This is a genomic window from Ruegeria sp. P10, assembly GCF_056534925.1.
On the sequence record NZ_JBQERJ010000011.1, the window covers coordinates 54,914 to 109,911 of the forward strand.

General features: G+C 59.3%; 59 protein-coding genes (2 of these 59 running past the window's edge). 36 read left to right on the plus strand and 23 right to left on the minus strand.

Translation table 11 applies throughout. The features are described 5' to 3' along the window. The 4 genes from ACR0FB_RS17590 to ACR0FB_RS17605 form a co-directional block, all read right to left on the minus strand. Positions 1-160 carry the 5' portion of a 3-deoxy-D-manno-octulosonic acid transferase gene (locus tag ACR0FB_RS17590; protein WP_480486480.1) on the minus strand. 1,079 nt of this gene lie to the left of the window's left edge, so the window shows 160 of its 1,239 coding nt (coding positions 1-160); it begins with the start codon at positions 158-160; the stop codon falls past the left edge of the window. Continuing rightward, a complete protein-coding gene (locus ACR0FB_RS17595; RefSeq protein WP_171724904.1) occupies positions 157-957 on the minus strand; it encodes an inositol monophosphatase family protein in 801 nt (266 codons plus the stop codon). Before ACR0FB_RS17595 ends, ACR0FB_RS17590 begins: the two co-directional genes overlap by 4 nt. Further along, positions 944-2,290 carry a TldD/PmbA family protein gene (locus tag ACR0FB_RS17600; RefSeq protein ID WP_480621525.1) on the minus strand — a complete coding sequence of 449 codons (1,347 nt, stop codon included), beginning with the start codon at positions 2,288-2,290 and terminating at the stop codon, positions 944-946. The genes ACR0FB_RS17595 and ACR0FB_RS17600 overlap by 14 nt, the downstream gene beginning before the upstream one ends. A 172-nt stretch (positions 2,291-2,462) precedes the next feature. Further along, a complete protein-coding gene (locus tag ACR0FB_RS17605) occupies positions 2,463-3,977 on the minus strand; it encodes a DUF2125 domain-containing protein (RefSeq protein WP_480621524.1) in 1,515 nt (504 codons plus the stop codon). Positions 3,978-4,117: 140 nt separating this feature from the next. On the opposite strand from ACR0FB_RS17605, the gene ACR0FB_RS17610 reads away from it, so the two are divergent. From ACR0FB_RS17610 to ACR0FB_RS17620, 3 genes are read left to right on the plus strand one after another with little or no spacing between them, the layout of a single operon-like run. Further along, positions 4,118-4,861 (plus strand): SDR family oxidoreductase, encoded by a 744-nt coding sequence (locus ACR0FB_RS17610; protein WP_171637778.1) that lies wholly within the window; start codon positions 4,118-4,120, stop codon positions 4,859-4,861. After that, positions 4,858-5,466: an enoyl-CoA hydratase/isomerase family protein gene (locus tag ACR0FB_RS17615; protein ID WP_171637777.1), complete on the plus strand. Its 609-nt coding sequence runs from the start codon at positions 4,858-4,860 to the stop codon at positions 5,464-5,466. The genes ACR0FB_RS17610 and ACR0FB_RS17615 overlap by 4 nt, the downstream gene beginning before the upstream one ends. Beyond that, the gene (locus tag ACR0FB_RS17620) at positions 5,463-6,200 is read left to right on the plus strand and encodes a VOC family protein (protein WP_480621523.1); all 738 of its coding nucleotides are present in this window, start codon (positions 5,463-5,465) and stop codon (positions 6,198-6,200) included. The genes ACR0FB_RS17615 and ACR0FB_RS17620 overlap by 4 nt, the downstream gene beginning before the upstream one ends. On the opposite strand, the gene ACR0FB_RS17625 is transcribed toward ACR0FB_RS17620, so the two are convergent. Next, positions 6,201-6,497, minus strand: a complete 297-nt coding sequence (locus ACR0FB_RS17625) for an HNH endonuclease (RefSeq protein ID WP_171637775.1) — start codon at positions 6,495-6,497, stop codon at positions 6,201-6,203. Positions 6,498-6,545: 48 nt separating this feature from the next. Here ACR0FB_RS17625 and ACR0FB_RS17630 point away from each other — a divergent pair, with 48 nt between their 5' ends. Next, positions 6,546-7,730 (plus strand): TIGR03862 family flavoprotein, encoded by a 1,185-nt coding sequence (locus ACR0FB_RS17630; protein ID WP_209835445.1) that lies wholly within the window; start codon positions 6,546-6,548, stop codon positions 7,728-7,730. Between the two features lies 1 nt (position 7,731). Here the strand turns inward: ACR0FB_RS17630 and holA are convergent, their stop codons facing one another. From holA to ACR0FB_RS17650, 4 genes are all read right to left on the minus strand, one after another. Then, positions 7,732-8,760: a DNA polymerase III subunit delta gene (gene holA, locus ACR0FB_RS17635; RefSeq protein WP_480621522.1), complete on the minus strand. Its 1,029-nt coding sequence runs from the start codon at positions 8,758-8,760 to the stop codon at positions 7,732-7,734. Then, entirely contained in the window at positions 8,757-9,248 is a 492-nt protein-coding gene (gene lptE / locus ACR0FB_RS17640) for an LPS assembly lipoprotein LptE (RefSeq protein WP_210093828.1), read from the minus strand. The genes holA and lptE overlap by 4 nt, the downstream gene beginning before the upstream one ends. Then, positions 9,235-11,772 carry a leucine--tRNA ligase gene (gene leuS / locus ACR0FB_RS17645; RefSeq protein WP_480621521.1) on the minus strand — a complete coding sequence of 846 codons (2,538 nt, stop codon included), beginning with the start codon at positions 11,770-11,772 and terminating at the stop codon, positions 9,235-9,237. Before leuS ends, lptE begins: the two co-directional genes overlap by 14 nt. 72 nt (positions 11,773-11,844) lie before the next feature. Further along, positions 11,845-12,327, minus strand: coding sequence for a DUF3576 domain-containing protein (locus tag ACR0FB_RS17650; protein ID WP_170345590.1), 483 nt, complete (start codon positions 12,325-12,327; stop codon positions 11,845-11,847). 285 nt (positions 12,328-12,612) lie between these two features. Here ACR0FB_RS17650 and ACR0FB_RS17655 point away from each other — a divergent pair, with 285 nt between their 5' ends. Both ACR0FB_RS17655 and ACR0FB_RS17660 read left to right on the plus strand, forming a co-directional pair. Beyond that, on the plus strand, positions 12,613-13,662 hold the full coding sequence (locus ACR0FB_RS17655) for a porin (protein WP_480621520.1): 1,050 nt from the start codon (positions 12,613-12,615) through the stop codon (positions 13,660-13,662). A gap of 101 nt (positions 13,663-13,763) precedes the next feature. Then, positions 13,764-14,423: a YggS family pyridoxal phosphate-dependent enzyme gene (locus ACR0FB_RS17660; protein WP_480621519.1), complete on the plus strand. Its 660-nt coding sequence runs from the start codon at positions 13,764-13,766 to the stop codon at positions 14,421-14,423. Here the strand turns inward: ACR0FB_RS17660 and ACR0FB_RS17665 are convergent. Both ACR0FB_RS17665 and ribA read right to left on the minus strand, forming a co-directional pair. Beyond that, a complete protein-coding gene (locus ACR0FB_RS17665) occupies positions 14,407-14,907 on the minus strand; it encodes a L,D-transpeptidase family protein (RefSeq protein WP_480492433.1) in 501 nt (166 codons plus the stop codon). The two genes, ACR0FB_RS17660 and ACR0FB_RS17665, sit on opposite strands and share 17 nt — an antisense overlap. Continuing rightward, positions 14,904-15,995: a GTP cyclohydrolase II gene (ribA, locus tag ACR0FB_RS17670; protein ID WP_152459261.1), complete on the minus strand. Its 1,092-nt coding sequence runs from the start codon at positions 15,993-15,995 to the stop codon at positions 14,904-14,906. Before ribA ends, ACR0FB_RS17665 begins: the two co-directional genes overlap by 4 nt. Positions 15,996-16,157: 162 nt before the next feature. Between ribA and ACR0FB_RS17675 the strand changes: the two genes are divergently transcribed. Continuing rightward, complete coding sequence (locus ACR0FB_RS17675; RefSeq protein ID WP_117872957.1) at positions 16,158-16,844, plus strand: response regulator transcription factor; 687 nt, start codon at positions 16,158-16,160, stop codon at positions 16,842-16,844. 216 nt (positions 16,845-17,060) lie between these two features. Here the strand turns inward: ACR0FB_RS17675 and ACR0FB_RS17680 are convergent, their stop codons facing one another. After that, the gene (locus ACR0FB_RS17680) at positions 17,061-17,879 is read right to left on the minus strand and encodes a DUF2189 domain-containing protein (protein WP_171637758.1); all 819 of its coding nucleotides are present in this window, start codon (positions 17,877-17,879) and stop codon (positions 17,061-17,063) included. Between the two features lie 243 nt (positions 17,880-18,122). Here ACR0FB_RS17680 and ACR0FB_RS17685 point away from each other — a divergent pair, with 243 nt between their 5' ends. The 4 genes from ACR0FB_RS17685 to ACR0FB_RS17700 all read left to right on the plus strand — a co-directional run bounded on the left by ACR0FB_RS17685 (position 18,123) and on the right by ACR0FB_RS17700 (position 20,752). Further along, on the plus strand, positions 18,123-18,911 hold the full coding sequence (locus tag ACR0FB_RS17685; protein ID WP_480486497.1) for an exodeoxyribonuclease III: 789 nt from the start codon (positions 18,123-18,125) through the stop codon (positions 18,909-18,911). A gap of 75 nt (positions 18,912-18,986) precedes the next feature. Further along, the gene (gene trxA / locus ACR0FB_RS17690) at positions 18,987-19,901 is read left to right on the plus strand and encodes a thioredoxin (protein ID WP_171637754.1); all 915 of its coding nucleotides are present in this window, start codon (positions 18,987-18,989) and stop codon (positions 19,899-19,901) included. Between the two features lie 27 nt (positions 19,902-19,928). Beyond that, positions 19,929-20,570 (plus strand): LON peptidase substrate-binding domain-containing protein, encoded by a 642-nt coding sequence (locus ACR0FB_RS17695; protein ID WP_171637751.1) that lies wholly within the window; start codon positions 19,929-19,931, stop codon positions 20,568-20,570. Continuing rightward, positions 20,567-20,752 (plus strand): Trm112 family protein, encoded by a 186-nt coding sequence (locus tag ACR0FB_RS17700; protein WP_171119907.1) that lies wholly within the window; start codon positions 20,567-20,569, stop codon positions 20,750-20,752. Before ACR0FB_RS17695 ends, ACR0FB_RS17700 begins: the two co-directional genes overlap by 4 nt. Here ACR0FB_RS17700 and ACR0FB_RS17705 read toward each other — a convergent pair. Beyond that, on the minus strand, positions 20,749-22,011 hold the full coding sequence (locus tag ACR0FB_RS17705; protein ID WP_480621518.1) for an FAD-dependent monooxygenase: 1,263 nt from the start codon (positions 22,009-22,011) through the stop codon (positions 20,749-20,751). The two genes, ACR0FB_RS17700 and ACR0FB_RS17705, sit on opposite strands and share 4 nt — an antisense overlap. Positions 22,012-22,064: 53 nt before the next feature. Here ACR0FB_RS17705 and ACR0FB_RS17710 point away from each other — a divergent pair, with 53 nt between their 5' ends. From ACR0FB_RS17710 to ACR0FB_RS17725, 4 genes are all read left to right on the plus strand, one after another. Beyond that, positions 22,065-23,393: an amidase gene (locus ACR0FB_RS17710; protein WP_480621517.1), complete on the plus strand. Its 1,329-nt coding sequence runs from the start codon at positions 22,065-22,067 to the stop codon at positions 23,391-23,393. Between the two features lie 108 nt (positions 23,394-23,501). Beyond that, complete coding sequence (locus ACR0FB_RS17715; protein ID WP_480621516.1) at positions 23,502-24,683, plus strand: aminotransferase class I/II-fold pyridoxal phosphate-dependent enzyme; 1,182 nt, start codon at positions 23,502-23,504, stop codon at positions 24,681-24,683. A gap of 14 nt (positions 24,684-24,697) precedes the next feature. Continuing rightward, the gene (locus tag ACR0FB_RS17720; protein ID WP_480621515.1) at positions 24,698-27,619 is read left to right on the plus strand and encodes a DNA translocase FtsK; all 2,922 of its coding nucleotides are present in this window, start codon (positions 24,698-24,700) and stop codon (positions 27,617-27,619) included. 39 nt (positions 27,620-27,658) lie between these two features. Then, positions 27,659-28,255 carry a LolA family protein gene (locus ACR0FB_RS17725; protein ID WP_170345603.1) on the plus strand — a complete coding sequence of 199 codons (597 nt, stop codon included), beginning with the start codon at positions 27,659-27,661 and terminating at the stop codon, positions 28,253-28,255. Positions 28,256-28,269: 14 nt separating this feature from the next. Here the strand turns inward: ACR0FB_RS17725 and ACR0FB_RS17730 are convergent, their stop codons facing one another. Beyond that, on the minus strand, positions 28,270-28,851 hold the full coding sequence (locus ACR0FB_RS17730; protein ID WP_152459251.1) for a transglycosylase SLT domain-containing protein: 582 nt from the start codon (positions 28,849-28,851) through the stop codon (positions 28,270-28,272). A 60-nt stretch (positions 28,852-28,911) separates the two neighbouring features. Then, positions 28,912-29,793, minus strand: coding sequence for an AEC family transporter (locus tag ACR0FB_RS17735; protein ID WP_480492417.1), 882 nt, complete (start codon positions 29,791-29,793; stop codon positions 28,912-28,914). An 80-nt stretch (positions 29,794-29,873) separates the two neighbouring features. On the opposite strand from ACR0FB_RS17735, the gene hspQ reads away from it, so the two are divergent. After that, the gene (gene hspQ, locus ACR0FB_RS17740) at positions 29,874-30,200 is read left to right on the plus strand and encodes a heat shock protein HspQ (protein ID WP_050604943.1); all 327 of its coding nucleotides are present in this window, start codon (positions 29,874-29,876) and stop codon (positions 30,198-30,200) included. Positions 30,201-30,235: 35 nt separating this feature from the next. Here hspQ and ggt read toward each other — a convergent pair whose 3' ends face one another. The 3 genes from ggt to ACR0FB_RS17755 form a co-directional block, all read right to left on the minus strand. Then, a complete protein-coding gene (ggt, locus tag ACR0FB_RS17745; protein WP_171724923.1) occupies positions 30,236-31,813 on the minus strand; it encodes a gamma-glutamyltransferase in 1,578 nt (525 codons plus the stop codon). Positions 31,814-32,029: 216 nt separating this feature from the next. Next, positions 32,030-32,479, minus strand: a complete 450-nt coding sequence (locus ACR0FB_RS17750; protein WP_171637737.1) for an ATP-binding protein — start codon at positions 32,477-32,479, stop codon at positions 32,030-32,032. Positions 32,480-32,500: 21 nt separating this feature from the next. Next, positions 32,501-32,839, minus strand: coding sequence for an STAS domain-containing protein (locus ACR0FB_RS17755; RefSeq protein WP_171637735.1), 339 nt, complete (start codon positions 32,837-32,839; stop codon positions 32,501-32,503). Between the two features lie 102 nt (positions 32,840-32,941). Between ACR0FB_RS17755 and ACR0FB_RS17760 the strand changes: the two genes are divergently transcribed. The 13 genes from ACR0FB_RS17760 to rarD all read left to right on the plus strand — a co-directional run bounded on the left by ACR0FB_RS17760 (position 32,942) and on the right by rarD (position 46,863). After that, positions 32,942-34,114, plus strand: a complete 1,173-nt coding sequence (locus tag ACR0FB_RS17760; protein WP_171724924.1) for a thiolase family protein — start codon at positions 32,942-32,944, stop codon at positions 34,112-34,114. Between the two features lie 72 nt (positions 34,115-34,186). Further along, positions 34,187-34,642 (plus strand): GAF domain-containing protein, encoded by a 456-nt coding sequence (locus ACR0FB_RS17765; RefSeq protein ID WP_171724925.1) that lies wholly within the window; start codon positions 34,187-34,189, stop codon positions 34,640-34,642. Positions 34,643-34,783: 141 nt separating this feature from the next. Next, a complete protein-coding gene (locus ACR0FB_RS17770) occupies positions 34,784-35,533 on the plus strand; it encodes a hypothetical protein (RefSeq protein WP_171637729.1) in 750 nt (249 codons plus the stop codon). Positions 35,534-35,866: 333 nt separating this feature from the next. Continuing rightward, positions 35,867-36,436: a helix-turn-helix domain-containing protein gene (locus tag ACR0FB_RS17775; RefSeq protein WP_171331727.1), complete on the plus strand. Its 570-nt coding sequence runs from the start codon at positions 35,867-35,869 to the stop codon at positions 36,434-36,436. After that, positions 36,436-37,059, plus strand: coding sequence for a LysE family translocator (locus ACR0FB_RS17780; protein ID WP_171724926.1), 624 nt, complete (start codon positions 36,436-36,438; stop codon positions 37,057-37,059). Before ACR0FB_RS17775 ends, ACR0FB_RS17780 begins: the two co-directional genes overlap by 1 nt. Before the next feature lie 4 nt (positions 37,060-37,063). Next, positions 37,064-37,444: a GFA family protein gene (locus tag ACR0FB_RS17785; RefSeq protein WP_171724927.1), complete on the plus strand. Its 381-nt coding sequence runs from the start codon at positions 37,064-37,066 to the stop codon at positions 37,442-37,444. Positions 37,445-37,459: 15 nt separating this feature from the next. After that, positions 37,460-39,907, plus strand: coding sequence for a GcvT family protein (locus tag ACR0FB_RS17790; protein ID WP_480621514.1), 2,448 nt, complete (start codon positions 37,460-37,462; stop codon positions 39,905-39,907). Between the two features lie 16 nt (positions 39,908-39,923). Next, positions 39,924-40,166 (plus strand): cupin domain-containing protein, encoded by a 243-nt coding sequence (locus ACR0FB_RS17795; protein WP_171637719.1) that lies wholly within the window; start codon positions 39,924-39,926, stop codon positions 40,164-40,166. A gap of 45 nt (positions 40,167-40,211) precedes the next feature. Beyond that, a complete protein-coding gene (locus ACR0FB_RS17800; protein WP_480621513.1) occupies positions 40,212-41,264 on the plus strand; it encodes an alcohol dehydrogenase family protein in 1,053 nt (350 codons plus the stop codon). 11 nt (positions 41,265-41,275) lie between these two features. After that, on the plus strand, positions 41,276-42,169 hold the full coding sequence (locus ACR0FB_RS17805) for a homocysteine S-methyltransferase family protein (RefSeq protein ID WP_480621512.1): 894 nt from the start codon (positions 41,276-41,278) through the stop codon (positions 42,167-42,169). A 5-nt stretch (positions 42,170-42,174) separates the two neighbouring features. Continuing rightward, positions 42,175-43,152, plus strand: a complete 978-nt coding sequence (locus ACR0FB_RS17810; protein ID WP_171724930.1) for a GlxA family transcriptional regulator — start codon at positions 42,175-42,177, stop codon at positions 43,150-43,152. A gap of 89 nt (positions 43,153-43,241) precedes the next feature. Next, positions 43,242-45,695 carry a GcvT family protein gene (locus ACR0FB_RS17815; RefSeq protein WP_480492408.1) on the plus strand — a complete coding sequence of 818 codons (2,454 nt, stop codon included), beginning with the start codon at positions 43,242-43,244 and terminating at the stop codon, positions 45,693-45,695. A gap of 262 nt (positions 45,696-45,957) precedes the next feature. Further along, entirely contained in the window at positions 45,958-46,863 is a 906-nt protein-coding gene (rarD, locus tag ACR0FB_RS17820; RefSeq protein ID WP_171724932.1) for an EamA family transporter RarD, read from the plus strand. Here the strand turns inward: rarD and ACR0FB_RS17825 are convergent. Both ACR0FB_RS17825 and ACR0FB_RS17830 read right to left on the minus strand, forming a co-directional pair. Further along, positions 46,854-47,564, minus strand: coding sequence for an SGNH/GDSL hydrolase family protein (locus ACR0FB_RS17825; protein ID WP_480621511.1), 711 nt, complete (start codon positions 47,562-47,564; stop codon positions 46,854-46,856). The two genes, rarD and ACR0FB_RS17825, sit on opposite strands and share 10 nt — an antisense overlap. Before the next feature lie 2 nt (positions 47,565-47,566). Beyond that, positions 47,567-47,977, minus strand: coding sequence for a nuclear transport factor 2 family protein (locus tag ACR0FB_RS17830; protein ID WP_152459232.1), 411 nt, complete (start codon positions 47,975-47,977; stop codon positions 47,567-47,569). Positions 47,978-48,073: 96 nt separating this feature from the next. Here ACR0FB_RS17830 and ACR0FB_RS17835 point away from each other — a divergent pair, with 96 nt between their 5' ends. After that, complete coding sequence (locus ACR0FB_RS17835; RefSeq protein WP_480621510.1) at positions 48,074-48,721, plus strand: RluA family pseudouridine synthase; 648 nt, start codon at positions 48,074-48,076, stop codon at positions 48,719-48,721. 2 nt (positions 48,722-48,723) lie between these two features. On the opposite strand, the gene ACR0FB_RS17840 is transcribed toward ACR0FB_RS17835, so the two are convergent. Further along, complete coding sequence (locus ACR0FB_RS17840) at positions 48,724-48,915, minus strand: hypothetical protein (protein ID WP_170345624.1); 192 nt, start codon at positions 48,913-48,915, stop codon at positions 48,724-48,726. Positions 48,916-49,020: 105 nt separating this feature from the next. Between ACR0FB_RS17840 and ACR0FB_RS17845 the strand changes: the two genes are divergently transcribed. The 4 genes from ACR0FB_RS17845 (at position 49,021) to ACR0FB_RS17860 (ending at position 51,993) form a co-directional block, all read left to right on the plus strand. Further along, entirely contained in the window at positions 49,021-49,713 is a 693-nt protein-coding gene (locus ACR0FB_RS17845) for a helix-turn-helix transcriptional regulator (protein WP_152459229.1), read from the plus strand. A gap of 126 nt (positions 49,714-49,839) precedes the next feature. Beyond that, positions 49,840-50,511: a YiaD family glycine zipper/OmpA-like lipoprotein gene (locus tag ACR0FB_RS17850; RefSeq protein WP_171230628.1), complete on the plus strand. Its 672-nt coding sequence runs from the start codon at positions 49,840-49,842 to the stop codon at positions 50,509-50,511. A gap of 132 nt (positions 50,512-50,643) precedes the next feature. Continuing rightward, positions 50,644-51,186 (plus strand): NADPH-dependent FMN reductase, encoded by a 543-nt coding sequence (locus ACR0FB_RS17855; protein WP_171119885.1) that lies wholly within the window; start codon positions 50,644-50,646, stop codon positions 51,184-51,186. A gap of 15 nt (positions 51,187-51,201) precedes the next feature. Beyond that, positions 51,202-51,993, plus strand: a complete 792-nt coding sequence (locus ACR0FB_RS17860; RefSeq protein WP_480486525.1) for an HTD2 family dehydratase — start codon at positions 51,202-51,204, stop codon at positions 51,991-51,993. On the opposite strand, the gene ACR0FB_RS17865 is transcribed toward ACR0FB_RS17860, so the two are convergent. Further along, positions 51,985-53,019, minus strand: a complete 1,035-nt coding sequence (locus ACR0FB_RS17865; protein ID WP_480621509.1) for an NAD(P)/FAD-dependent oxidoreductase — start codon at positions 53,017-53,019, stop codon at positions 51,985-51,987. The genes ACR0FB_RS17860 and ACR0FB_RS17865 overlap by 9 nt on opposite strands. A gap of 55 nt (positions 53,020-53,074) precedes the next feature. Between ACR0FB_RS17865 and mnmC2 the strand changes: the two genes are divergently transcribed. Further along, entirely contained in the window at positions 53,075-53,740 is a 666-nt protein-coding gene (mnmC2, locus tag ACR0FB_RS17870) for a tRNA (5-methylaminomethyl-2-thiouridine)(34)-methyltransferase MnmC2 (RefSeq protein WP_480621508.1), read from the plus strand. Continuing rightward, positions 53,737-54,606 (plus strand): DMT family transporter, encoded by an 870-nt coding sequence (locus ACR0FB_RS17875; protein WP_171637697.1) that lies wholly within the window; start codon positions 53,737-53,739, stop codon positions 54,604-54,606. Before mnmC2 ends, ACR0FB_RS17875 begins: the two co-directional genes overlap by 4 nt. Here ACR0FB_RS17875 and ACR0FB_RS17880 read toward each other — a convergent pair. Next, a protein-coding gene (locus ACR0FB_RS17880) for a lytic transglycosylase domain-containing protein (RefSeq protein WP_171724940.1) crosses the window boundary here: on the minus strand, positions 54,580-54,998 show its 3' portion. 1,555 nt of this gene lie beyond the right edge of the window; only the last 419 of its 1,974 coding nucleotides appear in the window; its start codon lies off the right edge, out of view — the gene reads right to left on this strand; it ends in the stop codon at positions 54,580-54,582. The two genes, ACR0FB_RS17875 and ACR0FB_RS17880, sit on opposite strands and share 27 nt — an antisense overlap.

The window sequence follows — 54,998 nt, forward strand, 5'->3', positions numbered from 1 at the left end:
AGAAGTCGGTCACAGCCCGCAGCCGATCCGGTGTGGCAACATGGATCCATAGCAACTCACCTTTGGGGCGCGGCAGGTTGGATTGCGGCGCAACCCCGTTGCGCAACCCCCATGACAACACCCTGTAGGCGGCCAGGCTGAGTGAGCGCGGTTTGCTCATGTTCCAATTCCCGGCCCGGCCGGATCCAGCAGTGCCGACAGTTGCTGATGAATCGAGGCGCTGGCGGCGATCACGCCGTTCAACCTGGGATGCATGTTGTTGAAGATCAGCCGTTGACCCGTACGGTCGGAACACACGCCGCCGGCCTCTCGGATGATCAGGTCGCCGGCGGCAATGTCCCATTCCCAACTGGGGCGCAGGGTCAGCATGCCGTCGAACCGCCCCTGCGCAACCAAAGCCATGCGATAGGCAAGTGACGGACGATACGCGCGTTCGAATTCTGGCGCCTGCGCATTGCGCCAATGCCGTGCGTCAAGATTTGGCTTGGCGGCCAGAATTTCTGATTGCAAAAGCTCTGCGGTGTCCGAGGTCGTGATCGTCTTACCATTGAGAGACGCGCCCTGACCTTGGGCCGCCGTGTACAGCAAATCCCGCATCGGCAGGTAAATGACCGCCGCCGTCACCACGCCGTTATCGGCGACGGCTATGGAATGTGCCCAGGTGCGCGCGCCTTCTGCAAAGCTCCGGGTGCCGTCGATCGGGTCGATGATGAAAGTGCTGTTGCGGTCCAGCCGGTCGGTGGAATCCTCGGATTCTTCACTGAGCCAGCCATAGCCCGGTCGCGCCGAACACAACCGCTCCTCTAGCATCGTGTTCACGGCAAGATCCGCCTCGGTCACTGGGCCGGCGCCATCGGGTTTGTCCCAGCGCTGTGCTTGCGTGCCGGAATAGCGCGTGGCGATCTTGCCGGCCTCCAGCGCCGCCTCGATCAGCAGGGGCAGATCAGTTGCCGGCAAGTGTCATTCCTTCGATCAGAAGCGACGGAACCACGCGCGACAGGTATGGGCGGGCATCGTTCGCCGGGATGATCCGGCGCAGCATGTCCCGCAGATTGCCCGCGATGGTGCATTCATTGACCGGATGCGTGATCTCGCCATTCTCGACCCAGAAGCCCGATGCACCCCTTGAATAGTCACCGGTATTGGGGTTGATCGTTGAACCGATCATGGATGTGACCAGCAACCCGGTTCCCATATCGCGCAGCAGGTCGGCGCGGCTTTGGTCACCTTGTGTCAGGCTCAGGTTCCAGTTGCTGGGCGATGGCGGGCCCGAGACCCCTCGCGCGGCATTTCCCGTGGACGCCATATCCAGTTTTCGCCCGCTTGACAGGTCCAGCGTCCAGCCGGTCAGAACGCCGTTTTCCACGATTGCCCGGCGTCGTGTCGGCAGACCCTCGGCATCAAAGGGACGCGAGCCCGAAATGCGCGGGCGGTGCGGGTCTTCGATCAGGGACAGATGCGCAGGCAGAACGTCCTGCCCCAAACAATCCTTGATCCAAGATGCGCCCCGTGCGATCGCCGCGCCATTGCTGGCGGCCAGAAGGTGGCCGATGAGCGAGGACGAGATCCGTTCGTCGAAGAGCACCGGAAAACTTCCCGTCTCAGGTTTGCGCGCACCAACCTGTTGCACGGCGCGTTCGCCTGCAGTGCGCCCGATTTCTTCCGCGCTGCGCAGGTCGGATTGGAACGTCCGGCTGTCACCGTCATAGTCCCGTTCCATCCCCGTGCCTTCGCCCGAGATCGCAACACAGGAAACCGACCGGCTGCTGCGCGCGTACCCGCCGGTGAACCCGTTTGTCGCGGCCAGATGCACGTGGTGGGTTCCATAGCTTGCGGCCGCATCCGACACCTGGGTGACGCCGGCGACGGCCAGCGCTGCGGCCTCGGCCGTCAGGGCATCCTGCATCAGGGCTTCGGCAGACGGGGCCGGGGCGGGGTCTGATAATTCCAGTGACTCTATGTTCCAGTCTGTGACCAGCTGGTCCTTGTCAGCCAGCCCGGAAAACGGATCTTCGGGGGCCTCCCTGGCCATTGCGACAGCTCGTTCCGCCATGGCGCGCAGGGTTTCAGGGCGGCTGTCGGAACTGGACACAATGGCGGATCGTTTGCCCAGAAACACCCGAAATCCCAAATCAGTCCCTTCCGAGCGCTCGGCATGTTCCAGCGCGCCGCCCCGCACTTCGACGGAAACAGAGGATCCGTCGATAACGATGGCATCCGCCGCGTCCGCGCCTGCCTTGCGGGCCACGTCAAGCAAGTGATGGCTGATTTCTTCTGGTGAGCAGGTCATGAGGCCTCCGGGTTGATTGCCAAGGACCTAGCCTTGGACCGCCCGTCTCGCAAGACCTGTGACCAGATTGTGCGTTGAGTATCGCGGTGAACCCGTGCCGTTTCAGAGGTTTGGGCAAGGGTTGGCAGGGCAGAGAAAGGGCCGCATGTTGCGCGGCCCTTTCCGTTGATTGTCACTTGATACGCTGACCATTCGCCAGGATCTGGCCGTCTTCGGTGAACTCGATCTTCGAGTTCAGTGTGTCCGGCTCTTCGCCCGGAACTGCCATCAGACCCATCATCATGCGGGCACCCAGCGCGTCTTCTTCCGAGATGATTCCCATGCCGATCAGAGTGTCGATCAACTGGTTGGCGCCAACCAGCCGAAGGTTCGCCACGCCGCTTGGGCTGGGCAGGCCATCAAACTCTTCGGTATTGGTGTTGTCGAAAGCAAAATCACCGGTACCGGTCAGTTTGGCACCAACCAGCGAAACCAGCAGTTCGTTGATCTTCAGCGAGTGCAGTTCCCCCGGCGCTTCGTCGGATTCGACGTCGATTTCAGGATCGAAGATATTCATCAGCACTTCCGCGGTTCCTGTCGCATCCAGCGCAATCGTCGCCGGATCACGCGGCAGCGCGCCCGCAGGATCGAAAATGCCCCACAATACGTCCGACATGGTGAAATCGGTCAGGTTCAGCCCAAAGCCGAAGGGTTGAACCTCGTCCGATTGCTGGATGGGGAATTCGAAGTTCAGGCCCGCCTTGGCCATCGAAAGTTCGATCGGGAACGGCAGGCCCGCCGTGGTAACGGCCATCTTCGTGCTGTTCTGGTCAATGTCATAGACGATACGCTCTGCATCGATGCTGGCTGCAAAACGCCCGCCTTCGGACGTGCTGTTCATCGAGAACGCCTGACCTTCGCTGGTCCCGCTCAGATCCGTGCTGCCTGCGGCATAGGTGAAGGTGCCGTCAAACGAAAAACCAGCCTTGTAAAAGGCTTCTGGGTCCGAAAAGTCAAAATCCGGCGGGACGACGTTGTTGCCCTCAAATGCCAGTTGATCGAGTTGACCGTTGATCAACCCGTTTTCGCCGCTTTCAGGATCCTGAAAGTTCAGATCATAAGTTAACGTGGCTGCGTTGAACGTCTGGCTGATGTTCCGATTGTCGCCGATCTGCATCCGCGAGCTGCCGGACAGATCGCTTGCTTGGACATCGATGCCAAACACATCATTGGGCAGCGCCTCACCATCGACCTCAATCGAATCCAGTTTCACGCCCAGATTGTCAGCCTTGTAGTCATAGGTCATGTCGTCCGGTGTGCCCGACACGACCATGTTCAGTTGGCTGTGGGAATAGGTGACAGTGGCTGCGAAGTTTTCGTCTTCGGCCTGACCGGTGATTTCCATGGGAAAGCTTTCCGGCAGGTCAATGGTAACGGTCCCGTCACCATTTTCGGTCAATGTCATTTCCGGCATGACCATCTGAAACTGTCCGTCCTCTTCGGGAAGGGCCACTGAAAGTGTCATGTTGGAAATCGTGGTGACGTCGCCCGAAGTGCTTTCGTCTCCTGTGACGGTGTAACCCATCGAGGTGAAATAGCTCTGCCAATCGGACCAGACGTCATCGGCCGACAGATCGGCAAACGCCCCTTGGGTGGCAACGGCATAAGCCAAGGCAGCGCCGCAGCTGCGGCGAAGGAAAACGGACATAAGGTAACCCTTCTTGATCAATTTGTGGCGCATGGTCGGTTTTGTGGCGGGTATCGTCAAGGGGGCAAGGGCTGGACCCTTTCCCCGTTTACGCGTTACGGCTGTAGCCGACAGAGATTGCAATGCGTGAGGAAGGGCAAATGCAGGGAAAAACTGTTCTCATAACCGGGGCCAGCCGAGGAATTGGGGCCGAGGCAGGGCGCGTTTTTGCCGCAGCCGGCGCCAATGTCGCATTGGTGGCTCGCAGTCAGGATCAGATTGACGCTCTGGCGGCCGCATTGGGCGATAAGGCCATCGCATTGGCCTGTGACGTCAGCGATTTCGCGCAGGTGGAACAAGCCGTGGCCACATGCGTGGACCGGTTCGGTGGGTTGGATGTTCTGATCGGCAACGCGGGTGTGATCGATCCGATCTTTCATCTCTCGAATGCTGACACCGAGGCGTGGAGCAAGGCCATCGACATCAACCTGAAAGGTATTTTCTACGGGATGCGCGCGGCGTTGCCGGTGATGCGGGCTGCGGGAGGAGGGAGCATTCTGACGATCTCGTCCGGTGCAGCGTCGAACCCGGTCGAAGCCTGGAGCCATTATTGCGCCTCGAAGGCCGGGGCCAAGATGCTCACGGAATGTCTGCATCTAGAAGAAGCCCATAATGGTATTCGCGCCATGGGCCTGTCACCGGGGACGGTGGCCACCGATATGCAGCGGTCGATCAAGGCCAGCGGCATTAATCCCGTCAGTCAGCTGGACTGGGATGTGCATATCCCTGCGGACTGGCCCGCACGGGCGCTGTTGTGGATGTGCTCGGATGATGCCGATGAGTTTCTTGGCACTGAAATTTCGCTGCGGCTTGAAGACATTCGCAAACGGGCCGGGCTGATATGATCGATTTGACCAAAGAAGGTGGCCTGTGGACCGTCACGATCAACAATCCCGGCAAGGCGAACGCCCTGACGGGGGCCATGCTGGCGGAACTGGCCGAGATCGCCGAATCCGCGACAGAGGCCAAGGCGTTGATCCTGACGGGCGCGGGCAAAGTGTTCAGCGCCGGGGCAGATCTGGACGAAGCGCGCGCCGGTCTGGCCAAATCGGATGTCTGGGAAAGGCTGTCCGGCGCCATTGCTGCGTTGCCCTGTCTGACCGTTGCCGCACTGAACGGCACTTTGGCAGGCGGGGCCAACGGTATGGCACTGGCCTGCGATCTGCGCATTGCCGTGCCGTCGGCCAAGTTCTTCTATCCGGTGATGAAGCTGGGGTTTCTGCCACAACCGTCCGACCCCGCGCGGCTGGCGGCTCTGGTCGGACCGGCAAGGGCCAAGTTGATCTTTATGGCGGGTCAGAAGATCACCGCGCAAGAGGCGTATGAATTTGGCCTGGTGGACCGGATTGTCGATCCCGATCACCTGATGCAAACCGCACGCGATCTGGTTGCCGACAGCGTGAACGCCGACCCCGAGATCGCGGCGGGAATCGCAAGGTTGTGTTCATGAGGTTGTCTGCACTGCGCCTGCGGGTCGCTGACCCGGATCGGCTGGCCGCGTTTTATCGCGACATTCTGGGCATGTCCGTTGGCCGAACAGAAACCGGCCACCGTGTCGGCTATGACGGTGCAGACGCAGATATTTTGTTGCTGCCGGGTGGAGGAGGGTACACCCATGACAAGGGGCAGCGCTACTGGAAGATAGGAATCACCGTGCCGGATGTCGATCTTGCTGCGGCTCATCTGCGCAGGTTTGACGTTCCAGTGAGCACGCCGAATCAGTTTCTGGACATCGGCTACATGTGCCATCTTGCGGATCCCGAAGGGTTCGTCATCGAGCTGCTGCAACATGATTTCGAAGGCAACCGACCGCCGCATGCAGCGGACCCTGACGCGCCTTTTGCGCAGGCTCGGATCGGTCAGATTACCCTTCGAACCGGCGATATTGCCGCCGAAGACGCGTTCTGGCGCGCCCAGGGCATGTCGTTGTTGTCGATGCAGGAGGTCGCCCCTTACGGCTTTGACCTGCATTTTTATGCTTTTACGGACGAAACCCCGCCCAATCCTGATCTTTGGGCTGTTGAAAACCGCGAATGGCTGTGGAAACGCGCCTATACGACGTTGGAATTCCAACATGTTGCGGGCGCACTATTCGCCCATGTACCGGACTTTCGGGGTATCGAGATCGAAGGCCTGTCCGAACCTCTTACAGATATTGTCGGGGACCAGATCCTGCCAGGTTGATCAGCGCCCGCGCCGCTTGCCCGGAACTTTCGAACGAAATCCGGGTGGGCGTTTGCGAACCCAAGTCAGAAATTTCTCGAGCCTTGGATGCGCACGCAGGGCCTCGACCGTGTTGAAACTGCGTGCCAGTTCGGCTTCGGTCAGGGTGGCGTGCACCTCTTTGTGGCAGATCTGATGCAGCAGAACGGTAGGTCCGCCCTTGCCTCCTTTGAGTTTTGGGATCAGATGATGCAGGCTGCCACCCCCGTCGGGGATCGGGCGGTCGCAAAGCGGGCAGATTGGATCGCTGTTCGTCATGATGATGTGAAACTTGCGCCTGTGACGGGCGAAGGCAAGAGGGTGCGAATGGCGCAGGCAGTGGTGATCGGAGCAGGCCCCGCCGGGTTGATGGCGGCCGAACAGCTCGCCGCAGCCGGGCATTCCGTGTTGGTGGCCGAGGCCAAACCTTCGGTCGCGCGCAAGTTCCTGATGGCCGGGAAATCGGGGCTGAACCTGACCAAGGACGAGCCGCGTGATGACCTGATCCGCGCCTATGGTGAAGCGGCAGATTGGTTGCGTCCGATCATGTCTGACTTTGATGCCGAAGCTGTTCAGCACTGGGCGCGCGGGTTGGGGCAGACGCTGTTTGTCGGCTCGACGGGGCGCGTGTTTCCCCAAGCAATGAAGGCCTCGCCCTTATTGCGGGCCTGGTTGGCACGATTGGGCAAGGCCGGGGTCGAAATCAGGACCCGCTGGCGTTGGACAGGCTGGGACGGTGATGCGCCGGTGTTTGACACTCCGGACGGGCGGCGCAGTGTTTCGACGGATGTCACCGTGCTGGCACTGGGCGGTGCAAGCTGGGCCCGCCTTGGCTCGGACGGTCACTGGGCGCAGATATTGGCCGGAAAAGACGTGGCTTTGGCACCCTTTGAACCCGCAAACTCAGCCATTTCCGTTGATTGGAGCCCACATATGCAGCCCCATTTCGGGGCCGCATTGAAATCGATCCGATGGATGGCAGGCGATTTGGAGAGCCGAGGAGAGGCTGCGATTTCCAGAACCGGTCTGGAAGGCGGAGGGCTGTATAAGCTGACACCGGCTTTGCGCGCGGGGACACCGTTGTTTGCTGATCTGACGCCTGATCTGGACCAACAGGCTCTGCTGGCGCGGTTGTCCGCGAAACGGTCGAAAACAACGCTGTCCCAGTGGATGAGGAAATCGCTGAACCTGTCTGCTCAGAAAATCGCCCTGTTTCATGAAATGGCAAAACGCGGTGGCCACCCTCAATCCGTGCAAGTGAGCATGTTGAAAAAGCTGCCTGTCCGGCATGTCGGCCTTCGCCCGATGGACGAAGCCATTTCGACCGCAGGTGGTGTCAAACAGGCAGCGCTGGATGACGGGCTGATGCTGACGGCCCTGCCGGGTGTGTTCTGCGCTGGGGAAATGCTGGACTGGGAGGCCCCGACCGGGGGCTATCTGCTCACGGCTTGCCTTGCGACCGGGCGCTGGGCCGGTCGGTCTGCCGCCGACTGGCTGGAAAAGGCTGAGTGACCTAGCGGGATCGTGCCAACATCGCCAATCGGATCATCGCGCGTTCCACCAGCGCCATGGCAGGGGCTGTCTGACCGGCCGACCGCAGCGCCAAATCTGTATCGGTCAGAACCGTCAGCGCGGTTTGCAGCTTGGTCGCGCCCCAACCTTGTGCCTGCCGCAGGATACGGTCACGCCGTTTGCCGTAAACCGGTGGACGCAGCTTACCGATGCCCTGCGCAGCACCGCCGGGATCGGACGCGCAGGCATAGAGTGTCCGAAAATGCCGCATCGCTCCGATGCACAGAGTCACGCCGTTGGTGCCCTGCGCCTGCAACCTCCGGATCAGCGGCCCGATCTCACCGGCGCGGCCTTCGGCAACGACGTTGAGAACATCATCCAGCGCCGCCTCGGTCGAGCGCGGGGCGCAGGCCTCAATATCTTCGATCGTCAAATCAGCGCTGTCACCGCGCTTGTAAAGAGACAGTTTTTCAATCGTTTGGGCGAAATCACCGGGGCTGAGGCTGACGGCCAATTCACTGATTGCAGACATGACATCTCGGGGCACGTTTTTCATACCCGACTCGGCAAGAACCCGTTCCACTTCGGCGCGTGAGGGCGGGTCGTCATAAATGCCGACTGCGTAGGCGGCAGGGTGGCCTTCGAACGCCTTGCGGATTTTCGAGCTGGGTTTCAATTGCCCCGAGGTCACGATGATCTGGGCGTCTCCGGGGGCCCAATCTTCGAGTGCGGCCAGAATTGCCGGCGCGGCGGTTTCGGTTGCGTCTTCCACGAAAACGGCACGTGGGCCGGGAAAGAAGCCGACCGCCTTGACCGCGTCCAGCAGCAGGGCGGGATCACCACGCAGATCGCCACCGGGCATGCGGGTCAGGCGCATTTCTTCTTCGGCATGGGCGCCAAGCAGAGCGGCCAGCACCTGTTGCCGCTTGAGCGCAACCCGCATCGCATCCGCGCCATAGATAAGCAGCCCTGTCTTGTCCGCGTCCGGCTTGGCAAAATACCCCTCAGCCTCGCGCGGGCTCAACTTCATGCAGCCAGACCCGGTGTGGCGTAAAGACGGTTCATGATCTGACCCGACAGAATCATCATCAGCCGTCTCTTGGCATCGCGCTCATCCGCCAAGGTGGAAACGGTCGATCCTGCGGCAGAATATGACACAAAATCCGCCACCGAGCCCGAGGCGATGATCTGACCGGTTGCGTTGGACCGCAGCGTGTATTGCGCGCTTCCGTCGATGGTGTAGCGTTGCGTTTCGTTTGTGGTGGTGATTGCTGCGCCACGCGTCACGGTCGAAACCTGAACGTCCAGCTTGTAGTCGTTGACCGACCCGGCGCTTCGCCCCAGTTGCTGTTCCAGATCTTGCACCAGCAAATAGCTTTCCACGGTGTTGGGCGCCGACACCTCGACGCGGCCATACAAGGCCGAACCCGATCCGCCAGGTGCATAGACGGGCTCAAAGCCGCAGGCGGCCAGCGCCAGCGGCATCAGCAAAAACGTTCTGCGATCAAACGACAACATTCACAATCCGGCCCGGAACGACGATCACTTTCTTCGGCGCATTCCCTTCCAGCGCCTTTTGAACAGCTTCGGTGCTGAGCGCAATTTTTTCAACCTCGGCTTTATCCAGATCCTTGGCCACGCTGATTTCCGCGCGACGCTTGCCGTTGATCTGGATCGGCAAGGTGACGGTGTCATCAACCAGCATCGCCTCGTCGGCGACGGGCCATGGCGCGACGGCCACAAGGCCTTCGCCGCCCTGATGGGCCCAAATATCTTCCGCCAGATGCGGTGTCATCGGCGACATCAGCTGTGCCAACGTTTTGATGGCCTGCTTTTGGGCCGCAGCACCTGCCTTGGATTTCGCCAGGGTGTTGGTGAAGGCATAAAGCTTGGCGATGGCCGCGTTGAAGCCAAAGCTTTCAACACCCAATGTCACGTCGCGGATGGTTTTGTGCATCTCGCGCAGCAGTTCCTCATCGCCTTCACCCGTGGCATTCGGGTCCATGGCGCCGATCTTGTCGCAGAGGTTCCAGACACGGTTGAGATGCTTGTACGCGGCCTCGGCCCCCGCAGCCGTCCATTCCACGTCCCGTTCGGGTGGCGAATCGGACAGCACGAACCAGCGTGCGGTATCTGCGCCGAAGGCCGAGATGATGCTGACCGGGTCGACAACGTTCTTCTTGGACTTTGACATTTTGGCCGATGGGATGATCTCGACCTGTGTGCCGTCAGCCAGTTTTCCGTCCGTGACCTCTTCGGGCAGGTGATAGACCGGACGACCGTTGGCATCGCGGGTCTGGTAGATCTCGTGCGTCACCATGCCTTGGGTGAACAGCGCGTCGAAGGGTTCGATGGCTTTGTCCGGCAAATGCCCGGTGATGTTCATCGCGCGGGCGAAGAACCGCGAATACAGCAGGTGCAGAATCGCGTGTTCGATCCCGCCGATATACTGGTCTACATTCATCCAGTATTCCGCCTCGGCCAGATCGGTGGGTGTTTCCGCGCGCGGAGCGGTGAATCGGGCGAAATACCATGACGAATCCACGAACGTGTCCATCGTGTCGGTCTCACGCTTGGCCGGAGCGCCGCAGTTTGGGCAGGCGCAATCGCGCCAGGTCGGGTGGCGATCCAGCGGATTGCCCGGTTTGTCGAACGTGACATCGTCGGGCAGACGGACCGGAAGGTTCTCTTTTTTCTCGGGCACCACGCCGCAGGATTCGCAATGCACCACGGGAATCGGGCAACCCCAGTACCGCTGACGACTCAGGCCCCAATCGCGCAGGCGATATTTCGTGACCCCTTCGCCCCAACCGGCTTTTTCGGCGAAATCGATGGTGGTGTTGATCGCCTCTTCTCCGGTTGCTTCGGTCAGGCCCGCGAAATGGTTCACCCAGCGGACTTTCTGCTCTTTTGGTGGGACAAAGGCGATCTTGTCGACCGGCGTGTCGTCGTCCAGCGCAAAGAAGGTGTCGATCACCGGCAGATCGTATTTGCGGCAGAAATCAAGGTCGCGCTGGTCATGGGCCGGGCAGGCGAAGATCGCGCCGGTGCCGTAATCCATCAGGATGAAATTGGCGATCCAGACCGGCAGTTCCCAGTTCGGGTCCAGCGGATGCTTGACGCGGATGCCGGTGTCGAAACCCAGCTTTTCGCCGGTTTCGATGGCCTCTTCCGTGGTGCCGCCCTTGCGGCATTCGGAAACAAATTCAGCGACTTCCGGGTTTTCGGCCTCAAGCTGTTTGGCGATCGGGTGATCGGGCGAGATCCCCACGAAGGACGCGCCCAGCAGCGTGTCGGGGCGCGTCGTGTAGACAGTGATCGGTTCCCCACCATCGGTGCGCTCGAACCCGAATTGCAGGCCGCGTGACTTGCCGATCCAGTTTTCCTGCATCAGTCGAACCTTGGCGGGCCAGTTTTCCAGCGTGTCCAGAGCGTTCAGCAGTTCTTCGGAATAATCCGAGATCTTGAAGAACCACTGCGTCAGCTCGCGCCGTTCCACCAGCGCACCCGAGCGCCAGCCGCGCCCGTTTTCCACCTGTTCATTGGCCAGAACGGTCATGTCGACCGGATCCCAGTTCACCACGGCATTCTTGCGATAGACCAGCCCGGCCTCGAGCATGTCGAGGAACAGCGCCTGCTGCTGGCCATAATATTCCGGATCACATGTGGCGAATTCACGGGACCAGTCGATCGACAGGCCCAGTGGCTTCATCTGGGCGCGCATGTCGGCGATATTGCCGTAAGTCCACTCTTTGGGGTGGCCGCCGATCGCCATGGCAGCGTTTTCCGCCGGCATCCCGAACGCGTCCCAGCCCATGGGGTGCAGAACATTGTGCCCGGTGGCCAGCTTGTGCCGCGCGATGACGTCACCCATCGTATAGTTGCGCACATGCCCCATATGGATTCGGCCGGACGGGTAGGGGAACATCTCAAGCACATAGTATTTCGGCTTGTCCGCCTTGTGGTTGGCGATGAAGATTCCTGCCTTGTCCCAGGCTTCTTGCCATTTTGCTTCGAGTTCGGTGGCCGAATAGCGCGACATTGTGCGGTCCTTCGTGAATGAAAACGCCGGGTAGGAACCCGGCGTGGTATTAGTGTGATTTTCGGCGGAGTGCTAGAACTTGTTGTCCGCGATGCGCAGCTGACGCGCGCGGGACAGAATCGCATCCTCCACCGCACGGGTTGTTGCCGCGCTTACCGGGGCGCCCCCGCTGGATTGCAGGGCGACGGACAAAGACCGGGCCGCAAGCGCCGGATCACTGATGTGTACGGTCGCCCTGTATGACCGGCCTCCGCCCGGAGGGGTGCCGTAACCTGTTACGATCACTCCGGTAAACGGATCGACCTCCTGCACAGGCAGGAAATTCAGTATGTCCAGAGAAGCTGCCCACAGGTACCGGTTTACATTGGTGGTCTGCTCGGCCTTGCTGCGATCGAAAATGTCCCACAACGTTGAACGTTCGGGATCGTTCAGTTCGCGTTCATCGGAATTACCGCTGGCGGGATTGGGGGAATATGTCGAAGTGGTTCGATTCTGCCCGCATGCCGCAATCGTGGTGGTCAGCATGATTAATCCCAAAATCGTAGGCAGGCGCATTGTCAGCAGGTCCTGTTTCACTTGTTTTGCAGTATTCAGGGCATACTCCTAGCCAAGGACCCTCGCTGCAACAAGCCTATTCTTCTGAAATGTAAGTGTATCACCCGCATCCGGGCGAAAAGGAACTGTGGCATCCTTGCACCAATCTGACCCCAATGACGTGACCGGGTTTATGCCAAGCTTGCGCAATGGGGGCAAAAAGAGCGAAACGGTGTCCGTGCTGAGACATATGCCGAGGCATGTGTCGAGTAGATAACTCTTTTGAAAGAAACCGAGGGAAACAAGATGAAAAAAGTTCTCTTCGCATCGACGGCGCTGATCGCGACCGCAGGCGTTGCGGCAGCTGAGATTAACTTCAGCGGTTACGGCCGTTTTGGTATTGGTTACACTGAAGACCGTACCGCAACCACAACCGTTACTGGACCTGGCGCAGACGGCCTGATGGGCACAGCAGATGACGTATCCGCAAGCTCGACCGCACAGTCTGACGACGCTATCCTGGTCTCGCGCTTCCGTCTGAACATCGACGGCATCGCAGAAACCGACGGCGGCGTTCGTTTTGAAGGCCGTGTTCGTCTGCAAGCTGACGAAGACAGCAGCACCGGTGAAGCAAACTCGGCCGGCCTGAACGGCGCACGCTTCTCGGTCATCTACGGCGGTCTGCGTGTTGACGCGGGCAACGTCGCAGGTTCGTTTGACAACCTGGCAAACTACTACGGCAACGAAGTAGGTCTGGAACTGTTCGCAGGTCAGTACTCGGGCGTTGACTACAGCTTCCTGGGTTACTCGTCGACCGGTTCGGGCGCGAACGCTGTGTTCTTCCAGTATTCGGTTGGTGACTTCTCGTTTGGTGCGTCTTATGACCAAGCGCAGGTTACAACTGTTGCAGCTGGTGGCGCCACTTCGACCACCACTGACGCAGACCGCTGGGACATCAGCGCGACCTACACCTTCAACAACATCACTGCCGCTCTGGCCTATGGTCAGACCGACGGTGGCGCAGGCAGCGATCCGAGCCTGACCGTTCTGACCCTGGGTGGCGAATGGGGTGACTTCTCGGGTACTCTGTTTGTCGCGGACGACGCAACCAAAGTTGCTTCGACCGACGGTACTGCATGGGGTCTGTCGGCTGCCTACAACCTGGGCGCTGCAACCACCCTGCTGTTCACCTATGGTGACGGTAACGCATCTGCTGACCTTCAGCAGGTTGCTATCGGTGCAATCTACGACCTGGGTGGCGGTGCATCGCTGCGCGGTGGTCTGGGTGTAAACGACTGTGACTCTTGCGCAGACTCGACCATCAAGGCTGACTTCGGTGCTCAGTTCAACTTCTAAGCTGATCTGAACCGTAAGGTTTAAGGGCGGGTCTTCGGACTCGCCCTTTTCTTTTGCGCCGACTTGGTGTTTTTCTGCGCCAAAGACAGATTGAGGGCCCCATGTCGTTGCAAGAGATCACCGCGCGTATCGCCAAAGCCGAAGCCAGATCGGACCGCCCTGCCGGTTCCGTCAAACTGCTCGCTGTATCCAAAGTACAACCGAATGAGCGAGTTCAGGCGGTGCTGGAGCAGGGCCACAGGTGTTTTGGTGAGAATCGCGTACAGGAGGCGGCCAGCAAATGGCCCGCTTTCAAAGAGCAGTTCGATGCCGTCGATCTGCATCTCATCGGCCCGTTGCAGACCAACAAGGCCAGGCAGGCGATGGAACTGTGCAATGCGATCCATTCGGTCGATCGCCCCAAACTGGCCAAAACCCTGGCGCGGCTGGCGCAAGAGGTGGGATACTGCCCCGACCTTTTCATTCAGGTCAATACGGGGGAAGAAGCCCAGAAGGCAGGCGTTCTTCCTGCGGATGCGGACGGGTTTATCGCGGAATGCCGATCGCTGGATCTACCGGTACGCGGGCTGATGTGCATCCCGCCGGTCGATGAAGAACCCACTTTGCATTTCGCCCTCTTGGCCAAGATCGCAGCCCGCAATGGGCTTGAGGGGTTGTCGATGGGGATGAGCGGTGATTTCGAGCAGGCCATCGCCTTGGGCGCGACCCATGTTCGTATCGGGTCGGCCATTTTCGGCGAGCGGGTCAAGCCTCAGGAATAATCAGGCGCGTTCCAAGGGAAATTCGCCCTGCAATCCAGTGCAGATGGTCCCGACGGAAGGCAATGCAGCCCTCGGTGGGGTAGCCGGGCCTGCGCCACTGATGCAGAAAAATCGCCGATCCCTTGCCGGGAACGGCATTCGGCCAGTTCCAGTTGGTCAACAGGACCAGATCATAAAGCGGATCAGCCCGGCGCAGTTTCTCATGACTGAACGCATAAGGGGCAAGCACCAAGTGATTATAGTGGCTGTCTTCGACGTCATCAGACCACAAGTCCTGCGGCCCAATCGGGATCGCCCAGAAGTTGGGGGCGACCAGCCGGTCGGGCCGGTAGAGCATGCCGACGATTCGATGGCATCCGGTAGGTGTCGCCCCATCGCCCTCGTGTTTCGTGTTGCTCAATCCGCCTTTGCCAATCGAGCAGGGGAACGTCCTGCCACGAAAGCGAACACCACGCGGGGTGAGCACAAGATCGCCTGGAGTCACAACAGGTGCCCGGATTTCGCGGCTTTCGTGGCCAGGTATCCCCGGTTATGCGCGGTTTCACCCACTTTCAAAGGAACGCGCTCGGTCACGGCGATCCCTGTGCGTTCCATCATCGAGATCTTGGCAGGGTTGTTGGTCAGCAGGCGCACCGAGTTGAAACCCAGAGATTTCAGGATATCCGACCCGAGTCGGAAGTCGCGCTCATCATCCTCGAAACCCAGCCTGTGGTTTGCTTCTACCGTGTCAAAACCCTGATCTTGAAGAAAATATGCGCGCATCTTGTTGGCCAGCCCGATACCACGCCCTTCCTGGTTCAGATACAGAAGAACGCCAGCCCCTTCGGCCCCCATTTGCGCCAGTGCGCCCCGCAATTGCGGACCGCAGTCGCATTTCAGGCTGCCCATCAGATCGCCCGTGAAACAGGCGGAATGCAATCGGGCCAGCACTGGTTTGTCCCGATCCGGGCGGCCTATTTCGACTGCGTAATGTTCTTCTCCGCCATCTTCGGGGCGGAAAACATGCAGACGGCCGGCCTCGGATACTTCCATCGGAAGACGCGCGGCAACCACCTCGTGCAGGGCGCTGCGGTCCGCCAGATGCGGGGCGGCGCGCGTGTGGTCAATGCAGGTCAGGCCGTGCGATACCGCAAAGGCCCGGCCATCTTCGACCGGCACGACGACCGCGGCAGGAAGAATGCGCGCGGACTTGGCCAACGCAATCGCGATGCGGTGCAAATTGGCGTTACCGTGGCGCTCGGTCATCAACGGCCCTTTCATCGGCGCGTTCAGATCGTCAGAGGGATCAGCAACCGCCTGCACCCAAGTGATGTCTGCATCGGCGGGAATTGAAACGCGTGCAAGATCGCCGTCATAGGCCCGCGCCTTGAGTGTTTCGGCCCGCCGCCCGGTAATGGCCACCACCGGGTCTCCGAGCTTTTTCAGATCGGCCAGGCGCTGCGGATTGAGCGTTTCCGCAGAGATCGCCACAACGCTAAAGCCGCTGTCATCGGTCAGAACCACTGGAACGCCCATGCGCAGATCGGCCCGGGCCCGGGCAAGAAGTTCGGTGATATCGGGAATGAGGCTCATCTATGTTACCCTATAACGCTCAGCCCTTCTCCTAGCTGTTTCGAAAGGAAATGTGAAACATTTCTGCCAACTCTGACACGATGGCGTGAAACCGTTGCAGCAAATCTTGTTGATTGCATATTCCGCGCGCAAGTGATGGAAAAGCGTTTGGAGGATCGGGAAATGGCTCAACTCAAGAAAATCCTGTTGGTGGACGATGACGAGGATCTGCGTGAGGCGCTCAGCGAGCAACTTGTCATGACCGAAGACTTTGACGTTTTCGAAGCGTCAGACGGCCAGTCCGCAATGGAGCGCGCACGCGAAGCGATCTATGATCTGGTCATTCTTGATGTGGGTCTGCCGGATACCGACGGGCGGGAATTGTGCCGCCTGATGCGTAAACAGGGCGTGAAGAGCCCGATTCTGATGCTGACCGGTCATGACAGCGATGCCGATACGATCTTGGGCCTGGACGCCGGCGCGAACGATTATGTCTCCAAACCCTTCAAATTTCCGGTATTGCTGGCCCGTATCCGCGCTCAGCTGCGGCAGCACGAACAATCCGAGGACGCGGTATTTGTTCTTGGCCCCTATACGTTCAAGCCGGCGATGAAGATGCTGATCACGGAAGAAGACCGCAAGATCCGTCTGACCGAGAAGGAAACCAACATCCTCAAGTTCCTGTACCGATCAACCGACGGTGTCGTGGCGCGTGATGTGCTGTTGCACGAAGTGTGGGGATACAATGCCGGGGTCACGACCCACACGCTGGAAACCCACATCTATCGTCTGCGTCAGAAGATCGAGCCTGATCCGTCCAATGCGCGCCTTTTGGTCACAGAATCGGGTGGATATAGGCTCGTGTCTTAACTGGTTGTGGATTGATGTGGATCAAAGTGATACTCTGTACTCATAATTAGGTTACTCCCAACCCGTGCATGTCCGGGTTATGACATGTACCTCCCTGTTGGACTGCCGGGCCGAATGGCCCGGCTTTTTTTGCTGCTGAGGGGCGGCTTCCACACGAAGGCAGACAGCAGCACTGACCGATATTCGCCCAATGACGGAGGTGAGCTCTGCCGCGGTTCACCCTTCCGCCGGGGCAACGGCGCGCTGGTAAAGGTGCCACGTGGTGTGGCCAAGGATCGGAAGGGTAAAGATCAGGCCCAGAAACGCTGGAACCAGCGACAGCAGTATGGTGACCGAGATGATCGCCGCCCAGCCGAGCATGACCGCCGGGCTTTCGGATACGACGCGCAAAGAGGTCAACATGGCAGAGATGAAGTTGGTTTCCCGGTCCAGCAGCAAGGGCATGGCGACGACGGTCACCGAAAACAGTACGGCTGACAGGAACGCGCCGACACAGGTGCCAATGGCAAGGAAGATCCAGCCCTGCGGCGTGAAGAAAACGGTGTTCAAAAACCCGTCGAAATCCGAGAAGGATGCGTTCTGAAGGGTGATCGCCAGCCAAAGCCGAACCTGGTAGATCCACACCCAGAAAATGAAAAGTGTGACAAAGGCCATCCAGCCCAATTCGCGTTTGCGTTGATTGGCCATGACGCTGAGGATTTCAGCCCAGCCAAAGCTTTCGCCTTTTTGCAAGCGGCGCGACATTTCATAAAGCCCGGCGGCGGCGAAAGGTGCGACCAGCGGAAAGCCGACAATGGCGGGAATGATCATCCAGATCTGGCCAAGCCAGATCAGGACCCAAACCAGCAGAATTCCGAAAACTGCATAGAACAGACCGAAAAAGCCGCTCAGGACAGGGCGGGCCAGAAAGTCGGAAAACCCGGCTTTCAGCGACGCCCTGATGTCATCCGTCGTGATCTTGTTGACCTGCGGCATGTCCCGCTGCTGCGGCGTCAGGTTTTCCGGTGGCGTGGAACCTGCGGTCTCGGATGCCATGACACACTCCTCCCAAAGCATGGTGCCGGGCCGGTCTGTTCGCGAACAGACCCAGCGGTGAAACAGACATTCCTCATTCGCAGACAAGTCTGCATCAGGCGAGATATCAGGGCAAGGGAAAGCACGAATGTGACGCCCGCCTCACTGCCAGTCCTTGGTCCTGGCATCGGGGCTGCCTTTTCTCGTGGCAACTGGCGTTGTGCCACGTTAACCTGCGCCAATCGCGACAAAGGAATCCCCGACATGCCTTTCACCCTTGCCACATGGAACATCAATTCTGTTCGCCTGCGCGAGCCTATCGTGCTGAAATTGCTGCAAGAAGAAGCCCCTGATGTATTGTGCCTGCAAGAGTGCAAATCACCGGTTGAGAAGATCCCGACCGAAGGGTTTTCCGAACTGGGCTACACCCACATGATCGCGCGGGGGCAGAAGGGTTACAACGGCGTCGCCATCCTGTCGCGCCTGCCGATGGAAGAGGTGGGCGACAAGGATTTCGCCGGTCTCGGACATGCCCGCCATATTGCCGGGCGGTTGGAAAATGGTGTCACGATCCACAATTTCTATGTCCCGGCGGGCGGCGACGTGCCGGACCGGGAGGTGAATGAGAAATTCGGCCAGAAGCTCGACTATCTCACTGATATGCGCGATTGGTTCCGTGCGGAAAAGCCGGCTAAATCCATCCTTGTCGGCGACCTGAACATCGCCCCGCGCGAGGATGATGTGTGGTCACACAAACAACTGCTGAAGATCGTCTCGCACACGCCCATCGAAGTCGAGCATCTGGCCGAGACACAGGAAGCAGGTGGCTGGGTTGATATCACCCGTCAGGACATCCCGGAAGGGCAGCTTTACAGCTGGTGGTCCTATCGCGCCCGGGACTGGGATGCGGCGGACAAGGGGCGCCGGCTGGACCATATCTGGGCCACTGCCGATATCTCGAACGCGGGCCATTCCAGCCGTATTCTGCGGGACGCCCGTGGATGGGAAAAACCCAGCGATCACGCTCCGGTCTTTGCCAGTTTCGACATCTGATCCGCAACTCAGCCCTTGGTTTCCGCGACAAGCGGCTGCATATAGGGCGCAAGTTCGAACGAAAGAGTGATTGCCATGGACCTTCTGAACGGCGGAAACGCCCCAGCAACCGATCTGATCAAAGACGGGACCGAGGCCACTTTCATGGCCGATGTGGTGGAAACCTCGCAGGAAACACCTGTGATCGTCGATTTCTGGGCACCTTGGTGTGGCCCGTGCAAAACCCTTGGACCGATGCTGGAAGAGGCTGTGACAGCCGCGAAAGGCGCGGTGAAGATGGTCAAGATCAATGTGGATGAGGCGCAGACAATTGCTGCGCAAATGCGCATCCAGTCGATCCCGACCGTCTATGCCTTTTTCAAGGGCCAGCCTGTGGACGGGTTTCAAGGCGCGTTGCCGGGATCCGAGATCAAGGCCTTCGTGGACCGCGTGATCGAAGCCGCAGGGGGGGAAAGCCCCGGGGGCCAACTGGATGATGCTGTGCAGGCTGCCGAGGAAATGCTTGCCGAAGGCGCGGCTGCGGACGCGGCTCAAACCTTTGCCGCAATTCTGGGCGAAGATCCGAACCACGCCGCTGCATATGGTGGTCTGGTGCGGGCGCATATCGCCACCGGTGATCTGGAGCAGGCAGAAGCGATCCTGAACGGCGCTCCGGCCGAGATCTCCACATCGGCCGAGCTGGAGGCCGCACATGCGCAGCTGGAGCTTGCAAAGCAGGCAGCAGATGCCGGCCCCGTCGCCGAGCTGACGGCAGCGGTTGAGGCGGATCCGGACAACCATCAAGCCCGCTTTGATCTGGCGCAGGCGCTGCACGCGAACGGCAATGTGGAAGAAGCCGTGGCACAATTGCTGGAACTGTTCCACCGGGATCGTGAATGGAATGAAGGTGCAGCCAAGACACAGCTTTTCACCATCTTCGATGCGCTCAAGCCCAATGACCCGATTGTTCTGAACGGACGTCGCAAACTCAGTTCGATGATATTTGCCTAATCTCTCATCAGAGCTAGAGTCGGGTACATGATGCATCCCGCCGACCTGCCGGAAACGGTATCTGTTTTTCCATTGCCCGGGGCGCTGCTGCTCCCGCGTTCGCGCTTGCCGCTTCACATATTCGAGCCGCGCTATCTTCAGATGCTGGACGACGCGCTGAAAACCAAGGAACGGTTGATCGCAATGGTTCAGCCGAATCCTTCGGTCAATGACGAAGACAAGCTGCACCGTATCGGATGCGCAGGGCGGGTGACGCAGTTTTCGGAAACCGAAGATGGCCGGTACCTGATCACGTTGACCGGTATATCCCGGTTCAGGGTCATGTCAGAGCTGGATTCGTTCACGCCCTACCGGAGGTGCGCGGTCTCGTGGGACGGGTTCGACCGTGATCTGGGAAAGGCCGAGAAAGACAACGAGTTTGACCGCAACGCGTTCCTGACATTGTTGGAGCGTTTCTTTTCATCCCGTCAATTGTCCACCGACTGGGATTCGCTTAAGGACGCAGAGGATGAACTTTTGGTGAATTCCCTGTCGATGCTTCTGGATTTCGACCCCGAGGACAAACAGGCCCTGCTGGAAGCCCCCTGCCTGCGCACCCGGCGCGAAACGTTGGTGACGCTGATTGAATTCGCCATGCGCGGCGGATCAAACGAGGAAAAACTGCAATGACCGACCCTGAACACGCCTTTGATCGCCACATGCTCGAGGCGATGATCTGCCCGCAGACACATACGACCCTGCACTATGACGCCGAAAAGCGAGAGCTTGTTTCAAAAGCGGCGGGTTTGGCTTTTCCCATCCGCAACGGCATTCCGGTCATGCTGGTCGACGAGGCCCGACAGCTGGATTAAATCGGGCGCCCTTGCAACAGCTTGGGCAGATCCCCGGTCAGCCCGGCCGCTTCGCGAACGAAACCGCGACGGAGGCCGGGCAAAGCGCCGACAACCCCCATGCCAATGTCACGTCCAAGCCGCAGCAGCGGGTTGTCGTTGGAAAAAAGCTTGTTGAAGACATCCGTCGCCATCGCCAGCGAGGCCGTGTCGAAACGGCGCCATTCCTGATAGCGCTCCAGAACCATCAACGAGCCGATATCCTCGCCGCGCCGTCCCGCCAAAGTCAGGACCTCAGCCAGAGCGCCGACATCGCGGAGGCCAGCGTTCAGGCCCTGACCGGCAATGGGGTGCATTCCGTGCGCGGCATCTCCGACCAGCGCCATGCGATCGCTGATGAAGGAATTGGCTATGGTCAGGTTCAGCGGATAAGTGAAACGATCTCCCGCCAGACTGATTTTGCCAAGAAAATCGCCAAATCGCGGGCGCAGAACTTGCACGTAGTCATCCTCGGGCAGGGCGTTGATGTGCTGTGCGCTGTCGGTGCGTTCGCTCCAGACGATGGAACTGCGATTGCCAGTTAACGGCAGAATTGCCAGCGGACCGGGTGGCATGAAAAACTGATGGGCAATGCCATTATGTGGCAGCTCATGTTCGATGGCGCAGACCAATGCCGTCTGGCCGTAATCCCAACCGGTGCGTTTGATGCCGGCCCGTGACGCGGTTCCGCTGCGGCGACCGTCACAGCCAACCAGCAGGCTGCCGTCCAGGGTTTTGCTGTCATCCAACGTCACGGTCACGTTGGCCGTGTCGGTCTGTTGCGAAACGACGGATTTGCCGCTTACCTGGGTGATGCGCGGCTCTTCGGCCATCGCGTCCAGAAAAGCACGGCGCAGGTGGCGATCCTCGACCATATACCCCATCGGGCCTTCTTCGATCTCGGCATGGTCGAAATGCATGAAAAACGGAGATGGCCCTGTCCCGGCATGGCCATCTGTGACCTTGATTTCCAGCATCGGTTGGGCGTGCTGCGCGACGCGGTCCCAAATACCGATGGCATCCAACAACCGCTGTGAGGCCAGAGCCAGCGCATAGGCGCGCCCGTCGAATGCCGCGTTCTTGCGTACCTTTTCGACCAGCGCATCGATCACCGTGACCGAATGACCGGTTTGTGCCAGTGCCAGCGCCAAAGCAGGGCCGTTCAACCCGCCGCCCACAATCAGAATGTCAGAAGCCTGTGTCATGCCCTGCAATATGCGCGCCCTTTCGGGATTGTCCATGTGCAGTCCTGTCGCTACCGTCACCCACAGCCGAAAAAACCAGGAGGGATGAGATGCAGGATTGGTTGACAATGACCGCGTGTGATTTGGGCCGTGGCATTGGCATGGGGCAGATCGATCCGGTCGAACTGACGGAAACCTACCTGTCCGCTATTGACGCTCATCCGCATCGGGACCGCATCTATGCCCGCGTCACCCAGGACCGCGCCCGGGCCGAAGCGGAAGCCGCTCGGCAACGCGCGCAACTGGGCCTGCGCCGGTCGCTGCTGGATGGCGTCCCGATCAGTTGGAAAGACCTGTTCGACACCACCGGCACCGTGACCGAGGCGGGTTCGGCTTTGTTGAAGGATCGCGTGCCGGATGCGGATGCGCTGGTGCTGCGCAATGCGACTCAGATGGGCACCGTTTGCCTGGGTAAAACACATATGAGCGAGCTGGCCTTTTCCGGCCTCGGGTTGAATCCGATCACCGAAACCCCGCCCTGCATTCATGACGAGGCAGCAGTGCCCGGAGGGTCGTCTTCGGGGGCGGCGGCCTCGGTCGCGTGGGGGTTGGCGGCGTGTGGCATCGGCTCGGACACGGGTGGTTCGGTGCGTATCCCGGCGGCTTGGAATGATCTGGTGGGGCTGAAAACCACTGCGGGACGGCTCAGCCTGGAAGGTGTGGTGCCGCTGTGCCTGCGTTTCGACACGGTTGGACCTGTGGCGCGTTCGGTCGAGGACGCGGCGCATGTGCTGGCTCTGCTCGAGGGGGGAACACCTGCCGATCTGCGTGGTGCTTCGCTGAAAGGGCGCCGTTTTGCCGATTTGCAGAACATTGCCAAGGACGACCTGCGCGACACACCGCGCAAAGCATATGACGAAGCCGTGGCCAAACTTGCCGACGCGGGGGCCGAGATCGTGCCGTTGGAAGTGCCCGAGTTGAACGAGGCCATGACGTTGACCAGCATCGTATACACGACCGAGGCCTATGGGCTGTGGCGCGATGTCATCGAAGCCAATCCCGAGGCAATGTATCCCGAGATTCTCGAACGCTTCCGCATTGGCATGGGTTATTCGGGCCCCGACTATGTGGCGGCCTGGGCCAAACTCAAGGCATGCCGCAGCGCCTGGGACGCGGCAACCGCCGGGTTTGATGCGGTTCTGGCGCCGACAGCGCCGATTTTGCCGCCCAATCTGGAGCGCTTGCTCAGCGATCATGACTATTACGTAACCGAGAATCTTCTGGCCCTGCGGAACACGCGGATTGGCAATCTGATGGGGCTGGCGGCGCTGAGCCTGCCCACCGGAACGCCCGGCTGCGGGTTGATGATGCTGGGCTATCCCGGCTCGGAAGAGGCGTTGTTGCGGCTGGGTTCGGCAGCGGAAACGGTGCTGGCCTGAATGCCACAATCCCCTGATTCGGAACCTCTTTGTCTGGACGAAGAGGGACCCGGGCTGTAATCTGCCAAAAAAACGGGGCGCCAATGACCCCGATATTGAGGCAGTATTATGGATTTCCCCGAGCGGTTTTCGAACCTACCGGCTTATGCATTCCCGCGTCTGCGCGCCCTGTTGGATCACCACCAGCCGGGCGGTGATGTCGTTCACATGACCATTGGTGCGCCGACACATGATTTTCCGGCTTGGGTGACGGATGTCATCTTGGAAAACGCCGCCGGGTTCCAAGGGTATCCCCCGAACGAAGGGTCGGATGACCTGCGCACGGCGATCACGGATTGGATCAAACGGCGATATGGGGTTCAGATGGACCCTGATGCCAACGTGATGGCGCTGAACGGCACGCGCGAGGGGCTATACAACGCGGCCATGGCTTTGTGCCCGGAACAGAAGAACGGTCAGCAGCCGATCATCCTGTGCCCGAACCCGTTTTATCAGGTCTACATGGTCGCCTCGCTGTCGGTGGGCGCGCAGCCTTATTTTGTGCCCGCCACCGCCGCGACGGGCCATCTGCCGGACTATGCCGGCCTGCCTGCGGACGTGCTGAACCGCACCGCCGTGGCCTATATCTGTTCACCCGCCAATCCGCAGGGGGCCGTTGCCTCGCGCGAGTATTGGGCCGACCTGATCCGTCTGGCCGAGCAGTACGATTTCCGTATTTTTGCGGATGAGTGTTATTCCGAGATTTACCGTGACGAAGCCCCGACAGGTATTCTGACTGTCGCGCAGGAACTGGGCGCTGATCCTGAACGGATCACGCTGTTCAACTCACTTTCTAAACGTTCGAATCTGGCTGGCTTGCGGTCGGGGCTTATCGCCGGTGGTCCAAAGACGATCAAACAGGTCAAGCAGCTGCGCACCTATGCCGGGTCGCCTCTGCCTCTGCCCTTGCAAGCCGCCGCAGCAAAGGTTTGGGCGGATGAGGAACACGTTCGCGAAAACCGCGCGCTGTATCAGGAAAAATACGCCATTGCGGATGAGGTATTCGCAGGCGTGCAGGGCTATATGGCGCCCGAGGCCGGATTCTTTCTGTGGCTGCCGGTCGAGAATGGTGAAGACACCGCATTGAAAGTCTGGAAGGAAACCGGTGTCCGGGTCCTGCCGGGCGCATATCTTTCACAAGGCGATCCGGGAAAGAACCCGGGCGAAGGATTTATCCGGGCTGCATTGGTGGCCCCAAAAACAGAGTTGCAGCGTGGTCTGATCACACTCCGCGACTGCATCTATTCGTGAGGTACGAGGGCAAAATGGCATCATATAACGCGCGCAACCGCGATCCATTGCTGGACAGCACAACGCAGGCAGCCCTGGAGCGACGCAGCAAGGAGTTGATTGGCATCGCCCTGATCCTGCTGGGTTTGGCAGCGGCCGCGATGATCTGGTCCTACACGCCCGATGATCCCAACTGGATGGTGTCCACCGACGCGCCGGTGCAGAACTGGATGGGGCGGATTGGGGCCTCGATCGCCGCACCCTTGTTCATGATCGTCGGCTGGGGCAGCTGGGGCATCGCAATGGTTCTGATTGGTTGGGGTTTTCGGTTTGCGGGCCATTTCGGGGAAGATCGCGCCATTGCGCGTCTGATTTTTGCCCCGATCTGGATCGCCGTCGTCTCGGTGTATGCCGCGACGCTCGTTCCTGATGCAGACTGGCGCGCGACCCACAGTTATGGTCTGGGCGGTTTGTTCGGCGATACGGTCATGGGCGCATTGCTGACGCTGCTGCCGATTTCGTCACATTTTCTGGTGAAGCTGATGTCGCTGGCCATGGCGGTCGGGATGATTGCGCTGGGTATTTTTGTGCTGGGTTTCACCAAAACCGATGTCAAGCGGGGTTTCCGCGCCTTCTTGCTGGGTCTGGTGATGGCATATGACATGCTGATGACCCTGATGGGCCGTGGTGCAGCCTCGGCTGCGCAGGCAGCACGAGGTCGCCGCGCGCAATGGGAAGAGCGCAAACTTGCGCGAACCGCAGCGGCCGAAGCCGTGTTCGAGGATGATCTGGCTTATGCCGATCCAATCTTTGAAGAACCCGAACTGGAAAGTCCCGAACCTCCGGTCAAGTCCGGTCTGTTGGCGCGCATGCCGTCACTTATCAGGCGCCCCGATCCCATGCCCGAGCCAGAGCTGGTCGATCCGGAACCAATCGCGGGTTTCGACGAAATGCCGGGCGAGGATCGCATCCGTTCGAAAATCTCGGCTGCTGTGCGCAATCGCAAAGTGGCCACAGGTGAGTTGACGCCCGAACCCGACCCGAACCTTCCGCTGACCAAAGGCCGTGGCCGCCGCCCGGGGCCGCTGATCCTGAACACAAGCCAGCCCGATGGCTTGCCGGCGGAACCGCCGGTGACAGCAGCAGGACTGCCGCCCGAGCCACCCGTAACAGCGGGTGATAAGCCAGAGTGGCAAGAATCCACGCCGGTTGAAAACGCGCCCGCGCCTATGCAGACCCCCTATGCGCCCGAGCCGGATGTGGAGGATGAGGTATTCGAGGATGTCGAAGAAGCTGTTTGGCAACCGCGCCCGGCGATGAAAATCCCGGTAGCCGAACCGCGCAAGCCCGTGGTCGCGCAACCGGTACGCCGTACACCGCAACCGTCTCGCCGCGCACAGGCCGAGGCACAGCCTGCACTATCCTTTGAAGAGCGGCACTCGGATTTCGAACTGCCACCTCTGGGCCTTTTGTCGAATCCGGCCAGCATTCAGCGCCACCATCTGAGCGATGAAGCCTTGGAAGAAAACGCGCGGATGCTGGAAAATGTGCTGGATGATTATGGCGTGAAGGGTGAGATCGTCAGCGTTCGCCCGGGCCCGGTCGTCACCATGTACGAACTGGAGCCCGCTCCGGGGCTGAAGGCAAGCCGCGTGATCGGCCTGGCCGATGACATCGCACGTTCGATGTCGGCCCTGTCGGCGCGGGTTTCGACCCTACCGGGCCGTTCGGTTATCGGTATCGAACTACCGAACGAAAATCGCGAAATGGTGGTTCTGCGCGAAATCCTGGCCAGCCGTGATTTCGGCGATGGCAACCAGGCACTGCCGTTGGCCTTGGGCAAGGATATCGGCGGCGAGTCCGTCGTGGCGAACCTGGCGAAGATGCCGCACTTGCTGATTGCGGGAACCACGGGTTCGGGTAAATCAGTGGCGATCAACACGATGATCCTGTCACTGCTGTACAAGCTGACACCGGATGAATGCCGCCTGATCATGATCGACCCGAAAATGTTGGAACTGTCGGTCTACGACGGTATCCCGCATCTGCTGTCGCCTGTTGTGACCGACCCGAAAAAGGCGGTGGTCGCCCTGAAATGGGTCGTGGGCGAGATGGAAGATCGCTATCGCAAGATGTCCAAAATGGGCGTCCGCAACATCGCAGGCTATAACGGCCGGGTGAAGGATGCGTTGGCCAAAGGCGAGATGTTCAGCCGCACGGTGCAAACCGGGTTTGACGATGAAACCGGTGAACCAACGTTCGAGACTGAAGAATTCGCGCCCGAAGCGATGCCCTATATCGTTGTCATCGTCGATGAGATGGCCGACCTGATGATGGTGGCGGGAAAGGAAATCGAAGCCTGCATCCAGCGTCTGGCACAGATGGCGCGGGCCTCGGGCATTCACCTGATCATGGCCACACAGCGCCCCTCGGTCGACGTGATCACCGGTACGATCAAGGCGAACTTCCCAACGCGGATTTCCTTCCAGGTGACGTCGAAAGTCGACAGCCGCACCATTCTGGGTGAAATGGGGGCCGAACAGCTGCTGGGGCAGGGCGACATGCTTTACATGGCTGGCGGTGCCAAGATTACCCGCTGCCACGGGCCCTTTGTCTCGGATGAAGAGGTCGAGGAAGTCGTCAACCACCTGAAACAGTTTGGTCCACCGGACTACATTGGCGGTGTTGTCGACGGTCCGGCCGAAGAAAAGGCTGACAATATCGATGCCGTTTTGGGCCTGAACACTGGCGGCAATACGAACGGAGAGGACGCGTTGTACGATCAGGCGGTGGCAATCGTGATCAAGGATCGCAAATGCTCGACCTCGTATATTCAGCGAAAACTTGCCATTGGCTACAACAAAGCTGCACGGCTTGTTGAGCAAATGGAAGACGAAGGTGTTGTTTCGTCAGCAAATCATGTCGGGAAACGCGAAATCCTCGTCCCCGAGCAATAGGATATTTAATAACAAGGGCAGAAGACCTATCTGTACGGCATGAAACAGATTGCTTTTGCCCTTGCTTTGACACTGGCCGCACCCGCCGCATGGGCGGCGGAGAAGCTGCCGCTCTCGCAGATTTCCAATTACCTGAACGGGTTGAAGACGGTTCAGACAACATTCACCCAGGTGAATGACGATGGCTCGCTGAGCACCGGCAAGCTGTGGATGCAGCGCCCCGGCAAGATGCGATTTGAATATGACCCGCCCAACAGTGCCGTGGTGCTGGCAAGATCCGGAAGTGTTCAGATCTTTGATCCGAAATCGAACCAGCCGCCCGAGCAATACCCGCTTAAGCGCACACCACTGTCCATCGTGCTGGCGCGAAACGTGAACCTGAGCCAGGCAAATATGGTTGTAGGTCACAGCTTTGACGGCACGGCCACCGTCGTAACCGCGCAGGATCCCAAGAACCCCGAAGCGGGTCGGATCGAACTGATGTTCACGGACAATCCGGTCGAGCTGCGCAAGTGGGTGATTCACGACAATGCGGGCAGCCAGACGACGGTATTGCTGGGCGCCCTGAATGAAGGCGGTCGCCTTGATCAGAAGCTGTTCTCGGACAAAAAGAGAAGCGGGTCAGGCAATCGCTGACCCGCTTGTACGTATCAATACCGGCAGTTCGCCAACTGTGCCTGATATAGTTGTGCGCGTGCGTCCACGTCATTGGCAACGTTCAACAACCAGGATTTGCTGTTGTAGCTGCCACGGGCGTAGCCTGTATGGCCTTCGTGATAGGCCAGGTACTGATTGCGCGTATCTGCCGGGTGGATACCGTTACGCTCGTAGCTTTTGTTCATGTACCAGCCGATAAAATCCGAGGCGTCGCGAATGCGATCGCGCTTGGCCCGACGTTTTCCTGTTTCGCGCTGATATTGTTCCCACGTGCCGTCCAGTGCCTGACCATAGCCGTAAGCGCTGCTTTGACGGCCCATTGGGATGACGCCCAATACATATCTATGCGGAGTGCGCGCATCATGCCTGTACCGGCTTTCCTGATAGATGGTCGCCATCTGAACGTGAACCGGAACGCCCCATTTGCGCTCGGTGTTCTTGAAGGCTTTGATATAGTCGGGTTTTTCACGCGCAATACTGCACGCATCGTTTAATCTGCTGGGCGGCTGTTTAGAGCCGCCCCCACAGGATGCCAGAAGCAGCACCCCCAGGAGTACGAAAAGAATTCTGCTCATGTGCCTCGTGCCTTTTTTGTGTATTCTAGCGCAGATTGAGCGCTTAGGAAATCACAATCGCTATAAAATGATAGCCAGAATAGCCGGTAACGCCGCAACGGAAAGCACGGTGGACACCATGACCATGCCGGCGACGGCGTCGGAATCGGCCCCAAACCGTTCGGCCAACAGGTAAGAGGTTACTGCAACCGGCGTACAGATTTGAAGAACCAGAACGCCAAATGCGATCGTATCCAAATCAAACCATCGTCCGATTCCCCATCCCAGCGTAAAGCACACCGCCAGTTTCAGCGCTGACAGCCACAGCGCCCGCCCCAGGCTGTGCGAAGTCAGGCGGGCGATTGCCACACCCAACGTGACCAACATCAGCGGGACAGCCATTTGCCCCAAAAGCTCCAGCGTGTTGGTCAGAAATGTCGGCGTCTGCCACCCCTGCCACAAAAACACTGCGCCAAGGATCGTCGCCCAGGCCATTGGTTGGCGCGCAACCTGTCCCCACGCCCCTTTCCCGGCGACCAGATAAATCCCGTAAGTGAAAGAAAACAATGCGGTAACTGACAGAAAGACAACAGCATATCCCAGACCAATCTGACCAAAGGCAAAGATGCACAGCGGCAGGCCCAGATTTCCGGTATTGCCGAAGATCAAAGGCGACAGATATGTTCGCGGGTCCAGTCTCAGCCCTCGAACGATCAGCCAGAACAACACCGCCAGCAGCAGATTTGCGACCAGTGTCGCCATTGTGAAGCGCGACAGATCATTGCCCGGGATCTCGGTTTGCATCAGGGCAACAAAGATCAGACTGGGCATTGCCAGCATCGTTGCAAAGCGGGTGACGAATTGCAGGCGGTATTCGAAACCCAGCTTAACCCATGTAAAACCAACAGCCGCCAATAGAAAAACCGGCGCCACGATTTCGAACACTGTCAGTATAAGGTTCACAGACTGTTTCCCTGATTTTCACATCAATGATTGGCTTTTCCGCCCGGAAACGGGTAAAAAAAGCGTTGGGGGCTGATACAATGCTAAAGACACGTGCAAAATACGGCTTGGGCCAGGTGGTTCGTCACAAGAAACACCCTTTTCGAGGGGTGATTTTTGACGTGGATCCCGAGTTTTCGAATACCGAAGAATGGTATCAGGCCATTCCGGAAGACAGCCGCCCAAGGAAAGAGCAACCGTTCTACCATCTGCTGGCCGAGAACGACCAATCCTTCTATGTTGCTTATGTTTCAGAACAAAATCTGGTTGCAGACTATTCAGGCGAACCGGTCGAGCACCCGGATATTCCCAATATGTTCGGACCGTTCGAAGATGGTGCATACCCCCTGCATTTCCACCTGAACTAAGTGCGCCGAACCGGCGGGCGTAAGTCTGCCGCAGATCAGTATCCAAGGGCGCAGCCATCCTTGCGTGGGTCGCTGGCACCCTCCAAAACACCGTCTTTTCGGATTCGGATCGCTTGCGCTCCGCCAAGTGGTGTTTCCGGCATCTCAATATTATGGCCGATATCGGACAATTGTTTCGCGATCTCGTCGCTGTAGCCACGCTCCAGTTTCAGAACTGATCCGTCAAAGAAGGCGCGTGGCGCATCGATGCTTTCCTGCAACCCAAGCCCGAAATCGACAAGATTTGACACGAAGCGCGCGTGTCCGGTTGGCTGATAGGCACCGCCCATGACACCAAATGGCATCGTGACCCGACCGTTCTGCGCCAACATTCCCGGAATGATCGTGTGCATCGGGCGTTTGCCGCCGCCCAGTTCGTTGGGGTGGCCGGGCTGCAATGTGAATCCTGCCCCGCGGTTTTGCAGCAATATGCCGTATTTTCCCGACGCGATACCGGATCCAAAGCTGTGAAAGATCGAATAGATCAACGAAACAGCCATTTGGTCGCGGTCGACGACGGTGATGTAAACCGTGTCCTTGTGAACCGCTTCGGTCAGAGGCGCCGCAGCAGGCATCGCCTTTTGGGGATCGATCAAAGCAGCCAGTCTGGCAGCGATATCCGGATCCAGAAAGCGCTCTACTCTTGCCATGTGGTCAGGATCCGCGATGAACCGGTTTCGAGCGTCATAGGCCAGTTTGGTGGCCTCGGCTTCGATATGAATACGCTCCGCTCCGAATGGATCCATCGAGGCCATGTCAAAATGCTTGAGGATATTCAGTAGCAAAATCGCGGTTGCGCCCTGACCGTTCGGCGGATGTTCCACCAGATCCACACCTTTGTAGGCCCCATGTATCGGCTGCGTTTCAGTACATCTTGTGTGATGAAAGTCCTCAGCGGAATGGACACCACCCCTTTCCGAAAGCGCGGTGATCATATCATCGGCGATTTCACCTGAATAGAACGCGTCGCGCCCGTGGGCCGCGATCTGGCGCAATACCTTCGCCTGTCCCGGCGCACGGAAAACCTGCCCGATCGACGGGGCTTGCCCGTCAATCAGATAGTGGTCGCGGGCGGCGCCCTGAAGTGTTGCGGCACCTGATTTCCAATCGAAAGCGACCCGAGGAGCCACCGGAACACCCGCTTCAGCATAATGAATCGCCGGTTTCAAAATCGCGCCCAACCCCAGGCGACCCTCGGTCTGGGCCAGGTGGCAAAAGGCATCGACGGCTCCGGGAATGGTCACGGCATCCGGCACGCCCAAAGGTACGGATGACAGGCCCTGATCGCGCAACATCTGGGACTGCGCGGCAGCCGGTGCGCGGCCCGATCCGTTGAGCGCGCGTATCCTGCTTTCGCCGGCACGATTGAACAGAACGAAGCAATCGCCGCCCAATCCGGTCATCTGTGGTTCGCAAATCCCCAAAAGAACAGCCCCGGCAATCGCGGCATCCATCGCGTTGCCGCCCTGGCCCAAGATATCGATGGCCACTTTGGCCGCCAGCGGATGCGACGTCGCGCACATGCCTTGCGTGGCAAAAACTTCGGATCGGCCCGGATTATGCAGATCACGCATGGCGAATTCTCTCTCGTTAGAACAAGAGAAAGCTATTCACTGATCAGCGATTGTCCAGCGATTTCAGGATGGGAAGTTCCTCGGCGCCATTCACTGGGTGGGGGCTGTGATTTGTGGCGCCGAGGGAAGCTATCTGAGCTACGAGTCACTGTATGGTGGTTGTTTGCGGCGCGACAATGTTTCGAAAATGACCTTATTGTGACCAATTGTGGTCGATCACCCGTTGGGTTCAAAATCAAACCGCAGGGACAGACGATTGCACCCACCGCGCCGCTCGTACCGGATATCACTGGTGAGGCGATGGATCAGGAACCAGCCGAACCCACCTTCGGGGAGGTCCTGTAGATCCGTTCCCATCGGAGCAGGGGTGCCATCCGGAAGTCGGTATCCAGGCAGCGGGCGCCCCGTATCCGAGATCAAGATGTCCAGAAGATCCCTGTCCAGCCGGCAGGTGACCTGAACCTTGGCCGCGGCGATGCCATTGTAAGCGTGTTCCACGACGTTGTTGATGGCTTCAGCCAAAGCAATCTTCACATCGCCGGCTTTATGCGGGGGCAATCCCCGTTCCGCCAGACCGACGCTAAGCTTTGCAATGCCCTCGCTGGCCTCTGATTCCGTCGCAGGGAAGGTCAATTCCAGGCAGGTCTTGTTTTCAATCGGCTCCACGCCATCTATCCCCTGCTGCCGTCAGGCGTCTGTCTCTGACAACGCGTCATCCAGAGTTTCAAAAAGTCTGAAAACCGTATCCATGCGTGTCAAGCGAAAGACTTTTTCGACCACTGGCTGCAACCCGGCCAGATCAAGCCTCCGGTCTTTTCCCAGCTGTTTCATTGAGGCAACGATTGCACCCAGACCGCTGGAGTCAATGAACTCGACATCGGACAGATCCAGCACAACGCGATGAGCGCTGTCCTCGGTATTGGTGCGCATGTCTTCCTTGAACTGAATGGCCATTGCAGCATCGATCCGGTCGGCATGAACGGTGATGATCTGAGTTTCGCCGGTTGTCTTGCTGGTCAGCCCCATGATCCTGCCGCCTTCCAAACTGAAATTGAGTCGTAGAAATACGCTAGACGGCAATTCTTACCATTCGGTATTCAAGAGCCCGAAAGCAGGAGGAAAACCCGGATGAGAGACGTTGTTATAGCAGGGGCCGCCCGTACACCGATGGGCGGGTTTCAGGGCATGTTTGACGGTGTTGCTGCGGCTGACCTCGGGGGCGAAGCAATCCGCGCGGCTTTGCAGCAGGCAGGGGTGCAGACGGTCGACGAAGTGCTGATGGGCTGCGTTTTGCCGGCGGGGCAGGGCCAGGCACCTGCGCGGCAGGCCGGATTCGCGGCGGGATTGGGCGAAGAGGTACCCGCCACGACGCTGAACAAAATGTGCGGTTCGGGGATGAAGGCCGCTATGATGTCCTTCGACCAAATTGCATTGGGTCATGCAGATACGATGGTTGCGGGCGGCATGGAAAGCATGACCAACGCGCCCTATCTTCTTCCCAAGATGCGCGGCGGTGCCCGCATTGGCCACGGTCAGGTGGTTGATCACATGTTCCTCGACGGCCTTGAAGATGCCTATGACAAAGGCCGCCTGATGGGGACTTTCGCCGAAGACTGTGCCGAGGCGTATCAGTTCACCCGTGAAGCACAGGATGAATACGCGCTGCAATCTTTGTCCAACGCGCTGTCTGCGCAGGAAAATGGCGCATTCGATCAGGAAATCACACCCGTTACCGTCCGGACGCGCAAAGGTGAAATTCTGCTGGAGACAGATGAGCAGCCAAAATCCGCCCGCCCCGAGAAGATCCCGACGCTGAAGCCTGCGTTCCGCAAGGACGGTACGGTGACGGCCGCCAACTCGTCTTCGATTTCGGACGGCGCGGCGGCGCTGGTTCTTGCGTCGGCAGAAACCGCCGAAGCGCGGGGCATGACGGTTCGGGCCCGGATTTTGGGGCATGCGAGTCATGCTCAGGCCCCCGGCCTTTTCACGACGGCTCCGGTTCCGGCGGCGCAGAAGCTCTTGTCACGCATTGGCTGGAGCAAGGATGACGTCGACCTGTGGGAAGTGAACGAGGCCTTCGCGGTTGTGCCGATGGCTTTCATGCACGAAATGGGCTTGCCACGAGACAAGGTGAATGTGAATGGCGGCGCCTGCGCCCTAGGCCATCCCATCGGTGCCTCGGGTGCCCGCATCATCGTTACGTTGTTGAATGCGCTGGAAAAACGTAACCTCAAACGGGGCGTCGCGGCGATCTGCATTGGCGGGGGGGAAGGCACGGCCATTGCCATCGAACGCGTTTGACCCTTCATCTTTTTCCAAATACTCCGGGGGTTCGGGGGCCGTGCCCCCGACCATCCGAAGGGGTTGCAATCAATGACTGCCGATTATGAAACGCTTGCCAAAACCATCGCGGCCCTGACCGAAGGCGAAACGGACCAGGTTGCTCTTATGGCGACTGTCGCCTGCGAGGTTCACCATTCCGACGATCGGTTTGACTGGACCGGGTTTTATCGTGTCACCGAACCGGGCGTTCTGAAGATCGGCCCTTATCAGGGTGGGCATGGTTGTTTGGTCATCCCGTTCGAACGGGGCGTCTGCGGTGCCGCCGCAAGAACGGGCGAAACGCAACTGGTGCCGGATGTCGATGCGTTTCCGGGTCACATCGCCTGCGCCAGCTCAACCCGGTCCGAACTGGTTCTGCCCGTGCGGGATTCGTCGGGACAAGTCATCGCCGTTTTTGACATTGACAGCGACCAGCCGGACGCTTTCACGCAACAGGATGCGCAAAATCTGGAAGGCATTTTGACCGCAGTGTTTGCCGGGCACTGACCGCTGCGGTCGTTGCGGATGTGCATCAACCCAAGGGATTCCCGGGCGAATGAAGGGCGCGGCTGACTTCATCTTGCAGGCTTCGAAGCGATCTCCTATCAGAATCCATAGCGAAGTTTCGTTTTGGGGTGTTTCTCAGGGATGCAAGAGTCTGACATCAATCCGACGGTCGCAGATGAAGCGCCTCGAAAAGGGATCAGACGCGCCCATATGGCGACATTCCCGGATCGCATCGGCGTATTGCCCCATTCGGTGGCAAGCATCGCGCATCAGGTCGACAGAGTTTTCATCTGCCTGAACGAATATCAGGAAGTTCCCGATTTTCTGGGTGAGTTCGACAACGTCACCGCCGTGATCCCCGACCGGGATTACAAGGATGTCGGCAAGTTCATCTTCCAACCGGATCCTGCAGATACCGTTTTTCTGGTCGACGATGATATCGAATATGCGGACAACTATGTCCGTCAGACCATACGCCGGGCGCGGGGCGTCGGACTGGAAAAGCGTGTCTTCGGCTATCATGCCACGACGTTCACAAACCCGACGCCCAAGTCGATACGGCAGCGCACGTTGTTGCGTATGAACCAACGGCTGACCTACTCGACCAGGGTGCACCAGCTGGGAACCGGAACCGTCATGGTGTCCGGGTCGCTGTTCCCGACACTGGAATACATGGAAGGCAGCGAGAAGTTCGTCGATGTGCGTTTTGCCCGTTACTGTTTCGAAAATGGAATCGAAATGTGGACGCTGCCCAGAAATCGCCGCCGCTTTCCCAGCTTGCTTGCCGGGCTTGAGCCGGAAAAGCGCGAAACGATCGCCGACAGTTTCACCCGTCGTTGGCCTCAACATGTGTTGGATGAAGTGAAGGTTTTTGCCGGTCTTCAATTCTAAGGCCGGGCGGGCTTTGCACGATCCAGGCTTTTCCAGATCTGTTTCTGTCGCGAAGGGTTTCGCATGTCGCCGCAGCACGACGGGGCAACGATATGTGCTGTCTTTTTGAAATGAAGCCCTTGTACGGCAAACACTGAAATCCGGCTGCTGCGCCCCTGCGGTTTTTCTGGTGTTTTAGGGGCCTGTGCGCCTTCTGCTCCTCAATTCTGTCTTTCGCACACGATGATGATCGACGCCCAAATGAAACCGGGCGTGAAAAAACGCTTGGAAATTTCACCGGCTTGCTTCATCGTGAAAAACGAAGGAAGAATTTCACAAGATTCGGAGCGGCCTGTGAACAGCCAAGCCCCCCAAAGCGCGACCCTTGGTGCTGACCTGAGGGCCTTGCGCAAGGCCCGAGGGTTGACCCTGACCGAGATCGCAACTCGGCTGGATCGCTCTGTCGGTTGGTTGAGCCAGGTCGAGCGCGATTTGTCCGAGCCTTCAATCTCGGACCTGCGCCAGATTGCCGAATGCCTCGGCGTGCCAATGTCGATGCTGTTTGCGCATTCAGCCGCCCCTGCGAACGAATTGGGCTACGTTGTGCGCGCCGGGTCGCGTCGCCCGATGGGGTCGGGCGAAGAAGGGCTGATCGAAGAGTTGCTGTCGCCGGATCTGACCGATGATTTCGAAATGGTGCATTCCACTTTCGAGCCAAATTCACGGATGCAGACACCGGCCAACCGCCCGACTCAGGAAGTGGGCTATATGATTTCAGGTCGATTGAATCTGACGATCGGGTCGCGTGAATTCCTGGTGGGGCCGGGCGACAGTTTTCGGATCAAACATGAACCTTATCAATGGGCCAACCCCTATGAAGAGCCTGCAGTGGCCATCTGGGTCATTGCTCCGCCGGTGTACTGATGTCATTCGAGGCGTGGTCCATTTTCGCGCTGTTCTGGGTGGTATTCGTCACCACACCGGGGCCTAACGCGGTCAACTGCATCTCGAACGGGATGAGCCTGCCGTTTCCAAAGGCCATGATGGGTGTATTGGCCATACTGACGCAGGCTAGCATGTTTTTGATCCTATCCGCGCTGGGCGTCACAGCCCTGATTGCGGCTTCTCCGACCGGGTTTTTCGTGGCCAAGTTGGTCGGTGCGGGCTTTCTGATCTGGTTGGGCCTGCGGGGATGGATGAATGCCGGCAAGCCCGCTCCGGTCTCGGAACGCCCGGCCCGGCACGTTTATCTGCACGCGCTGGCAGTGGCCACGATCAACCCAAAAAGCGTCGCGGGCTATCTGGCCGCGTTTTCGCAATTCGTGCAGCCGGACGTGCCGATCTGGCAGCAGATGGTCGTGATTATGCCAACCGCACTATTAATCACAACGCTCAGCTATACCGGTTTTACCGTGTTGGGCGCTTTGATGGGCAAGGCGGCACTAGGCGCAGTATTCAACATCTGGGTGCGCCGGGTGATGGCGGCCTGTTTCATAATCTACGGCGTGTTGTTGGGAACCAGCACCGCGCCTGCGGCAAGGGGGTAATCTTATGTACAGAGGGTCCTGCCTTTGCGGTTCAGTTGCTTTCACCATCGACGGAGACCTTTCTCCGCCTTCAGCCTGCCATTGCGGGCAGTGTCGAAAGCAATCCGGCCACGTCTGGGCCTCGACCACGACCCATCAGGACAACCTGAGTTTCTCGGCCCGCGACACGCTGAAGTGGTTCCGTGCATCAGACATCGCACGGCGCGGGTTTTGCAGCAAATGCGGTTCATTCCTCTTCTGGCAACATACCGAAGAGGACACGATTTCGATTGCCATGGGCGCGTTCGATGCGCCCACGGGCCAAAAGCTCTCGAGGCACATCTTTGTGGCTGACAAGGGCGACTATTACGACATCACGGACGATCTGCCCCAACGGGCACAGTAACAGGGACCAAAACTCATGAGTGATTTTCCGACAAAAGCACGCGTGGTCATTATCGGTGGCGGTGTGGTGGGGGCTTCCTCGCTGTATCATCTGGCCAAGAAAGGCTGGACCGACTGCGTTCTGCTGGAAAAGAACGAACTGACCGCAGGCTCGACCTGGCACGCGGCCGGTAACGTTCCGACCTTCTCGACCTCGTGGGCGATCATGAACATGCAGCGCTATTCGACCGAACTGTATTCGCGTCTGGGCGAAGAGGTCGACTATCCGATGAACTACCATGTTTCGGGGTCGATCCGTCTGGCGCACAGCAAGGAACGGATGCAGGAGTTCCAGCGGGCCATGTCGATGGGCCGCTATCAGGGAATTCCGATGGAGATGTGGACGCCGGAGCAGGCCAAGGAACGCTACCCTTTCCTGGAAACTCATGATCTTGAGGGTGTTCTGTATGACCCGACCGACGGTGACATCGACCCGGCACAACTGACGCAGGCGCTGGCCAAGGGCGCGCGTGACATGGGCCAGAAGATCATCCGCTTCTGTCCGGCAACTGGCGTCACCCAGCATGGCGACGGCACCTGGACCGTTCATACCGAAAAGGGCGATATAGGCTGCGACTATGTCGTCAACGCCGCGGGCTACTATGCCCAGCGTGTGGGTGAATGGTTCAAGCCCTATGGCGGTCGCACCGTACCCGCGATGGTCATGAGCCACCAGTACCTGCTGACCGAGGAAATCCCCGAAATCGAGGCCTGGTCGAAGGAAAGCGGCGGCAAGCTGCCGCTGCTGCGCGACGTGGATATCTCCTACTACCTGCGGCAGGAGAAGAACGGCTTCAACCTCGGCCCCTACGAGCCCAACTGCAAGGGGCACTGGATGACCGAGGACGACCAGATGCCCGAAGATTTCTCGTTCCAGCTGTGGAACGACGATCTGGACCGGATCGAGGACATTGTCGCCGATGCGATGGAGCGGGTGCCGCTGATGGCGACCTCGGGCGTGGGGCGCGTGATCAACGGGCCGATCCCATATGCGCCCGATGGCCTGCCGCTGATCGGCCCGATGCCCGGCGTCAAGAACGCGTTTGAGGCGCATACCTTCACCTTCGGCATCGCCCAGGGCGGCGGCGCGGGCAAGGTACTGGCCGAATGGATCGTGGATGGCGCCACCGAATGGGATATGTGGGCCGTCGATCCGCGCCGCTATACCGACTACACCGATCAGGACTACTGCAACCAAAAGGGTATGGAGGTCTATGGCAACGAATACGCCATGCACTTCCCCTATCACGAATGGCCCGCCGCACGCGACAAGAAGCTGTCGCCGGTACATGCCAAGGTCAAGGAACTGGGTGGCGTTATGGGGGCCTATAATGGCTGGGAGCGCGCCGACTGGTTTGCGCAGCCGGGGGACGATACCTCCGAGGAAAGCACCCACACCTGGGGCCGCTCGGGCCCGTGGGAGCAACGGATCAAGGAAGAATGCGAAGCTGTGCGCGACCATTGCGGCGTGCTCGACCTGCCGGGTTTCTCGCGCTTCGTCGTCAAAGGCGAAGGCGCGGCCGAGACGCTGCGCGGGCTGGTCACCGGCGGCCTGCCCAAGGTGGGGCGGATCAACCTGGTCTACATCGCCGACGATCGCGGCCGCATCCTGACCGAGATGTCCTGCATGCGCCTGGGCGAGGATGAGTTCGTGATGATCACCGCCGCCACCGCGCAATGGCACGACCGCGACATCCTGATGAACGCGATGCCTGCGGGCGTCACGGTCGAGGACGTGACCACCACCCGCGACACCCTGATCGTGACCGGACCGAAATCGCGCGAGATCCTGTCGGGTCTGACCGATGCCGACCTTTCGTTGGGCTGGCTGACCCATCAGGCCGCCACCGTGGCCGGGCAACCCGCCCACCTGATCCGCGTGTCCTTTGCTGGCGAACTGGGCTGGGAGGTGCACGCGCTGAACGAGCACATGCCCGCGATCTATGACGCGTTCCTTGCCGCCGGGGCCAAGCCGTTCGGCATGTATGCACTGAACAGCCTGCGCATCGAAAAGGGCTATCGCGCATGGAAGGGTGATCTGAGCACCGACTACTCGCTGCTGGAAGCGGGTTTGGAGCGGTTTGTCAAACTGGACAAGCCACAGGACTTCCCCGGAAAGGCTGCAATCCTGAACGAAAAGCAGCAGGGTGTGAAAAAGTCGTTCGTCACCCTGACTGTCGACGCAGGTGATTGCGATGCGCCTTACATGTCGTGCATCTGGCAGGGCGATCAGATCGTGGGCGAGACCACTTCCGGCGCATGGGGTTACCGCGTCGGCAAATCCATCGCGCTGGGCATGATCAAGTCAGAACTTGCAAACCCCGGTACCGAGCTCGAGGTTGAAATCTACGGCCAGAAGTGCCGCGCCGTGGTACAGGAGGATCAGCCGCTGTGGGATCCCGCAAACGAGCGGCTGCGCGCCTGACAAACAGGAGGCCCCCATGCGCCCGCGATATTCCAAGATGGGACCTGGTGAAGGTCCCAACTATGACTGGGAAAACGACCATACCTTCGTGAAAGTTTCCGGTCAGGACACGGGCGGAGCCTACACACTGATGGAAGACAACGTGAAGGCCAGCTTCGCACTTGGCCTTCATCGCCACGACAGCCATGCCGGGACATTCTGTTGTCCGGAAGGCGGGGTTGGTTTCCTTGTTGATGTGGATCGCGTTGATGTGGGCTGAGGATCACGAGCCACAGTCCGAAACATTCGGATGATGAGGTCTGAGATGACGATTCCCAATACCATGTCGGGCGTTTACCTGACCGATCACGGTGGACCCGAGGTTCTGGAATGGCGTGATGATATTCCGGCTCCTGAACCCGGGGCAGGGCAAGTTCTTGTTCGGGTCGCTGCCGCAGGTGTGAACAACACGGATATCAACACACGGGTCGGTTGGTATTCCTCGGGCGTCACCGGTGCGACGGATGCCGTTGATCAGAAGGTCGAAGCGGGCGGTTGGGGCGGTGCATTGCACTTTCCCCGCATTCAGGGCGGAGATCTTTGTGGCATCGTGGAACAGGTTGGGCCGGGTGTTGCCTTCAAACCCGGGCAGCGCGTGACCTGTCCGATAAACCTGCCGCGTCCGCGCCCGGGAAACCCGCAGGGCTTCATTGCGCTTGGTTCCGAAATCGATGGGGCCTTTGCCCAGTATTGTCTGGTTGAAGCCGATGATCTCTATGACGTCAGCGCCTCGCCTCTTTCGGACGTGGAAATCGCCGCCATTCCTTGCGCCTTCGGGACGGCGGAAAACCTGCTGACCCGCGCAGGCGTGACTGCCGGGCACAAGGTTCTGATTACCGGCGCCTCGGGCGGCGTCGGGCTGGCGGCGGTGCAACTGGCCGCCCTGCGCGGGGCGTCGGTTTGGGCTGTAACAGCGGGCACGAAAGCCGAGATCGTGAAATCCCAGGGGGCCGAGAATACGTTTGACCGGAACGACCCGCTGCCGCAGGGTATGTTCGATGTGGTGATCGATGTTGTGGGTGGCCCGGCCTGGCCATCGCTGATCCTTTCCCTGAAATCCGGCGGGCACTATGCCGTTTCGGGGGCAATAGCAGGCCCGATTGTCGAAGCTGATCTGCGGGACATATATCTGCGCGACATCACCATACATGGGTGCACGCACCAGGCGCCCGAAGTCTTTGCCCGTCTTGTCGAACTGGTGAATACCGGACGGATCAAGCCACTGGTTTCCCGGACCTATCCGTTGAAGGATATTGGTATTGCACAGGCTGATTTTCAGTCAAAGACTCTTCCGGGAAAACTGGTATTGGTGCCCTGAGGAGTAATGACATGGCAGATATCACTCTTTTGGACGGCTCTATCGGGCAGGAACTGGTAAAACGCAGTGGCGACCGGGCGACACCGCTGTGGTCGACGCGCGTGATGATCGATCACCCCGATTTGGTTGCGGAAGTGCACCGCGACTATTTCAGCCGGGGTGCGACGGTCGCGACAACCAATACTTATGCCGTCCATCGCTCTCGCCTGGTGCGGGTGGGGATAGAGGATCAGATGCCTACCCTGATCGACACTGCCTTGACGCAGGCCGAACGCGCCCGCACGGAAACCGGGGGGCGGATCGCGGGTGCACTGGGGCCATTGCTCGCTTCATATCGCCCCGACCTTAACCCGGACCCTGCGGATGCGGCTGAAAAGTTCGCTGAACTTGTGGCCATGATGGCCGCGCGGGTCGATCTGTTTTTGATCGAAACCGTGTCCTCGGTGCAAGAGGCCGAGGGCGCATTGCGTGGCACGGTCGGATGCGGAAAACCGGTTTGGCTGTCCCTGTCGGTCAATGATGACGATGGCAGCCTTCTCAGGTCCGGCGAACCGTTGGCGGACATTGCACCGTTGATGGAGGAGTTTTCGCCCGATGCCGTGTTAATCAACTGTTCGCGCCCCGAGGCGATCCCGGCGGCGCTCGAGGTTCTGTCCGGCATGAACCGGCCTTACGGGGCCTACGCCAATGGCTTCACGCATATTACGGATGATTTCCTTCAGGATGCGCCGACCGTGGATTCCCTGCAAGAACGGCATGACCTTGGCCCCAGGGCTTATGCGGATCAGGTGATGCGGTGGATCAATCAGGGGGCAACGATTGTTGGCGGGTGCTGCGAAATCGGGCCGGATCATATCGAAGAACTGGCGAACCGGTTGCGGGCCGCCGGTCACAATATCGTTTGAAGAAAATGGCGGCAAAATCTACTTCGGACGCTCCAAAGCAGGCCATCCGGCATTTCGACATCCTTGTCGCGCCGGGTTTCGTGCTGTTGGAGCTGGCGTCGTTGGTAGAGGTATTGAGGCTGGCCAACCGCGTCTGCCCAAGCCCTCCGTTCTCCTTCACCTATCGCTCGCTCAAAGGTGGCCCGATTGCCAGCAGCAGTGACGCCGTGGTTCAAACAGAAGCGGTGCCGTCACAGCCAAGGGCGGATTACCTGTTCGTAATCGGCAATTCAGACCCGGACCATCCGGATTTGTCGTTGGGGCGGGTGGTGTCGGACTATACCTTCCGGGACGCCAAGGTGTTCCTGCTGGCCGAAGCCGCCAGCCGCTATATCGACGAGCAGGGAACAGCCGACCTGGCAACCCATTGGGAAAACGCATCGTTCCTGCGGGAACGCGGCGCCCGGTTCGAAGCCAAGCTGTCGATCGCAACCGAACAGGGCGCGGTTGTGACATGTGCCGGGATGGAGGCCACGACGGATATCGCCTTGGCGGTGATCGGGCGCCATATCTCGGGGCCTGCGAAGATGACCGTGGCCGACATCATGCTGCATGAGAACATCCGCGATTTCGCTTCGATGCAACCGTTCTCGGGGGCCAAGTTGACGGCGACCGGCGATTCGAAGCTGGATCAGTGCATAAAGCTCATGCAGGCCAATATCGAAGACCCCCTGCCGATCAATCAGATCGTCGAATCGCTGCACCTGTCGAACCGGTCCCTCGAGCGTAAGTTCAAAACCTTTTTTGGAACCACTCCCAACGGATTCTACCGGGAAATGCGACTGGCCAAGGCAAATAACCTGTTGCTGAACACCACGATGAGCGTGCGCGAAATTGGATTGGCCTGTGGTTTTCCGAACGGGTTTTCGTCCGTGTACAAAAGCTTCTTCGGGGTCACGCCCTTTGTCGTACGCCGGCAAAAGCGAGCCGCATCACATCGGTGAAAACTGCGGATTCCGTGACGCTTTTGATGCATTTGTCGTCGATCTTTCATGGCAATCTGTGCCAAACCTGACACAGCGGAGATTTCAGGATGGTTGATCTTCCCAGCAAGGCCCGAGTGGTCATCATCGGCGGTGGCGTCATCGGATGCTCGGTTGCATATCATTTGACCAAGAAGGGCTGGACCGATGTTGTTCTGCTAGAACGCAAGCAACTGACCAGTGGCACCACCTGGCACGCGGCGGGCCTGATCGGGCAACTGCGCGCGTCTTCCAACATGACCAAACTGGCGCGTTATTCCGCAGAGCTCTATCTGGGCCTTGAGGAAGAGACCGGTGTCGCCACCGGCCTACGTCAGGTCGGGTCCGTTTCGGTCGCCCTGACCAGTGAGCGGTTGGAGGAGCTTCTCCGAAATGCGGCAATGGCCCGCGCCTTTGGCGTGCCGGTCGAAGAGCTTTCTCCGACCGAAGTCAAAGAGCGATATGAGCATATCAACCTCGACGGCGTGGCAGGTGGCGTTTGGTTGCCAACCGATGGCCAGGCAGATCCTGCTAATATTGCCTTGGCTTTGGCCAAGGGTGCGCGTCAACGCGGTGGGGTGATCAAGGAACGGGTGAAGGTGACCGGGATTTCCCGGCACGGACGGCGCGCGACCGGTGTCGACTGGGTCAGTGATGACGGGCAATCCCAAGGGCATATCGCCTGTGATATGGTTGTCAATTGCGCGGGAATGTGGGGGCGCGAGGTTGGCAAGATGGCCGGCGTGAATGTGCCGCTGCACGCCTGCGAACATTTCTACATCGTCTCTGAACCCATTGAAGGGTTGAGCCAGATGCCGGTTCTGCGGGTGCCAGATGAATGCGCCTACTACAAGGAAGATGCGGGCAAAATGATGTTGGGCGCATTCGAGCCCAATGCCAAACCCTGGGCCATGAACGGTATTCCCGACAGCTTCGAGTTCGACCAACTGCCCGAGGATTTCGACCACTTCGAACCGATCCTCGAAGCGGCGTGCAACCGGATGCCAATGCTGTCCGAGGCGGGTATTCACACCTTCTTCAACGGCCCCGAATCCTTTACTCCCGACGACGCCTATCACTTGGGTCTGGCACCCGAGATGGACAATGTCTGGGTCGCGGCCGGGTTCAACTCGATCGGTATCCAGTCCGCCGGTGGCGCGGGCATGTCGCTGGCCGAGTGGATGGATGCCGGTGAAAAACCCTTTGACCTGGGCGATGTGGATATCGGTCGGATGCAGCCGTTTCAGGGCAATAAGAAATACCTTTATGAACGTTCAAAAGAAACGTTGGGATTGCTCTACGCTGATCACTATCCCTATCGCCAGAAAGCCACGGCGCGGGGCGTGCGCCGGACGCCATTCCATCACCACCTGAATGAACACGGTGCCGTGTTCGGCGAACTGGCCGGGTGGGAGCGCGCCAACTGGTTCGCCAACGAAGGGCAGGAACGCGAATACAGCTACAGCTGGAAGCGTCAGAACTGGTTCGAGAACTCGGCCGCCGAACACCGCGCGGTGCGCGAGAACGTGGGCATGTATGACATGTCCTCCTTCGGCAAGATCCGGGTCGAGGGCCCCGATGTCGAGAAGTTCATGAACTATATCGGTGGCGGCGATTATGCGGTGCCCAATGGCAAGATCGTCTACACGCAGTTTCTGAACCGTTCCGGCGGGATCGAGGCGGATGTCACCGTGACCCGCCTTTCCGAGACCGCCTATCTGGTGGTCACCCCGGCGGCGACGCGCCTGGCGGACCAGACGTGGATGATGCGTCATTCGGGGAACTTCAACGTGGTCATCACCGATGTCACGGCGGGTGAAGGCGTTCTGGCGGTGATGGGTCCGAATACGCGGGCCCTGCTGGAAAAGGTTTCGCCCAACGATTTCTCGAACGCGGCAAACCCCTTCGGCACCGCGCAGGAGATCGAGATCGGTATGGGCCTCGCCCGCGCCCACCGCGTCACCTATGTGGGCGAGCTGGGCTGGGAGATCTACGTCTCGTCCGACATGGCGGGCCACGTCTTTGAAACGCTGCACGAGGCAGGGCAGGAGATGGGGTTGAAGCTTTGCGGCATGCACATGATGGACAGCTGCCGGATCGAAAAGGGTTTCCGCCATTTCGGCCATGACATCACCTGCGAAGATCACGTGGTGGATGCCGGGCTGGGCTTTGCCGTCAAGGTGGACAAGGGCTGCGACTTCATCGGCCGCGAGGCGGTGATCGCTCGCAAGGAAAGCGGGCCGAAATCGCGCCTGGTGCAATTCCGCCTGACCGATCCCGAGCCGCTGCTGTTCCACAATGAACCGATCATCCGCGATGGCGAGTATGTGGGCTATCTCAGCTCGGGCAACTATGGCCACACGCTGGGAGGCGCGATTGGCATGGGCTATGTGCCTTGCGAGGGGGAAAAGGCTGCCGACGTGCTGGCCTCGAGCTACGAGATCGATGTGTGTGGCGTAAAGGTCAAAGCCGAAGCGTCGCTCAAGCCGATGTATGATCCGAAATCCGAACGGGTGAAGGTGTGACCACGGGTTTTGGTGGGGGCGCTGCCCCCGCCGCCTTCGGCGACTCCCCCGGGATATTTTCGGCCAGATGAAGAGCCGGTCCCTTGTTCATCTGGCCACAAATATCCCGGAGCGCGAGGCAGAGCCTCGCATTTCAGACCTCACCTGAAAAGCGTGGTCTGACAACTCATCAAACATTGTTATGTGACACTTCACTGTTTTCAGAGTTTTCAACCCGTTCATTTCTGCCTTAAACCGAACCGGTATCAACCGGAGACCCGATGTGGCAGACACGCTTCTACCTTCACAGAACACGGACACACCAAAAGGGCTTGCGCTGGCAGTCACGGCCTATGTCCTGTGGGGGTTCTTGCCTCTGTACATGAAAGCGCTGGATCATATGGGCGCGGTCGAGGTTGTGGCGCACCGTGTTATCTGGTCAGTGCCTGTGGCCGGGTTGTTGCTGGTTGTCCTGGGCCGAACCCGGGATCTGAAGGCCGCGCTTGTCAATCCGAAGATGTTGGGTATGGCCGCTTTGACCGCTGCGCTTATTTCCGTGAACTGGGCGATTTACGTATGGGCCATTTCCACGGGCAACGCACTGGATGCGGCGTTGGGGTATTACATCAACCCCCTATTCAGTATCGCGCTGGGGGCAATCCTGTTGAGAGAACCCCTGACACGGACACAACTGTTCGCGGTCGGATTGGCCGCGCTGGGTGTGGTGGTACTTGTGGTGGAAGCCGGTCGTTTGCCTTGGGCGGCTCTTGGGTTGATGATCAGTTGGGGATTCTACGCGTTCTTCAAGCGCTCGCTGCCGATTGGGCCGAACCAGGGTTTCCTGCTTGAGGTCCTGATCCTTTTGATCCCGGCGCTGGTCTATGTCACGTTTCTGGGTGTGCGGGGCACTGGTCATTTCGGTGTCGCGATGTCGGACACCTTGTTGTTGTCCTGTGCAGGGGTCGTGACGGCGGTGCCATTGCTGGTTTATGCAAATGGCGCCAAACTGGTGCGTCTGTCCACGATGGGCATCCTGCAATACATCGCGCCGACCATGATCTTCATTACAGCGATAACCCTGTTCGGCGAGAAGATAGACACGGGCCGGATGATCGCGTTCCCACTGATCTGGGCGGCTCTGGTCGTTTACTCGATCCCTATGATCCGGCAGGCGCGCGGTCAGGCCTGAAGCAACAGACGCGCGGCTGCATCCGCCCAGAGCGCATACGCCCGGGGACTGGGATGGTAGCCATCCGGTGCAGCCAATGCCGGGTCGTCCGGCAGGTCGAGTGGCAGATGTTGAACATGCGGAAATGCAGCCGCAACCTCTTGCAACCCCTGATCCAGGCGCGCGGCCTGGCATCCAAGCACCCAGGCCAGCGGCTGTGGTAGGGCCGGAAACCTGTTCATCTGCGGGACAGCGGTTACGACGATGCGACGAGCCCCCAGGTTTTCTGAAAGCAAGCGGATAAGGCGGGTCTGACGGCGCGCAAATTGCTGGCGTGTTACGGCACGGGTGACATCATTGACTCCGAGTGCCGTAACGACAGCATCGAACTCGCCGTCCATTTGCGACAGGCGGTCGATCGTGTCCTGGGTGGTGTGCCCGGTTGTCGCTTCCAGCCGCCATTCGACCGCATAGTGGCCGGCCAGACGGTTGACCAGATGACCGGATAACGCCTGATCTTGCGTGCCTGCGCCCACTCCGGCAGCCGAGCTGTCACCGGTGATCAAAAGCCGCAGACGTGGCCCGCGCCCTGTGCGGCCTTCGCGCGGGCCAGTCGGATCCGGCAGCAACTGCGCGTTCCTTCGCACCGATAGCCCCTGCGTGGCAAGCACCGGAAGCAACGGAACCCGCAAAATCTGATCGGCAGCTAGGGAACGAGGCATTGTCAGCTCAGCGCGTTTTTGAATTCCAGAAAACGAGCGTCTGTCATGACCCGCGCCATCATGGCATCGCGCAAGGCACCTACCGTTTTGTAGGGGCGCATGACGACCTCGAAAACCTGGATCAACCCATCGTCGTTCAACGTAACAAGATCCACGCCGATACCATCCAGATCACCGACTTTGCATTGAAACTCCAATGCCCAGTCTTTCCCGTCGCCCATGACGCGCCGATAACGAAAATCTGAAAACACCTGCCCGACATGCCCCAGAACGGCAGCGACCGGAGCGCGCCCTGTCCAGGTGCTGTAGTATGTGGGCGGCAGGAACTGCACATCTTCGGCCAGGAGCTGATGGATCAAGGCCTCATCGCCTTTTGCGACAACCTCTTGCATGCGTTCAATTGTCGGGTGCATGGCATCTCCTCCGCTTTTGAAGAGAAGGTCACCGAACATCGGCGGGCATGCAAGGACGACGTTGCGGGAGGTCACGAGCTGGGATAGGCACCCTGCATGAGCGACACCTATGATCCCCCTCAAACCCCGCTGGATGTGTTGCATGAAGATGCACAGCTGATCGTGGTGAACAAACCTTCGGGCCTGCTTTCGGTTCCGGGGCGGGGCGCGCATCTTTCAGATTGTCTGTTGACCCGGGTGCAGGATGCATTTCCACAAGCACTGCTGGTGCACCGGCTGGACCGTGACACGTCCGGTGTCATGGTCTTTGCCCAAACGCCGCACGCACAGCGCAACCTGGGCATGCAATTCGAGCAGCGTCAGACCCGCAAAACCTATATCGCCCGAGTCTGGGGGCACCTGGAACCCAAGACCGGCACCGTGGACTTGCCTCTGATCGTGGACTGGCCCAACCGACCCAGACAGATGGTTTGCCACGCGACGGGCAAACCTGCCGTGACGGACTGGCGTGTCGTGAAGACCGAAGGCGATACGACGCGTGTGCGTCTGTTTCCCAAAACGGGCCGGTCTCATCAACTGCGCGTCCATATGCAGGCGCTGGGCCACCCGATCCTGGGCGATCCATTCTATGCGACGGGCGATGCGTTGGACTTCCCCAGATTGATGCTGCATTCGGAAGAACTGCGTCTGAAACACCCGGAAGGTGGGGTTTCGATGAAGTTTCGGGCCCGGCCCGAGTTCTGATCTCAGGCCGTGCTGGTCCAGAGCATCTTTAGATTTCCCAGCGAAAATCGTCTGGATCGTTTCTTTGATACGGGCTGCTTGCACTGCCGGGCCATGGCGATTTCGCGCTCGATCTCGAAGGCGCGCAGGGTATGGTCCTGAGACCATTGCCCCAGCCTGAGTGTCATCATGACATGGGTGTCGAGGTATGGCATTTTTCGTGCTCCTTCTTTCGATGCCGTTCCAATCTGGCCCATCACTCCTGACACCCTCTTGTCAGTGGGGTGTGCTACGTGTCAGCATGGTGACAGGAGGATGCAATGCGCCGTTCGACCCGATTGTTTGAAATCATCCAGATCCTGCGGGCTGCGGGCGCTCCGGTCACGGCAGAGGCCCTGGCCGCAAGGTTGGAGGTGTCCGTGCGCACGGTTTATCGGGATATTGCCGAGTTGCAGGCGCAACGGACGCCCATCGAAGGTGAGGCCGGTATCGGGTACGTGATGCGGCGCGGCTATGATCTGCCGCCGCTCAATTTCGATGCAGAAGAAGTTGAAGCCTTGTGGGTTGGCCTGTCTCTTCTTGCGCGTACCGGCGACAGTCACCTGCAAAGGGCCGCCAGCCGGATATGCCAGAAGATCGACGCATTACATTGCCCAGCGGATTGGTTGCAGGTTGCCCCATGGGGTGCCCCGGCGGATGATCCAAACAAGGGTTGCGTTTCGATCGCGCATTACCGCGAAGCCATCAGGGCAGAGCGGAAAATCCGTATCACCTATGAAGATGGCGAAGGCGAACGCACGGTTCGGGTCGTGCGCCCTGTGGCGCTGATCTATCACATCGAATGCACGATGTTGGCAGGCTGGTGCGAATTGCGCAACGGGTTTCGCCATTTCCGCACCGACCGTATCTGGTCCAGTGAATGCACCGAAGATAGCTTTTCAGGACAGAGCAGGTCGTTGCGCGAGCTCTGGCAGGAACAGCAGAATGCAGAAACGTTCGTTGAAGCGGTTTGAATACGTGTTTGGCGGGTATTCGCCGACTTCACCGCATTGTAGCTTGAGCCGCCAAGCCTGCACAGTGATATACTGAGGAAAACGAAGCACGCCCGAATAACGGGTGCTGGAGCAGAAGGTGATATCATGACGATTTCCAAGTTTTTCGTGGCCACAGGTTTGTGTTCAGCCCTTGTGTTGGCGGCCTGTACCGACCCGGGCACGCTGAAAGTACAGGACGACCCGAACCAGAACGCCAAACAGGGCGCCGTTCTGGGTGGGCTGGTCGGCGCTGGAATTGGGGCAATTGCCAATAATTCGAACCCCGGTCTGGGCGCGTTGGCCGGTGCTGCAATCGGTGCTGCCGGGGGCGGCGTGATCGGCAATCAACTGGACAAGCAGGCTGCGGAGCTGCGCCAACAACTGGCAAATGACGGAATTACAATCGTCAACGCAGGCGATCGCCTGATTGTGACGGTCCCGAATGACATCACCTTTGACACCGACAGTTCGACTGTGCGCCCGGCGTTGCGGTCTGATCTGGTGAAAGTGGGCCAGAATCTGGTCAACTACCCGAATTCGAACGTGCAGATCATCGGGCACACTGACAGCGACGGCGACGCAACCTACAATCAGGGCCTGTCAGAGCGCCGCGCGAATGCCGTGGCCGATATCCTTCAGGCCAACGGTGTCAGCTACAACCGTATTCGCACGATCGGGCAGGGCGAAAACAACCCTGTCGCGTCCAACCTGACGCCGGAAGGAAAATCGCAAAACCGGCGTGTCGAGATTGTCGTGGTGCCCAGCGGGAACGCGTAACCACTGCGCGGCGTGAACAGCGGGGCCGCCCAATGGGCGGCTCGGTTTGCGCAATGACTGTGCGTCAAATGGGGTTTGGATCGGGGTGATCTCGGTCTAACTTGCGCCAAACACAGAAACGGAGCTTTCCCGATGTCCCAACCGACCCTTCTTGGCCTGTCCGGGTCCCTGCGCCAGAACGCGACCAACCGTAAGCTTCTGCGCGAGGCGGCACGGTTGTTCGATCCGGCAAGCTTTGTCGAAGCGGATTTGAACCTGCCCCTCTACGATGGTGATCTGGAAGACGGAGAAGGGATTCCCGAGGCGGTTCATACGCTGGCCAATCAGATCGCACAGGCCGATGCGGTGATCATTTCGACACCTGAGTACAACAAGGGCCCATCGGGTGTTCTGAAGAACGCGCTGGACTGGGTCAGCCGAACGCAAGGCAATCCATGGGCCGACAAACCGGTTGCGGTAATGTCGGCGGCCGCTGGGCGTGCAGGCGGGGAACGGGCACAGATGATCCTGCGGGCCTGTATGGTTCCATTTCAGCCGCGCATCCTGCAAGGGCCCGAAATCCATCTGGCGAACAGTTCGAACGAATTCGACGATCAGGGAAAGCTGCGTTCGGACCGGTACGAAAAGTCCTTGCATGACTTGATGCAGAAACTCCGGGCCGAGGCCGGTTTCTGATCGCGGGTCAGGCAAATGACGCAAGAGCGACAGACCGATCTTTTGGATCCGGCCCGCGCGGCCGCATTTCAGGTCGCGCTGGGTGGTGTGCCAACGATCGCCAGTGGTTCGGAATTGCCGCCCTTCTTCCATCAGCTTTATTTCTGGACCCCTCAACCGGCCGCCGCATTGGGTCGGGATGGGCATCCCAAGGTTGGGGGCTTGATCCCGGATATGGGGTTGCCGCGCAGAATGTGGGCCGGCGGGCGGTTGACCTTTCATGCGCCATTGATCGCAGGGATCACCGCCGAAAAGAAATCGGTTCTTGAAAGTCAAAACGCCAAGGTGGGGCGGTCCGGCCCGTTGGGCTTTGTCACGTTGCGGCACGAGATCTGGCAGAACGGTCAGTTGCGCATGACAGAGTGGCAGGATCTTGTATATCGCGAAGATCCTGCGCCGGATGCTGAAATGCCCCAACCGCCCACAGCGCGCACCGATGAGACCGATTGCCGCGAAGTCGGGTTCGATTCAACGTTGTTGTTTCGATACTCGGCCCTGACCTTCAATGGCCACCGTATTCACTATGATCTGGACTATGCGCGCGATGTGGAAGGATATGGCGGGCTGGTCGTGCACGGGCCGCTTCTGGCGCAGCTTCTGATGCTCTTCGCGGTTGACCTGATCGGTCCGCTCGCCTCGTTTTCGTTCCGCGCGACTTCACCATTGATGCATTTCGAAACTGCCCAGTTGTGTCGGAGGGGTGCAAACATGTGGGTGCGCGGCCCTGACGGGCGGCAATGCATGCAAGCCGTCGCGCAGTCACAATGAGGCTTCGGGCCGGAACTCATCAGGGATCGTATCCCGATCTTCCAGCATAAGATCGGCCATGACCTCGGCGATTTTGGGGGCCATGCCGAAACCGATTTTGAACCCGCCATTGGCGATGTACTGCCCTTGATGCAGGGGATGGGCGCCCAACATCGGCGCTCGGCTTTTGCTGCGCGGGCGCACACCAGCCCAGCGTTCGATCACCTCGGCCCCGTGCAAAAGGGGCAGGACGCGCGTGGCGCGGTCTATCACGTCGTCCAGAGCTTCGTCCGTGCTGGTCGGGTCCTCATAATCCCGTTCCGAGGTCGATCCGACCGCAAGTGTTCCGTCTGCATGCGGCACAATGTGAATCGCGTCGGCGAATAGTTGCGGCACTTCCCCTGCGTCGAAGCGCAACAGGGCGGCCTGCCCTTTGACTCCATTTCCGACGGTCTTGCCGTAGGCGTCGTTCAGTTCCTGCAATCCTGCAAGGCCCGTGGCGTGGATGACCTGCCCCTTGTCCTCGGCTTCACTGACAATGTGAACGCCCATGACCTCCAGTGCTGCGACCAGCGCGGCACAGGCCCGCCGGGGGTGCATTCGTGCCGTCAGCGTATCGCGAATGACAAAGCCTGTGGGGCTGGGTGGGCACCATGAACCCGCTTGGGTCGCGGTGATGACACGCCATTCCGCCCGACCTTGCCAAAGCTCATCTGCGGTGCCTTCGCGCTGGCGGGCCAGTTCCAGACCACGCGCGTCCGGGATCGGCTGAAGGCGGCCCAGCCGGCCATAGCCGGGTGAAACCCCGCCGGTGTCTTCGATCTGTCGCCAGAACGGTTCAGCTATGATCAGACTGTCGAACTGAAATGCTTTCTTGGCGTTCCAGTTTTCCGGCACATGCGGGGCCAAGGCGCCGACCAGACCTCCGCTGGACCCGGCGCCGGGACCGGACGGATCGACAACCTGCACTTTCGCGCCGCGGCGCGCACAAATCCAGGCGATGGACAGGCCGAAAATTCCTGCGCCGCGAACCGTCACATCGACCATTGCCAATTCCCTTTTCCTTGTTCAGTGTCGCGCCGCTTAGCTACAGGATTCCCCAATGGCAGACCAGCGCGCCGAATTGACGTGGACCGAAGATCAGATACCGGTCTCGGATCGCTTCGACGACCCATATTATTCGTTACAGAACGGGCTGGAAGAGACGCGCCATGTGTTTCTGGCGGGAAATGACTTGCCTGCACGGTTTGCGACGGGGTTTCACATTGCCGAGTTGGGTTTTGGCACCGGCCTTAACCTGCTGACCGCCTGGTCGGAATGGGAGGCATCCGGCCAGAAAGGGCCATTGCACTTTACCAGTTTCGAAGCCTTTCCCATGGCACCGGACGACATGCAGCGCGCGCTTGGGGCCTTTCCCGAATTACATCCGTGGAGCAGCCGGTTTCTGGCGCATTGGACAGGGCGCACGTGTATGTTGGATTCGCTTCGGTTTGAGGTTGTGATCGGCGATGCACGCAAGACATTGCCGAACTGGGACGGTGTGGCAGATGCTTGGTTTCTCGACGGGTTTTCACCAGCCAAGAACCCTGAATTGTGGGGCGCGGACCTGATGCAGGACGTGGCAAGCCACACTGTCAAAGGCGGTACAGCTGCCACGTATACAGCCGCGGGTTTTGTGCGCCGGGGGCTTGAAAGCGCCGGTTTCAACGTAACCCGCACACCCGGCTATGGTCGCAAGCGGCACATGACACGGGCACACAAAGCATGACCCAGACGAACAATGTCGGTGCGGGCATCGCTTTGATGGTGGGCGCGACAATTGTCTTTGCCTTGCAGGACGGTATCTCGCGCCATCTGGCCGGAACCTACAACACCTACATGGTGGTCATGATCCGCTATTGGTTCTTTGCGGCTTTTGTCATCGCTCTGGCCGCCCGGGCCCCCGGTGGACTGAAGGCGGCCACAAAGACAAGTCAGTTGGGTTTGCAGATCGTGCGGGGCTTGTTGCTGGCGGCCGAGATCTGCATTGCGGTGTTCGGCTTTACGGTCCTTGGCCTGATCGACAGTATGGCCGTCTTCATCTGCTATCCTTTGCTTGTCGCCGCGCTGAGCGGGCCGGTGCTGGGCGAAAAGGTCGGATGGCGGCGATGGGCCGCGATCGGTGTCGGCTGCATCGGCGTTCTGATCATCCTGCAACCGGGCGCCGGGGTCTTTAACCCATGGGCTGTCATACCTTTGATTTCCGCTTTGCTGTTTGCGATCTATGGACTTTTGACGCGATATGTCGCCCGCCAGGACAGCGCGGCGACCAGCTTTTTCTGGACCGGTGTCGCCGGTGCCGTGGCGATGACCGTGTTTGGCATGTGGTTCTGGGAGCCGATGGCGCGCGGCGACTGGCTCTGGATGGCACTGCTTTGCGTCAGTGGGGTGTTCGGGCACTGGCTGTTGATCAAGTGCTATGAGATGGCCGAAGCCAGTGCGGTTCAACCCTTTGCATATTTTCACCTGGTCTGGAGCGCGATCCTGGGTATTTCGATCTTTGGCGAAACGTTGCGCCCCGAAGTCGTGGCGGGCGCAACCATCGTCGTGGCCGCAGGTTTGTTCACCTTATGGCGCGAACGCCGCCAGAGATGATCCGATCAGCTCCTGCGAGAAAGGAACCGGAAGGGCGGGTTGCCCCAGGCGGGCACGGTAGACCGGCAGGCTTTCGGTCACGCGCATCACGTAGTTTCGCGTTTCGTTGAAGGGGATCGTCTCGATCCAGTCGACGATATCGACCTCGCCTGTGCGCGGATCACCATAGCGTTCCATCCACGAGATCGGGCGCCGTGGCCCCGCATTGTACCCCGCCGCCATCATCACAACGTTGCCGTTGAAATCGGCCGCCAGACCAGAAAGATAGTTGGCCCCAAGCTTTGCGTTGTATTGCCAGTCCGTGGTCAATCGTCCCGTCTGATGGCCGCTGAGAATGCCCAGCTCGCCCGCGACCAGCTTGGCCGTGGCGGGCATTACCTGCATCAGGCCGC

Excerpts from the sequence above, each read along its gene's own strand:
- ACR0FB_RS17815 (WP_480492408.1), top strand. The coding sequence starts at position 43,242 with ATGGTTGATCTTCCCAGCAAGGCCCGAGTGGTCATCATCGGCGGTGGC.
- leuS (WP_480621521.1), bottom strand. The coding sequence starts at position 11,772 with ATGTCGCGCTATTCGGCCACCGAACTCGAAGCAAAATGGCAAGAAGCC.
- ACR0FB_RS17620 (WP_480621523.1), top strand. The coding sequence starts at position 5,463 with ATGAGGTTGTCTGCACTGCGCCTGCGGGTCGCTGACCCGGATCGGCTG.
- ACR0FB_RS17655 (WP_480621520.1), top strand. The coding sequence starts at position 12,613 with ATGAAAAAAGTTCTCTTCGCATCGACGGCGCTGATCGCGACCGCAGGC.
- ACR0FB_RS17875 (WP_171637697.1), top strand. The coding sequence starts at position 53,737 with ATGACCCAGACGAACAATGTCGGTGCGGGCATCGCTTTGATGGTGGGC.
- ACR0FB_RS17695 (WP_171637751.1), top strand. The coding sequence starts at position 19,929 with ATGATGCATCCCGCCGACCTGCCGGAAACGGTATCTGTTTTTCCATTG.
- holA (WP_480621522.1), bottom strand. The coding sequence starts at position 8,760 with ATGAAGTTGAGCCCGCGCGAGGCTGAGGGGTATTTTGCCAAGCCGGAC.
- ACR0FB_RS17650 (WP_170345590.1), bottom strand. The coding sequence starts at position 12,327 with ATGCGCCTGCCTACGATTTTGGGATTAATCATGCTGACCACCACGATT.
- ACR0FB_RS17705 (WP_480621518.1), bottom strand. The coding sequence starts at position 22,011 with ATGGACAATCCCGAAAGGGCGCGCATATTGCAGGGCATGACACAGGCT.
- ACR0FB_RS17800 (WP_480621513.1), top strand. The coding sequence starts at position 40,212 with ATGACGATTCCCAATACCATGTCGGGCGTTTACCTGACCGATCACGGT.
- ACR0FB_RS17630 (WP_209835445.1), top strand. The coding sequence starts at position 6,546 with ATGGCGCAGGCAGTGGTGATCGGAGCAGGCCCCGCCGGGTTGATGGCG.
- ACR0FB_RS17780 (WP_171724926.1), top strand. The coding sequence starts at position 36,436 with ATGTCATTCGAGGCGTGGTCCATTTTCGCGCTGTTCTGGGTGGTATTC.
- ACR0FB_RS17730 (WP_152459251.1), bottom strand. The coding sequence starts at position 28,851 with ATGAGCAGAATTCTTTTCGTACTCCTGGGGGTGCTGCTTCTGGCATCC.
- ACR0FB_RS17610 (WP_171637778.1), top strand. The coding sequence starts at position 4,118 with ATGCAGGGAAAAACTGTTCTCATAACCGGGGCCAGCCGAGGAATTGGG.
- ACR0FB_RS17850 (WP_171230628.1), top strand. The coding sequence starts at position 49,840 with ATGACGATTTCCAAGTTTTTCGTGGCCACAGGTTTGTGTTCAGCCCTT.
- ACR0FB_RS17865 (WP_480621509.1), bottom strand. The coding sequence starts at position 53,019 with ATGGTCGATGTGACGGTTCGCGGCGCAGGAATTTTCGGCCTGTCCATC.
- ACR0FB_RS17760 (WP_171724924.1), top strand. The coding sequence starts at position 32,942 with ATGAGAGACGTTGTTATAGCAGGGGCCGCCCGTACACCGATGGGCGGG.
- ACR0FB_RS17715 (WP_480621516.1), top strand. The coding sequence starts at position 23,502 with ATGGATTTCCCCGAGCGGTTTTCGAACCTACCGGCTTATGCATTCCCG.
- hspQ (WP_050604943.1), top strand. The coding sequence starts at position 29,874 with ATGCTAAAGACACGTGCAAAATACGGCTTGGGCCAGGTGGTTCGTCAC.
- ACR0FB_RS17765 (WP_171724925.1), top strand. The coding sequence starts at position 34,187 with ATGACTGCCGATTATGAAACGCTTGCCAAAACCATCGCGGCCCTGACC.
- ACR0FB_RS17755 (WP_171637735.1), bottom strand. The coding sequence starts at position 32,839 with ATGGGGCTGACCAGCAAGACAACCGGCGAAACTCAGATCATCACCGTT.
- ACR0FB_RS17790 (WP_480621514.1), top strand. The coding sequence starts at position 37,460 with ATGAGTGATTTTCCGACAAAAGCACGCGTGGTCATTATCGGTGGCGGT.
- ACR0FB_RS17805 (WP_480621512.1), top strand. The coding sequence starts at position 41,276 with ATGGCAGATATCACTCTTTTGGACGGCTCTATCGGGCAGGAACTGGTA.
- ACR0FB_RS17600 (WP_480621525.1), bottom strand. The coding sequence starts at position 2,290 with ATGACCTGCTCACCAGAAGAAATCAGCCATCACTTGCTTGACGTGGCC.
- ACR0FB_RS17770 (WP_171637729.1), top strand. The coding sequence starts at position 34,784 with ATGCAAGAGTCTGACATCAATCCGACGGTCGCAGATGAAGCGCCTCGA.
- ACR0FB_RS17625 (WP_171637775.1), bottom strand. The coding sequence starts at position 6,497 with ATGACGAACAGCGATCCAATCTGCCCGCTTTGCGACCGCCCGATCCCC.
- ACR0FB_RS17860 (WP_480486525.1), top strand. The coding sequence starts at position 51,202 with ATGACGCAAGAGCGACAGACCGATCTTTTGGATCCGGCCCGCGCGGCC.
- trxA (WP_171637754.1), top strand. The coding sequence starts at position 18,987 with ATGGACCTTCTGAACGGCGGAAACGCCCCAGCAACCGATCTGATCAAA.
- ACR0FB_RS17675 (WP_117872957.1), top strand. The coding sequence starts at position 16,158 with ATGGCTCAACTCAAGAAAATCCTGTTGGTGGACGATGACGAGGATCTG.
- ACR0FB_RS17795 (WP_171637719.1), top strand. The coding sequence starts at position 39,924 with ATGCGCCCGCGATATTCCAAGATGGGACCTGGTGAAGGTCCCAACTAT.
- ACR0FB_RS17855 (WP_171119885.1), top strand. The coding sequence starts at position 50,644 with ATGTCCCAACCGACCCTTCTTGGCCTGTCCGGGTCCCTGCGCCAGAAC.
- ACR0FB_RS17725 (WP_170345603.1), top strand. The coding sequence starts at position 27,659 with ATGAAACAGATTGCTTTTGCCCTTGCTTTGACACTGGCCGCACCCGCC.
- ACR0FB_RS17660 (WP_480621519.1), top strand. The coding sequence starts at position 13,764 with ATGTCGTTGCAAGAGATCACCGCGCGTATCGCCAAAGCCGAAGCCAGA.
- ACR0FB_RS17840 (WP_170345624.1), bottom strand. The coding sequence starts at position 48,915 with ATGCCATACCTCGACACCCATGTCATGATGACACTCAGGCTGGGGCAA.
- ACR0FB_RS17605 (WP_480621524.1), bottom strand. The coding sequence starts at position 3,977 with ATGTCCGTTTTCCTTCGCCGCAGCTGCGGCGCTGCCTTGGCTTATGCC.
- ACR0FB_RS17710 (WP_480621517.1), top strand. The coding sequence starts at position 22,065 with ATGCAGGATTGGTTGACAATGACCGCGTGTGATTTGGGCCGTGGCATT.
- ACR0FB_RS17700 (WP_171119907.1), top strand. The coding sequence starts at position 20,567 with ATGACCGACCCTGAACACGCCTTTGATCGCCACATGCTCGAGGCGATG.
- ACR0FB_RS17680 (WP_171637758.1), bottom strand. The coding sequence starts at position 17,879 with ATGGCATCCGAGACCGCAGGTTCCACGCCACCGGAAAACCTGACGCCG.
- ACR0FB_RS17785 (WP_171724927.1), top strand. The coding sequence starts at position 37,064 with ATGTACAGAGGGTCCTGCCTTTGCGGTTCAGTTGCTTTCACCATCGAC.
- ACR0FB_RS17685 (WP_480486497.1), top strand. The coding sequence starts at position 18,123 with ATGCCTTTCACCCTTGCCACATGGAACATCAATTCTGTTCGCCTGCGC.
- ACR0FB_RS17615 (WP_171637777.1), top strand. The coding sequence starts at position 4,858 with ATGATCGATTTGACCAAAGAAGGTGGCCTGTGGACCGTCACGATCAAC.
- ribA (WP_152459261.1), bottom strand. The coding sequence starts at position 15,995 with ATGAGCCTCATTCCCGATATCACCGAACTTCTTGCCCGGGCCCGGGCC.
- ACR0FB_RS17825 (WP_480621511.1), bottom strand. The coding sequence starts at position 47,564 with ATGCCTCGTTCCCTAGCTGCCGATCAGATTTTGCGGGTTCCGTTGCTT.
- mnmC2 (WP_480621508.1), top strand. The coding sequence starts at position 53,075 with ATGGCAGACCAGCGCGCCGAATTGACGTGGACCGAAGATCAGATACCG.
- ACR0FB_RS17810 (WP_171724930.1), top strand. The coding sequence starts at position 42,175 with ATGGCGGCAAAATCTACTTCGGACGCTCCAAAGCAGGCCATCCGGCAT.
- ACR0FB_RS17830 (WP_152459232.1), bottom strand. The coding sequence starts at position 47,977 with ATGCACCCGACAATTGAACGCATGCAAGAGGTTGTCGCAAAAGGCGAT.
- ggt (WP_171724923.1), bottom strand. The coding sequence starts at position 31,813 with ATGCGTGATCTGCATAATCCGGGCCGATCCGAAGTTTTTGCCACGCAA.
- ACR0FB_RS17845 (WP_152459229.1), top strand. The coding sequence starts at position 49,021 with ATGCGCCGTTCGACCCGATTGTTTGAAATCATCCAGATCCTGCGGGCT.
- ACR0FB_RS17835 (WP_480621510.1), top strand. The coding sequence starts at position 48,074 with ATGAGCGACACCTATGATCCCCCTCAAACCCCGCTGGATGTGTTGCAT.
- lptE (WP_210093828.1), bottom strand. The coding sequence starts at position 9,248 with ATGTTGTCGTTTGATCGCAGAACGTTTTTGCTGATGCCGCTGGCGCTG.
- ACR0FB_RS17720 (WP_480621515.1), top strand. The coding sequence starts at position 24,698 with ATGGCATCATATAACGCGCGCAACCGCGATCCATTGCTGGACAGCACA.